The organism is Streptomyces sp. CA2R106 (assembly GCF_037034245.1).
Lineage (GTDB): Bacteria > Actinomycetota > Actinomycetes > Streptomycetales > Streptomycetaceae > Actinacidiphila.
The window spans coordinates 284,955-338,958 of the sequence record NZ_JBAGKC010000007.1 but is presented as its reverse complement, the minus strand read 5'-3'; the positions used below and the strand labels follow the sequence as shown (position 1 = coordinate 338,958).

Below are 54,004 nucleotides of genomic sequence, written 5' to 3'. Positions count from 1 at the left end.
CACCCGGCTGGACCTCGGCGCCCTCCGCACCCGCAACGACCTCCCCCCGCTGTGGCGCACCCTCGCCGGGCAGCCCGCCCGCCGCGCCGCCGGGAGCCACCACGCCGAACCGGCCGACCTGGCCCGCCGGTTGGCCGAGCTGCCCGATGCGGCGGCGCGGGACGCGTACCTGCTGCGGCTCGTCGCCGACCACGTGGCCCTCGTCCTGGGCCATGCGCCGGGCGACGGGCTGGACGTGACGAAGGAGTTCCGCGAGTTGGGCTTCGACTCGCTGACCTCCGTCGACCTGCGCAACCGCCTCCAGGCGGCCACCGGTCTGCCGCTGCCCGCCACGCTCGTCTTCGACCACCCGGACGCCGCCACCCTGGCCGGTTTCCTGGGGACGAAGTTCGGCGGCATCGGCGGCCCGTCCGCCGCGGCGGCGGCCGAGACACCCGCGCCGAGGGACCCGATGCAGGACCTCTACCTCGGGGCGCTGGAGAGCGGCCGGGCCGACCTCGGCGACGCGTTCGCACTCAGCGCGGCGCGGCTGCGCCCCCGTTACGGCCACGCCGAGCGGGAGGCGCGGCGGCCGGTGCCGGTGCGGCTGTCGGCGGGGGAGAGCGGCCCGCACCTGGTCTGCGTCTGCCCGCCGCTGGCGCTGAACGGGCCGCAGACGTACAACCGGTTCGCGGCCGAACTGGCCGCCGACTGGAAGGTGTCGGCGCTGGTGGCGCCCGGGTTCGCGGCGGACACCCCGCTGCCGGAGAGCGGCGAGGTGCTGATCGCGACGCTGGCCGACGCGGTGCAGGAGTACGTCGGGGACGGCCCGTTCGCGCTGGCCGGGCTCTCCTCCGGCGGCGTGCTCGCCCACGAGATCGCCCGGGAGTTGCAGCGGCGGGGCCGTGACCCGCTGGCCGTGGTGCTGCTCGACTCGTACCCGATGAACAGCCCGGTGCTGAAGCGCTGGAAGAACGAGATGGCCCGGGTCGGGCTGGAGCGGGCCCGTGCGCTGGACCGGCGTCAGGCCGACGAGGGGTTCCGGCTGGAGGAGATCACCGCCTCGGCCTGGATCTGCGGCGAGTTGCTGCTCGACTGGGAGGCGCGGGGGCTGGCGGTGCCGTCGTGCCTGGTCCGCGCCAGTGAGCCGGTGGTGGCCGAGGACGGCCACGGCGCCGGCTGGCAGACCCCGGTGGCGGCATCGCAGGTCATCGACGTGCCGGGGGACCACTTCAGCATCATGGACCGGCAGTTCGCGGCGTCCACGGCGGCCGCCGTACGCGACTGGCTCGCGGAGGTGACCACCCAGGCCGCCTGCGTACCCGCCCCCTTCGCACCTGCCGATGGCGTATCCACCGACGGCGTATCCACCGACGACGTATCCACCGACGACGTACGCGCCGACCAGGTCTCCGCGGACTGACCTGCCGGCTCCGCCCCGATCGGCGGGGACCCGGGCGCACGCCGGGTCCCCGCCCCTACGCCGTTGCGCCCCGGCGCCCCCCCCGCCCGCCCGGTCTTGCGCGGATCTTGACCCGTCTTTGAGCTGGGCTCGGCAGGCTCTCCATCAGCATCAGGAACTCACATGCGTCACAGGCGTCCGGACGCCGGGTGGCGCAAGAACCCTTGCGAGACGCCGCAACGACCAACAGAGGGGTTCCCAGTAACATGCTGGAGCGCGACCAATGCCTCGATCAGCTGACCGAGCTGCTGGACCGATGCGCCGAGGGGAACGGCGCGACGGGTGTCATCAGCGGAGCGGTGGGCTTCGGGAAGACCACACTGCTGGAGGCCGTGGCGGCCAGAGCCGCGGCCCGCGGGTACATGGTGCTCGGCGCAGTCGGGTCCGTCGTCGAGAGCGCGATTCCGTACGCGGTGGTGGAGCAGCTCTTCCAGAGCGCCGAACTCGCCGGTACCGGCGCCGACATGCAGGCCCAGCTCCAACGAGCCCGGGAGGAGCAGGAGGAGACCGCGCACCTGCGGCCGGCGGCAGGGGCCGCCCAGACCTTACAGGCCCTCCACGGGCTGCTCGCCGAACTCGGCGCGCGGCAGCCGGTGGTGCTGTGCGTCGATGACATCCAGCACGTCGACGCCGAGTCGCTGGCGTGCCTGCTGCACCTCATCCGGCGCTGCCGCCGCAACCCGGTGGCGATCCTGCTCACCCTCGGCCCGTCCGGGGCGGCCCCCTGCGCGGGGATACTCGCCGAGCTGGCCTGCCGGCCGGGCGTGGCCCACGTACGGCTGGGCGCGTTCGACGAGGAGGGCATGGCCCACCTGATAGCGGACCGGTTCGGGCCGGCCGCAGCCGAGCAGTACGCGCCCGGCTTCTACGCGATGAGCGGTGGCAATCCGCTGCTCGCCCAGGCCCTGGTCAGCGACCACACCGCCCGCCCGGCACACCCCGAGACCGGCTACCACCAGGTCGCCGCGGACCTGTTCCGCGAGGCGTCGGTGGCCTGCACCCGCCGCAGCGGCCTGCACGGCCTGCGGGTGGCCCGCGGGCTGGCGATCGCCAACGGCGCCGGTTCGCCGAGGCTGCTCGCCCAGCTCGTCGGGCTGGAGAAGTGCGAGGTCGACGCGGCGATGAAGATCCTCACCGAGTCCCGGCTGATCGAGGGGCTGCGCTTCCGGCACCCGGCGATCCGCTCGGCGGTCCTGGACAACATGTCGGCCACCGACCGGGCCCGGCTGCACCACCGCGTCGCCGGGCTGCTGCGCAACGACGGCGCGCCCGTCATCGTGGTCGCCCAGCACCTGATAGCGGCGGGCGCGGTGGAGGACGAGTGGGCGCCGCGGTTCTTGATGGACGCGGCCGACCAGGCGCTGCGCGAGGACCGGGTCGCGCTGGCGGAGCAGTGCCTGCAACTGGCCGACAACTGCTGCCACGACCGGCGCAAGAGCCATGTCATCAAGGCGAACCTGGCGCGGATCAAGTGGCGCGACCAGCCCGAGGCCGCCGCGCGGATCATGCTGTCGCTGGTGGGGCCGGCCAGGAGCGGGGACCTGCCGGGCGCGCTGCGGCTGAAGGTCGCGAACCGGCTGCTGGTGCAGGGCCGGGTCGCCGACGCCGTCGAGATCATGGCGCCGCTGTACGCCGAGGCCGCCGCCCCCGGTCCGGCGGCGCAGGCACCCGCGGCGCAGGCACCCGGTCCGGCGCCGCACCGTGCCGCTGCCCAGCACCACGCCCCCGCGGCGCCCGCGACGGCGCAGGGCCGCGTACCGGCACAGCAGCCGGTCCCGGCGCGGCCGCTCGCGCTGGAACTGGACGTGACCCGGCTGTGGCTGGCGTTCACCTACCCCGGGGTGCACCAGCAACTGGTCGGCGACCTGCCGGCCGGGCGGCACCGGCCCCCGCCCTCGCACCAGATCGGCCGCCCCCGGCTGTCCGCGATCCACACGCTGTGGGCGGTGCTGACCCGCGGCGCCGACGACGTGCTGGTCGCCGAGGCGGAGCGGGTGCTCCAGCACCTCCAGGTCGAGGACGACACCATCAGCTCGCTCAACTCCGCGATGGCCGCCCTGGTATACGCCGACCGGCTGGAGTCGGCGGCCGTCTGGTGCGGCCGGCTGCGGACGGCCGCGACCGAGCGCCACGCCCCGACCTGGCACGCCCAGTTCACCTCGACGCGGGCGCTGATCGCGCTGCGCCGGGGCGCGCTGCGCAGCGCCGCGGAGTCGGCCGAGGCCGCGCTGCGCAGCATGTCGGTGGAGGCGTGGGGCGTGGAGATCGGCATGCCGCTGGCCACCGCGATCGAGGCCAGGACCGCGATGGGCGACCACGCGGCCAGCGCCGAACTGGTCAACACCCCGGTCCCGCCGGGCCTGTTCGGGACCCGTTTCGGGCTGCACTACCTGTACGCGCGCGGCCGCCACTACCTGGCCACCGGCTACCACGACGCGGCGCTCGCGGACTTCGTCCAGTGCGGGGAGAAGGCCCAGGCGTGGGACCTGGACTCGCCGACGCTGGCGCCGTGGCGGACCGGCGCGGTCGAGGTGTGGCTCCAGCGCGGGCAGCGGGAGCGCGCGAGCCGGCTCGCCGACGAGCACCTGGCGCTGGTGCGGCGCGGCCAGCGCCGCACCCTCGGGGTCGCGCTGCGGGTCCAGGCCACCACCCGGCCGGTCGCGCAGCAGGCCCAACTCCTGGGCAGCGCCGTGGACATGCTCCAGTCCGCGGGCGACGACTACGAGTTGGCGCTGACCCTGGTCGAGCTGTGCCGCACCCACCAGCGGCAGGGCGCAGCCGCGCAGGCCCGGCTGCTGGTCCGGCAGGCGTGGCGGATGGCCGGGGAGTGCGGCGCCGAAGGGCTGTGCTCCTCGCTGATGCCGAAGTCCGTCGGCGCGGTCCCGGCGGAGCAGCCGCGCAGCCTGCCCCCGGCCGACGACGTGGTCGCCAACGTGCTGTCCGAGGCGGAGCTGCGGGTCTGCTCGCTGGCCGCCCGCGGCCACACCAACCGCGAGATATCCGACAAGCTCTTCGTCACCGTCAGCACCGTCGAGCAGCACCTCACCCGCGCCTACCGCAAACTCAACATACGCCACCGCCGCGAGCTGCCCGCCAGCCTCGCTTCCTGACCGCCCGCCGCCCGCCGCCGCTCACCGGCGCCGCCCCGCCCCTCCACGAGGAGCGGGGCGGCGCCGTACGGTGCCCGCGGATCAGGAGGGGAGGTGCCAGACCTGGGCGGAGGTGCCGTTGCAGGTCCAGATCTGGAGCTGGGTGCCCTCGGAGGTGGAGCTGCTGGGGTCGTCCAGGCACAGGCCGGAGTGCGGATTGAGCAGGGACCCGTTGGACTGCGGCTGCCAGACCTGCGCGACGGTGCCGTTGCAGTCGTAGAGGTCGACGGTGGTGCCGGACGTGGTGCCGGCGTTGTTCACGTCCAGGCACTTGCCCAGCACCTGGAGGGTGTTGCCGGACGCGACGGTCCACTGCTGGGCAGCGCTGCCGTTGCAGTTCCAGATCTGGATCGGGTTGAAGTTCGCGGTGTTCGAGGAGCGGTCGTCCACGCACAGCGAGGAGGCGACGCCGGCGGTGATCGGGCCGGTCGCGGTGGCGCTGCCGCTGCCGTTGAACGCGCCGAGGCCGTTGGGCGTGCCGAGGCCGGTGGGGCCGTCGTAGCCGGTGGTCGCGTTGCACAGGTAGGAGGTGCTGCACGAGCCGTCGGAGCCGGACGTCACGTCGTTGAGCGCGCCCGCGTGGCTGTAGAGGACGGACGCCGCGGAGGTGCTGGGCGCCCCGGCCAGCGCGTAGGTGGCGGCGATGATCGGGGAGGAGGCGCTGGTGCCGCCGACCACGAACCAGCCGCCCTCGCCGTAGGTGTCGTAGACGGCCACGCCGGTGGCGGGGTCGGCGACCGCGGAGACGTCGGCGACGGTCCGGTTGCCGCCGCACCCGGTGTCGGTCTGCCAGGTCGGCTTGGACTCCCAGGACGAGCAGCCCGCGCCGGAGCCGGACCACGCCGTTTCCGACCAGCCGCGCGTGGTCCCGGAGTTCCGGTTCAAGGTGGTGCCGCCGGCGGCGACGACGTACTTGGAGGTGGCGGGGTAGCTCACGCCGTAGCCGCCGTCACCGGAGCTGGCGACGTCCACCACCCCGGCGTGGTTGAAGTCCGCGTCGGCGCCCGCGTCGCCCGAACCGTCGCCGGTGCCCCAGCTGTTGGAGATGAAATCGGCGCCGAGGGACACGGCGAGGTTCTGCGCCGCCTCCAGGTCGCCGGACTCGATCACCAGGATGTGGCACAGCGGGCACACCGCGGAGACCATGTCGACGTCGAGGGACGCCTCGACGCCCCACCCGGTGTCTCCGCTGGGGTAGTTGCTCTGCTGGCCGCTGCCGTTGACCTTGCGGAAGCAGCCGTTGGCCGTGGTGCACGCGGGCAGCCCGTACTGGGCGCGGTAGGTCGCCAGGTCCGACTCGAGGTTGGGGTTGTCGGCCAGTTCGGTGACGGCCACGGTGGCGCCGCCGCCCTTCGAGGCCGCGGCCGAGGCGAGGTTGTACGCCTGCTGGAGGTCGGAGGGGCTGTAGCCGGACGGCGTCGCGTGCGGCGACAGCGCGTTGTCGTGGAGCGCCTCGATGTCGGTGCGGACCAGCGCGTAGCAGACCGGGGCGCCGGGGTGCAGCGGCTTGGAACACGCGTGGTCGGTCGTCACCTGGCTGCCCGTCGTCTGGCCGGTCGTCGCCTGGGCGGTTGTCGCCTGGCCGGACGCGCCGGCCGGCGCGGCCAGGGCGTGGGCCGAGGCCGGCGACGCGGCGGCCAGTCCGGCCGCCGCGGCCAGCGCCAGCACCCACTGGGCGTATCTCTTCATGTCTCACCTGCTCGTGTGAGGGTGGTGGGGGAAACCGGCGGGGGCCGGCGGCCCTTGGGCAGGGGCCGCCGGCCCGCACCGGAAAGCGCTCTCCCCGCGAGCGGTGTCCGGAACGGAGGGGTGGGGCGGTGGTGCGGAGGCCGCTTGGCAACGTTGTCGGATCGCAGGCGGCCGAGGCGGTGCGGTGGAGGTGTGCCGTGGGGGGAGCGCTCATCGAAATTAGCCACACGGCATGCACGCGTCAATACGTCCGGCCGCCGGCACGGTCCTCAAGGCCGGGGCGCGGTGATCTCCAGGGAGGCGCCCTGCGTACGGGTGGCGCAGGGCCCGGTCTCCAGGGACACGGTGCCGGGCTCCACCCGCCAGGTGAGGCTGCGGTCGAGCGAGGCCAGGGTGTCCGCGCCGACCTCGAAGACCGCCTCGCCCTCGGCGCCCGGTGCGAGCAACACCCGTGTGAAGGCCCGCAGTTCGCGCACCCGCGGCCAGGACGAGCCCCCGGTCAGCCGGCGCAGGTAGAGCTGGACGGTCTCGTCGGCCGGGCGGCTGCCGACGTTGCGGACGGTGACCCGGCAGGTCAGCGTCGGCGCGTCGGCCCCGACGCTGCCGCACGACAGCCGCGGCGGACCGTAGTGGACCTCCGTGTAGGACAGGCCGTGCCCGAACGGGTAGCGGGGCAGATGGGTCTGGTCGACGTAGCCGCGGTAGCGGTGGTCCTTGCCGTTGTAGAAGACCGGGAGTTGGGCCGCCGAGCGGGGGACGGACACCGGCAGCCGCCCGCGCGGCTCGTGGACGCCGAAGAGCACCTCGGCGACCGCCCGCCCGCCGCGCGGCCCGGGGTACCAGGCGCTCAGCACGGCGGCGGCCCGGCCGTCGAGGTCGGGCAGCGCGTGCGGACGGCCCTGGACCAGGACCACCACGACCGGCGTGCCCGTCGCCGACACCGCGTCCAGCAGCGCCAGTTGGCCGGCCGGCAGCGCCAGGTCCGCGAGGTCGACGCCCTCGCCGCAGGTCATCCCGGGGGCGGCGCCGGAGGAGACCACGGCCGCGCCGTTGTCGTCGAAGGCGGTGCCGGCGGACCGGGCGCTGGAGCCGCCCAGCACCAGCACGGCCACGTCCGCGCCCGCGGCGAGCGCTGCGGCTTCGGGCACCTCGGAGACGTCGTCCCCGACCAGGGCGCAGCCGCGCGCGTAGCTCACCTCGGTGCCGGGCGCGGCCGCCGCACGGACGCCCTGGAGGACCGTGATGCCGCTGCCCGGCCGCTGCGGCGCGGTGTAGTCTCCGATCTGCTGCTCGACGCGGTCCGCGTTCGGGCCGAGCACCGCGATCCGGCCGGTGGCCGGGGACAGCGGGAGGACGGCGCCGTCGTGCGCCAGCAACGTGAGCGACGCCCGGGCGATCCGCTCGCCCACCTCAGCGGCCGACTGAAGCGGCCCGGCGGCGTACGGGCCCGCGCCGGCGGACGTGCCGCCGGCCGGCGCACCCGCCTGCTCGAACAGCCCGAGCCGGAACTTCAGCGTCAGCACCCGCGCCACCGCCGCGTCCAACGCGGCCTGCGCCACGAGCCCTTGCTCCACCGCCTCGCCGAGCCGCGCGAAGCAGGCGTCCCACAGGCTCAGGTCGCAGCCGGCGTCCAGCGCGAGCGACGCGGCCGCCACCGGGTCCCCGGTCAGCCGCACCAGCCGGTCGACGGCCCCGCCGTCGGCCATCACGACCCCCTCGAACGCCCAGCGCTCCCGCAGGACTTCGGTGAGCAGGTAGCGGCTGGCGACGCACGGCAGCCCGTCGAACTCGTTGTACGCCGCCATCACCCCGCTCGCACCGGCCGCCACCCCGGCCCGCGCCGCCACGAGATGGATCTCGTGCAGCTCGCGCGCGCCCAGCTCCGTCGCCGCGCTGTTGCGCCCGCCGAGCGTCGCGCCCTGCCCGGCGAAGTGCTTCAGCACCACGCCGACCCCGGCCCGCCCGGTCCCGTCCACCAGCGCCTCGGTCAGCCGGGCGGCCAGGTGCGGGTCCTCCCCGAAGCACTCCTCGGCGCGCCCCCAGCGCGGGTCGCGCACCAGGTCCAGCGCGGACACCAGCGCCAGGTGAGCGCCCCGGGACCGCAGTTCGGCGCCCGCCGCTGCCGCCGCCTGCGCGTACAGCTCCGGGTCGAAGGTCGCGCCCACCGCGAGGTTGACCGGCAGCACGCTGCCGTCCAGGGCCTGGTGGCCGTGCGGCATCTCCTCCACCAGCAGCACCGGGATGCCCAGCCGGGTGTGCTCCCGCACGTGCCGCTGCACCTGCTCGGCCATCGCCGCGCCCGCGGCCGCGTCGAGCCCGTCGTCGAAGCCGACCCCGGACCAGGGGTCGGCCCGCTGCAACCCGTACAGCGCGCCCATCCCGCCGAAGGCGGCGACCTCGGCGCGGAACGCGGCCGTCAGCCGGTGCCCGCCGCCGGCCCGCTCGTAGGCGTCCCAGCCGTACATCCGCTGGTTGACCTGGCCGACCTTCTCCGCGAGCGTCATCCGGTCCAGCAGGTCGCGCACCCGCTCGGGGACCGGCGCGGCCGGGTCGAGGTAGCGCGGGCCGGGGCGCGTCACCGCAGCTCCAGCACGGCGACCCCGTACGCGTCCAGCGCCACGTCCGCCACGGCCGCGCCGTCGTGCAGGCCGTGCAGGGTGCCCTCGGCGGCCGGGCGCACCGTCAGCGGCTCGGCGCTCTGGCTGACCAGCCACACGAACCGGCGGCCGTCCTCGTGCACCAGCACGTCCGCGCTGACCCGCGGGTCGGCCACGGTCACCGGCCGCCGCACGCCCGCCACCCGCGCCAGCGCCGCGTACAGCCGGTGGGTGTCCTCGGGGTTGGCGTGCGCGGTGCGGGCCGCCATGTGCTCCAGCGGGTAGGTGGCCAGCACCGTACGGCCCGCGCCGATCTCGCGGACGACCAGCGCCGGGCGGCCGTGCGCGTCCACCGCCACCACCCGGCCGGTACGCGGCTCCACCGGCAGGTAGGCGCGGCTGTCCTCGTTGCCGGCGACCGGGAAGCGCAGCACCTCGCCCGCCGGAAGGTCCCCGAACGGCTCGGTGAACGTCATCTCCAGCACGGCGTCCTCGATCGGCTCGGCCACCCCGTAGGACAGCTGGAGCTCCACCCCGAACAGCCCGTCCAGGTCGTCGAACCACGGGCCGCGGGTCGCCGGGTGCTCCCCGGAGCAGAAGGACAGGTAGACCGTCGCGCCCGCCTCGGCCCGGGCGGCCAGCTCCCGGCGGGTGCGGGTGGTCAGCTGCCGGGTGGCGGGCAGCAGGTACAGCGCGGCCTGCCCGGGCAGCTGGTCGGCCTCCCGCAGGAAGCCCACCGCCAGGTCGGCGGCGCGCGCGGTGACGTAGCCCTGGTGCAGCGAGGTGAAGATCAGCGGCCGGTCGGCGGGCCGGCTGTAGGGGTAGCCGCGCTCCAGGAACGCCGGCACCACGAAGGCGGCGTCGGCGTCGGCGCGGGAGCAGCGCGCGAAGTCCACCGCCTTGAGCACGCCGGCGAACGCGGCCAGCTCCCGCAGCGGCTCCTTCGGCGCGCCCGTCGCGTCCGTGATGCCGAAGTGCATCTCGAACGGGTGGTGGTCGTAGGGCGAACGGTCCCACAGGCCGTCGTAGTCGGTGTTGTTCCAGGCCATCCAGCCCGTCGCGCCGCCCAGCAGCGAGTTGTGCAGGGTCTGCCGGTAGTAGTGGCCCGCGTTGCGCGCCGAGACCGCGTCCGTGGACAGCCCGAACTCCTCCAGGACCACCGGCTGCCCGGTCACCGCCGCCAACTCGCACTCGAAGGCCGCGCGGTAGTGCTGCCGCGGCCGGTCGGTGTCGGAGCGGTACACGTGCGGGCCGACGAAGTCCACGTACTCGGCGGTCTCCCGCAGCGAGAACCCGTTGTCCCGGCCGGTCACCTCGATGCCCCAGGCCCCGTCGCCCAGCGACACCGGCTGGGTGGCGCCGGTGGCCCGCACCGCGTTGCACATCGCCTGCGCCCACGCGGTCACCACGTCCGAGGACGGCGGGTCGACCTGGTAGATCCGGCCGTAGCCGGGCATCTCGTTGGTGATCAGCCAGCCGGTGACCGCCGGGTGGTCCTTGAAGCGCCGCGCCATCCGCGACACGAACCACGCCTGCCGGCCGACCATCCACACGTCCTCGTACAGGTCGCGGCCGCCGCGCCAGACCGGGTCCCAGTTCTCCCCGGACATGTGGCCGACGATGAAGGTGGGCACGGTGCCCATGCCCGCCTCCCGGTGCGCGTCGAGGAAGTCCTCGAAGCGGGCGCAGCACTCCTCGTCGATCCGGTGCGGCTCGGGGTGGAAGTCCGGCCAGTAGAAGAAGGAGCGGGTCGTGTTCAGTCCGTGCTCGGCCAGGACCCGCAGCTCCTCGCGCACGGTCTTCGGGTCGTAGTCCCGCCACATCAGCGGACCGCCGGTGCGGGACCAGAAGTTGGCGCCGAGCCAGGGCAGGACGTCGGGCTGGTGGGTGAGCTGGGCGCTGTGGCGTCGCATGGTCCTTCTCGGGGTGTTCGGGATCGGGTGGAGCGGTGGTGCGGTGGTGCGGTGGTGCGGTGGTGCGGGCTCAGGCGGGGCGGCCGGGGGCCGGGCCGGTGGACGCGCGGACCACCAGGCGGGGCAGTCCGGTCAGGGCCGTCCCCTCGACGTCCTCGCCGCACAGCGACAGCAGCAGCCGGGCGGCCGCCGCGCCCACCTGCTGCACCTGCTGGTCGACGGTGGTCAGCCGCGGGTGCAGCCAACTGCCCAGCGGCAGGTTGTCGTAGCCGACGACCGACAGGTCCGCCGGCACGCGCAGCCCGGCCCGCTGCGCGGTGCCGATGCCGCACACGGCCATCGAGTCGTTGGCGTAGACGACGGCCGTCGGCCGGTCGTGGGCGCGAAGCAGCGCCTCGGTCGCGCCGACCGCCATCCGCTCGCTGAAGTCGGTGTGCAGCACCGCGAACGGCCGCAGCCCCGCGGCGGTCAGCGACTGCTCGAAGGCGGCCCGGCGCAGCCGGGTGTGCTGGAGCTCGGGCGGCCCCGCCACATAGGCGACCCGCCGGTGCCCCAGGCCCAGCAGGTGCTCGACCGCTGCCGCGACCCCCACCCCCTGGTCGCTCAACCCCACCCGCGGCACCACGGCCGTGTCGTCGGGGGACCCGAGCAGCACCGCGGGCAGCCGCAGCCGCGCCAGCAGCGCCGGGCGGGCGTCCTCGTCGCGGGCGTCGGTCAGCACCGCGCCGTCCACCCGGCCCTCGGCGGCCAGCCGCTCGTACAGCGCGTTCTCCTCGCGCAGCCCGCTGACCAGGTGCAGCAGCAGGCCGTAGCCGCGCGGCGCGAGTTCGCCCTCGATACCGGTGATCAGCTCGCTGAAGTGCGGGTCGGCGCCCAGCACGTCGGTGGGGCGGCGCACGACCAGGGCGAGGCTGCGGGTGCGCGCGTTGCGCAGCGCCGCCGCAGGGGCGCTGGGCGACCAGCCCAGCTCCGCGGCCGCGGCGAGGATACGGCGCCGGGTCGGCTCGGACAGCCGGCCCTTGTGGTTGAACGCCTGGGAGACCGCGGCCGTGGACACCCCGGCCGCGGCGGCCACTGCCTTGATGGTCGGCCGCCGCGGCGCCCGTCCGGTGGGCGCGGTCACATCTTCACCGCGCCGCTGACCAGCGCCTGCTGCATCCGCCGCTGTAGGACGGTGTACACCACCCACACCGGTATGAGCGTCAGGACGGTGCCCGCGGTCAGCACGCCGTAGTCGGTGCCGGTGATCGACTGGAGCGTGGGCAGCGCCACCTGCACGGTGCGCTGCGAGGGGTCGGGGCCGATGATCACCAGCGAGTACAGGTACTCGTTCCAGAACGTCAGGAAGTTCAGCAGCAGCACCGTCGCGATGCCCGGCAGGCACATCGGCGTGTAGATGTGCCGCAGCACCGCGAACGTGGACGCCCCGTCCAGCCGGGCGGCCTCCTCCATCTCCGGCGGGATGGTCCGCATGAACTGCACCAGCACCACCACCGACAGCGGCAGCGCGGTCGCCGGCAGGAACAGCACCATGAACGTGCGGGTGTGGAACAGCCCGGTGGCCGCCGCCAGCAGGAACGTCGGGAACAGCGCGGCGAAGGTGGGGATCAGGAACCCGAGCGAGAACACCTTCTCGATCACCCCGGCCGCCCGGCCGGTGGAACGGGCCAGCGCGAACGCCGCGGGCACCGCCAGCAGCAGCGTCAGCGCCAGCGCGAAGAGCGTCACCAGGCCGGAGTTGGCCACCGCCAGCCCCAGGTGGCCCGTCCGGTACGCGGTGGTGAAGTTGTGCAGCCCCAGCGACTTCGGCAGCGCGAACGGATGGGCGAAGATGGCGTCGTTGCTCTTGAACGCCGACGCGAGGAAGTAGTACAGCGGGACGACGAGCAGCACCGCGTACGTCCACACCAGGATGTGCGCCGGGAGCCAGCGCTTGCCGAACTTCATGGCTCAGGTCCGATCAGTAGGTCTGGCGGAAGACGCGGCGGATGGCCAGCAGCCCGACCAGCCCGGTCAGGAACAGGAACACCCCGACGGTCTGGCTGTAGCCGAGGTCCGAGGCGATGAACGCCTTCTGGTAGACGAGGAAGGACAGCGTCGTGGACGACGTCCCCGGCCCGCCCTGCGTCAGCAGCAGCACGTGCTGCGCGGAGCCGAAGAGCGTCCACAGGAACTGGAGCATCGTCACGACGCCCACGTAGTCGCGGATCACCGGGAAGTGGATCGTCCACATCGTCCGCCAGTGCCCGGCCCCGTCCAACTGCGCGGCCTCGCCCAGCTCGTCCGGCACGCTGCTCAGCCGGGCCGCGAAGAGCACCGCGGTGAAACCGATGCCGCCCCAGATGTCCAGCGCGATCAGGCAGGCCAGCGCCGTCGAGGGCGACGCCAGCCAGGCGTCCGTCAGCGACCCCAGCCCGACGTCCTTCAGCGCCCCGTTGAGCAGGCCGTCCGGCGACAGCGCCGCGTAGAAGACCATCGCCTTCGCCGGGGTCGATATCAGCCCCGGGATGAAGAGCAGGTAGCGGATGACGCGGTGCCCGGGCGGGCGCTGGGCCACGTAGTAGCCGAGCATGTACGCGCACACGATCATCACCGGGACCGCGACCGCCAGTTGGATCGCGGTGTTGGACACCGCGTCCCAGAACGTCGGGTCGTGCACGACGGTGCGGACGTTGCCGAACCCGGCGAAGGAGACCGGCTGGAGCATGCCCGGCCAGCGCAGGGCCGCGATGACGAAGATCGCGAGCATCGGCCCGACCATGAAGACCAGGTACCAGAGCAGCGCCGGCACGGCGAGCACGGTGCCGCCCTGCCGGGGCGTGCGGCGCCCGGGGGAGGCGGGGGCCGGGACCCGTCGGCGGGGTCGGCGGGTGGAGGCACCGCCGTCCGGTGTCGTCGTCAGCGTCGTCATGCGGTGACTCCCGGGGTCGGGTCGGCGGAGCGGGGACGGGGGTGGGCGCAGGGGCCGCGGAGTGGGCCGGGGTGGGCGCCGGGGCGTGTGCCGGGGTGGGCGCGGGCGGTGGCGGGGCCTGCGGTGCGGCGGTTCATGCGGACCGGTACGCGGACTCGAGCGCGGCACGCACCTTCGCCGGGCTCGTCCCGCGCGTGAAGGAGGTGCTGGTCGCGGTGATCAGCGGCTGGGTGGCGGCCGGCGGCACGAACACGTCGGGCAGCAGCACCTCGCTCACCGTGGAGCCGAGCCGCTGCGCGGCGGCCACCAGTGGGAAGCCCTTGCTCACGGTGTCCGTACGCACCGCCATGTCCCGCCCCGCCTCGGTCACGAACCGCGAGACCGTGTCGGCGCTGTACATGAACCGCAGGAACTTCTCGACGTGCCCGATCTTGCGGACGCCGTTCGGGCTGATCCAGAAGCCGATCAGGGTGAACGCCCTGATGATCGTCGGCCGGTCGTGCGCCGCGCCCTCGGCCAGCGGCCAGCCGCCCACCTCCGTGTGCCGCGCGACGTCCGCCGGGACCTTCGCCAGCGCGGACGACATCGCCGACTGCGCGGCGGCCGCCTGCGTGTTGTACTGCGTCGACATGATGTCCGAGGTCAGCCCCTGCGCCTTGTCGGCGAAGACGCCCGCGTCCCGCAGCATCGTGAAGTACTCGATGCCCGCGCGGGCGCCCCGGCTGCCGAAGTCGCCGGTGGAGTACGCGTGCCGCGCCTCGTCCTCGGTCAGGAACGTCTGGATGATCTGCGCCAGCAGCTTCTGCCCGGTCCAGTCGTTGCCGCCGACCGTCACCGGGGCGATGCCCTTGGCCCGCAGCTTCCTGGCCGCGGCCATCAACTCGTCCCCGGTGGTGGGTACCGCGTCCACGCCCGCCTTGTCGAGCAGCGCCCGGTTGTAGGCGACCGGCCAGTTCGTGGCGAAGTACGGGAACGCCCGCAGCCGCCCCTTGTCGTCCGTCCACGCCGACAGCGCCGCGGGCAGCACCCGGTCGCGCAGCCCCCAGTCGTCGAGGTAGCCCTTGACGTCCACGGTGGCGTCGACGTCGGTCCAGGTCAGCGTCTTGTCGTACAGGTTGACCATGACGACGTCGGCTTCCTTGCGGGCCAGGCGCGAGGTCTCGTAGACCTGGCCCAGGTCGTCCCCGTTGATCAGGTTCTTCACCTTGATCCCCGGGTTCTGCCTGCGGAAGCGGTCCACGGCGGCCAGGTAGGTCGGCGAGCCCGTGGCGGTGGTGCCGAGCTGGGTGTGGACGACGAGGGTGTCCGGATCGGAGTCCGACGCGAACAGCGACGAACAACCGGACAGAGCGGGCAGGGCGGCAGCCGCAGCCAGACCGGAGCCGGCGGCGAGCAAACCGCGCCGGGTCAGCGATGAGCGCACAGCGTGGGTCTCCAACCAGGCGGTTAACGATTGGTTAATCGATGTACCTCGTGAGGTGCGAGGACTTTAAAGACCCGCGAAGCTCTGGTCAAGGGCTTGCGCCCGGCAACCGCCCCACCCGAGCAGCGCCCCCTGCCCCGCGCAGCGCGGGCGGGCACCGGCTCTATGACCCGGCCGGAGCGGCGCGACTGGAGTTGGTGGCCACCCTGCGCCAACTCGGCCTCAGCCATGCCGAGGTCCGGCGTGTGCATGGTCCGGGTGCGGCCATGACATGGTGGCGCCTGTGACGTGTTGGCGAACGGCTGGTTGCCGACGCGCGTGGTCAGCACTTCGGGAAGGACATGATGAAGCTTCTCCTCACCGACTCCGGCATCACGAACGAGAGCATCCAGGATGCGCTGGTCGGCCTGCTGGGTAAGCCGGTTGCCGAGTCCAGCGCCCTGTGCATCCCCACCGCGGGGTATGCGGGCCCCGGCGCCGATCCGGGCGGACCATGGCGATTCATCAGTGGACGATCTGCGAACCCGATGACCGCACTGGGGTGGAAGTCGGTGGGCGTGCTGGAACTCACCGCGCTGCCCAGCATCGAGGAAGCGCTCTGGGTCTCCTGGGTCCAGGCGGCCGACGTCCTGCTGGTCAACGGTGGTGACGCGCTGTACCTGTGCCACTGGATGCAGCAGTCCGGGCTGGCCGAACTCCTGCCGTCGCTGCCCGACACGGTCTACGTGGGACTCAGCGCCGGGAGCATGGTGATGACGCCCCGTGTCGGCGAGGACTTCGTGGGCTGGAAGCCGCCCGCCGGCGGCGACAGCGCGCTGGGGGTGGTGGATTTCTCGATCTTCCCGCACCTGGATCACCCGGCCTGTCCGGAGAACACGACGGCTGCGGCGGAACGGTGGGCGGCCGGTATCGGGGGCCCCGCGTATGCGATCGACGAGCAGACCGCTATCAAGGTGGTAGACGGCGCCGTGGAAGTGGTCTCCGAAGGGCGCTGGAAGTCGTTCGAGGGCGCCCGCCAGTAGGCCATCGCAACTCGCCGCCTACCGGCCGACGTTCGTGAGCGACCCAGAAGTACGAGGTCGGGCGTGTCGACGAGAGCAGTCGGGTGGCGCCCGTTTGCACATCGAGCTCGCTGTCCTAGGCATGCCCCGGGGTCGCGGGGATGCGCCACGGCCCGCCCCGCGCCCACCCGGGGCCCCGGGAGAGGCCGGGGCCGGGGAGCGGGTGGGCGGTCAGGCGGCCGGGGTGAGGGGGGTGAGTTCGGCGCGGCCGAAGAGGAGGGCGTAGCCGCCCGGGAGTTGGCGCAGGATGCGGGTGAGGAGGTCCGGGCCGGCGAGGTCGGCGACGGTGGACAGTACGGAACCGGTGTCCCAGCGGGTGGTGGCCGGGCTCGCGCCCGCGCGGGTGGCCAGGTCCTTGACGAACCCCCACCCGGTCAGGGGGTGGAGGTCGGGTACCTGGTTGCTGAGGACGCGGGCGGCCTCGAAGGGCAGGCGGGCGGCCAGTTCGACGCGCTCGTCGCCGGTCACCTGGCGGCCGAGCCCGGACAGGACGAGGCGGACGGCCTGCTCGGCGCGCTCCCGCGTGGGATAGGCGCCCTCGTAGCGGACCCGCTCCAGCATCTGGTCGTACGTCATCGTCGCGGACGAGTCGTGGGGGAGCGGTGCATGCCGGTCGGACATCACTGCTGTGCGTGCCTTTCTGCGGTGATGGGGTGGTGGGGGGCGGGGTGGTCCCGTGGTCCCGTGGTGAAGGGGGATGGCGCGGCGGGGCGGAGGACGGGCCGACGGGGGCCGTGCGCCCGTCGGCCCGTCCTCCGCCGTTCGGCCGCCGCCGCTGGCGGCGGACCCGGCCTCAGCCGGCGATCTGCTTGCGGGAGCCGTCGCCGACAGCGACCTTGCGCGGCTTGGCCCGCTCGGCGATCGGGATGCGCAGCGTCAGCACCCCGGCCTCGTAGTCCGCCTGGATGCGCTCGGTGTCCAGGGTGTCGGCCAGCACGATCTGGCGGGAGAAGACGCCCAGCGGACGCTCGGAGAGGTCCATCTTCACGTCGTCGCTCTTCGAGGTGGGCCGGCGCTCGGCCCTGACCGTCAGCATGTTCCGCTCGACGTCGATGTCGATCGCCTCGGCGCTCACGCCCGGCAGGTCGAAGGACACCACGTACTCATCGCCTTCGCGGTAGGCGTCCATCGCCATCGCGGAGGGGCGGGACCAGGTACCCGGGGCGGTCAGCTGCTGGGCGAGCCGGTCGAGTTCGCGGAACGGGTCGGTGCGCATCAACATCGCGAAACACCTCCAGAAGGTTCGGGCAGTACCTGCCAATGCGCTTCAACGATTCCGTTGTACCATGTCATCCAATGGATGACAAACGTGGTGTCGTCGAAAGGATGACGCGCCGATGACACAGGGACCACAGGGAGAAGCGCCCATGCCGGAGACCGACCAACCGCCCCCGCCCGCCGACGAGCAGGGCCCCGCCTCCTTCCTCGCCGCCGCCGCGGCCCTGGAGGCCATCCGTGACGCGCTGCGCACCGCCCAGGACGAGGCGTCCGCCGCCTCCTGGCAGGGCACGGGCCCGGAACAGGCCCTGGCCTCCCTCCTCCTGCTGCGCCAGGTCAGGGAAGAGCTCGCCGGGTGGGAGACCGGCCTGATCGAGACCGCCCGCGGCGCCGGCGCCAGCTGGGCCGACCTCGCCCACCCGCTCGGCGTCGCCAGCCGCCAGGCCGCCGAGCGCCGCTACCTGCGCAACCGCCCCGGGCCGGCCGGCGCCACCGGGGAGCAGCGCGTCCAGGCCACCCGCGACCGCCGCGCCGCCGACCGCGCCACCGGCGTCTGGGCCCGGCGCAATGCCGCGGAGCTGCGCCGCATCGCCGGGCGGATCAGCGCGCTGACCGACCTCCCGGCCGCGGCCCGGCTCCCCCTCGGCCGGCTCGACGAGGCCCTCGCCCAGGACGACCCCGCCGCCCTCCTCGCCCCCCTGACCGCCGCCCGCCCCCACCTGGCCGACGGCCACCCCCGCCTCGCCGCACAACTCGACGACACCCTCACCGGCGCCACCGCGCCGATACCGAAACGCGGTTGAGCGCCCCCGCCCGGACCGTGCATCATCCGCCACGTGGAGACGTATCTGGAGACCGAGCGCCTCGCGTTGCGCCGTTTCACCGCGGACGACGCCGACCTGCTGATCGAGCTGGACAGCGACCCCGCGGTGATGCGCTACCTGACCGGGGGCGAGGCGACCGCGCCGGAGGCCGTGCGCGCACGGCACCTGCCGTCGATCGTCGACGGCTACGCGAAGTGGGGCGGCGAACTCGGCCTGTTCGCCGCGTACGAGCGCGACGGCGGGGCGTTCGTCGGCTGGTTCTGCCTGCGCCCCGAGCCGGACGGCCCGCGGGAGGAGGCCGAACTCGGCTACCGGCTGCGGCAGCCGGCCTGGGGCCGGGGATACGCCACCGAGGGCTCGCGGGGCTTGCTGCACAAGGGGTTCACCGCGCTGGGGCTGCGCATGGTGTGGGGCGAGACGATGACCGTCAACCGCGGGTCGCGCGCGGTCATGGAGAAGGTCGGCATGACCCTCGCGGGGGCCCTCCCCACGCCTGCGAGCATGGCGGCGGTGGAGGGCGCCGAGCACGGCGGCGTACGGTACGAGATCACCCGGGCGCAGTGGCTGCGCCGCCGGCAGGACCCGGAAACGGCCCTGACCAGCTGACGGGGAGGCCGTACCACCTCCCTCTTCCCCCGGACCGGGGGGCCGAACGGGTGCGGCGCGGGGCGGGGGTCAGGTGCGCGGCAGGATGCCCAGGAGCGCGGAGGTGAAGGAGGCCCGCAGGGCGTCGCGCAGTTCCAGGTGGAGCACGCCGAGCGCGGGTTCCTCCGCGTAAGCGGCGAGGAGGCTGGGGGGCGGCGGGACGTAGGCCGCCAGGGCGCCCGCCGAGACCAGGCCCATCAGGCAGAACAGCTGGGTGTCGTCGCCGAGTTCGGGCACGTGGCGGCGGACGAGTGCGGTCATGTCCGCGAGCCGCGCGAGGGAGGACCGCTTGTGCCGCTTGACGACCTCGACCGACACGTTGTGCTCCAGGACGCCGCCCTGGGCGCCGAAGAGGTCGCACAGCACTTTCCGGTCGGCCAGTGACCGGCTGAGGATCTCGGCCAGCCGGCCGGCCCGTGCGTCCGGTGCGGCGTCCGCCTCGATGCCCGCGGCCAGCTCGCCGGCCAGCTCGGCAAGCCAGCGGCCCATGAAGTCGTCGAGCAGTTCGAGCAGCACCGCCTCGCGCGACTCGAAGTAGCGCAGGACGTTCGACTTGGCCAGGCCCACCCGCCGGCTGAGCTCATTGAGGCTCACCTCGGCGACGGGCATCTCGTCCAGCATTGCCGCCGCCGTGTCCAGGATCGCCCGGCGGCGGATCTCCCGCTGCTCCTCGCTCCTCGCCCGCTGAAAGGTCACGTCCTCAGCCTAGCTTGCAGACCGCCGGTCTCTTGACATGAGACCGGCGGTCTCTTACGTTGGCGGTGGTAACAGACCACTGGTTCTTTAGGAGTGCGCCATGGGTGACAACTGGACCGAGCGGGACATCCCCGACCAGCGCGGCCGGGTGGCGGTCGTGACCGGTGCCAACACCGGGCTGGGCTTCGAGACCGCCCGGATGCTCGCGGAGCGCGGGGCGGCGGTGGTCCTGGCCGTCCGCGACGTCGAGAAGGGCAGGCAGGCGGCGGCCCGCATCGCCGCGGGCGCCACCGCCGCTGCCATGGGCCCTGTCACCGTCCAGGCCCTGGACCTGACGTCCCTGGAGTCGGTCCGCTCCGCGGCGGCCGACCTGCGCGCGGCCCACCCGCGCATCGACCTGCTCGTCAACAACGCGGGCGTGATGTACACCCCGCGGCGGACCACCGCCGACGGCTTCGAGCTGCAGTTCGGCACCAACCACCTCGGCCACTTCGCCCTCACCGGCCTGCTGCTGGACCGGCTGCTGCCCGTCCCCGGCTCCCGCGTCGTGACGGTCAGCAGCACCGGCCACCGCATCCGGGCCGCCGTCCACTTCGACGACCTGCAGTGGGAGCGCTCGTACAGCCGCATCGGCGCATACGGCCAGTCCAAGCTGGCCAACCTGATGTTCACCTACGAACTTCAGCGCCGGCTCGCACCGCACGGCACCACCGTCGCGGTGGCCGCGCACCCCGGCGTGTCCAACACCGAACTCGTCCGCAACACGCCCGCGCCGCTGCGGATGCCCGTCACCTGGCTCGCGCCGCTGCTCACCCAGAAGCCCGAGATGGGCGCGCTCCCGACCCTGCGCGCCGCCACCGACCCCGAGGCCGCCGGCGGGCAGTACTACGGCCCGGGCGGACGCGGGGAGATCCGCGGCTACCCTAGGCCCGTCGCCTCGAGCGCCGACTCCTACGACGCGGCCGCCCAGCAGCGCCTGTGGGCCGTCTCCGAGGAACTCACCGGGGTGACGTTCCCCGCACTGCTCGGCGCGCCCAGCGCGTGAGCAGCGCGGTGGCGCCGCCCTCCGCGGTCCGGTGGCGGCGGGTTCACGCCCGCCAGTTGCCCCCGGGCTGCCGGCGCTGCCGGACGAGCTCCTCGTACACCGCTGAGCCCGCCGCGGCCGGATACGCCTCGAAGCCCACCCAGTCCGTCCCGTGGTACTCGCGGAAGAACAGGTTGGCGATGGTGCCGTTGACCTCCACGGTGGTCACATGGACGGCCGGAACCCGGAACGGCTCCTCGCGCGGCGGTGCGCGGTCGGGGCACGTCGGTGCGGACACCACCGGGCGGGGCGGGGGCGCGGGGGAAACGGAGCGGGCATGGGTGTGCCGCGCCGGTCCGGGCAGGCTCGGGGTAGGCCCTCGACCGAGGGCGTGACCAGACCGGGCGGGCGGGCCATGCTGGAGATCACGCAGAAGCACGGATGGAGCCGTGACCACGAGATCGTCCTCGACGGCGTCGCGGTGGGGCACTGGCGGCGGCGCGGCAGACGCTCCGGCGGGCCGCTCGAACTGGCGGGGGAGACCTCGGAGTTCCATGTCGCCCGATGGGGCCGGTCCTACGAACTGCGGGCAGCCGAGGGTGTCCGGGCCTCGGCCCACCGCGCCGGGCGGACGTGGGAGGTGGTCTGCGACGGTGCCGCATACCGTCTGGAGCGGGTCTCGCGGTTCCGCCGGCCGTGGCGGCTCGTGCACCAGGGGCGGGACCTGGGCACGTTCACCCGTATCCGCCCCGGTCGGGGCGTGACCGCCGAACTCGGCTCCGTACCCTTGCCCGCGCAGGTCTTCGCCGGCCTCGTGGTGCTCTCCCTGTGGCAGCGCCAGGACGCCGCGACCGCCGGCGCCGTGGCCGCGTCCGGCAGTTGAGGTGCCGCGGCCCGCGCCGGCCGTCCGCCGGAGCGCTCCTGCCCGGACCGGGCGGCGCGGGAGGAGCCGTGGGGGAGCGGTGCCGCCCGTTGCGCTGGAGCACCGCGCTGACCTGTGCGGACTTCCCCGCGGCGCACGCACAACCGGTCAGTTGTCTGATCAACACGGATCATCAACGGTCGCGTTGGTCGCTGTATAAATCTCCTGCGGTCAAAAACGGGCAGTCCAGGTCCGGTTCGCGGAGCGGGGAGGTGCGGCGCGTGCACGCCACGGAGCGCCGGCGCCGGCATCGGCACCGCACCCGCGGCGGTGCGCGACGTGCGCCACGGCGGCGGGTCCCGCCGCCGACCCGGCGGCCGCCGACCTCGGCGGCGTACCGCGTGGAACCGGCCTGACCAGAGCCGGTCCGGTCCCCGCCGGTGCCCGGAGACTTCACCGGCGGTCTCGCGCAGCCGGATGCGCACGGGCCACCATGGCACATCCGGCCCACCCGGTCGCCGAGCCCGATCCGTCCCCGGCCCTCCGCACCGCACCACACCGCACCGCATCGGACCGGACCGGACCGGACCGGACCGGACCGCCGATCCCCCCCACCCACCCGCCCGTTCCGCGCAGCGGCAGGCCGCCCCTCACCGTCCCCCACCGATTGCTGAGGACACCATGAGCACACAGCAGACGACCGACGCTTCCGGCCCCGAGCCGCCGGCCCCGGACGCCGCGCCCCCCGGTGCGGAGGGACCGTCCTCGGGCGGCCTGCGGGTGGGGCTCAAGAGCCGGCACCTGTCGATGATCGCGATCGGCGGTGTGATCGGCGCCGGCCTGTTCGTCGGCTCCGGTTCGGGCATCGCCGCCGCCGGCCCCGCCATCCTCATCTCGTACGCCCTGGTCGGCGCGATGGTCGTCCTGGTGATGCGGATGCTGGGCGAGATGGCGGCCGCGTACCCGACGTCGGGCTCGTTCTCCGCGTACGCGGACCGGGGGCTCGGGCGCTGGGCGGGGTTCTCCATCGGCTGGCTGTACTGGTTCTTCTGGGTCGTCGTGCTCGCCGTCGAGGCGACCGCGGGCGCGACCATCCTCCAGGGCTGGATGCCGGCGGTGCCGCAGTGGGGCTGGGCGCTGATCGTGATGGCCGTGCTCACCGCCTCGAACCTCGCGTCGGTCGCCTCCTACGGCGAGTTCGAGTTCTGGTTCGCCGGGATCAAGGTGGTGGCGATCGCCGCGTTCATCGTGATCGGCGTGCTGGCGCTGTGCGGGGTGCTGCACGGCGACAGCACGGGCCCCGGCCACAGCTCGGCGGGGCTGTCCAACCTGACCTCCCACGGCGGGTTCCTGCCGAACGGCCCGGGCGCGATCCTCACCGGCATCCTGATGGTCGTCTTCTCCTTCATGGGCAGCGAGATCGTCACTCTCGCCGCCGGTGAGTCCGCCGACCCGCGCAAGGCCGTCAGCCGCGCCACCAACAGCGTCATCTGGCGCATCGCGGTCTTCTACATCGGCTCGATCTTCGTGGTCGTCACGCTGCTGCCGTGGAACGACAAGTCGATCACGAAGCACGGCAGTTACGTCGCGGCGCTGGACTCCGTCGGGATACCGCACGCCGGGCAGGTGATGAACGTCGTGGTGCTCACGGCGGTGCTGTCCTGCCTCAACTCCGGCCTCTACACCGCCTCCCGGATGGCCTTCTCCCTGGGCGTGCGCGGCGACGCCCCCAAGCCCTTCGCCCGTACGAGCCCGCGCGGCGTCCCGCAGGTCGCGATCCTCTCGTCGGTGGCGTTCGGCTTCCTCGCGGTGTTCTTCAACTACAAGTGGCCCGACAGCGTCTTCGCCTTCCTGCTGAACGCCTCGGGCGCGGTCGCGCTGTTCATCTGGCTGGTCATCTGCTGCACCCAGCTGAGGATGCGCGCGATGATCCTCCGCGACGACCCGGACAAGCTCGTCGTACGGATGTGGTTCTTCCCGTACCTGACGTGGGCGACGATCGCGATGATCGTCTTCGTGCTCGGATACATGCTCACCGACCACGATGCCCGCAAGCAGGTGCTGCTGTCGCTGCTCGCCGCCGCCGTGGTGATCTTCGTCGCGCTGGTCCGGGAGCCCGTCGCCCGGGCGGTCGTCCGGCGCCGCCCGAGCGCCTCCCAGCCCTCCTGACGCCCGGCCGCCGCCCCCGGCCCGGGGCGGCGGTCCCGGTGGCCCCCGCGGCCCGGGCGAGGGCGCCCCGGGGGCGTCCGCGGCGTGTTCGGACGGCGCGCGACCGGGCAGGCGAACCCCATGACGGCTACCCATCTCGAACAGGAAGTGACACTCGAAGGCGTCGGCCCGCTCGACCCCACCGGCCTGTGCGCGCTGCCGAAGGTGAAGAAGGTCGTGGAGGCACCGCGCGAGGACCTCGACGCCGTCTACTACGACACCGCCGAACTGCGGCTGCTCTCCCGCGGCATCACCCTGCGCCGCCGCAGCGGCGGCCACGACGAGGGCTGGCACCTCAAGCTGCCCGCCGACGGCGGCAGGCGCGAGGTCCACGCGCCACTGCGGGCGGGCAAGCCCGGAAAGGTGCCCCGCGAGCTGGAACGCAGGGTCCGGGCGTACACCCGGGGCCGCCCGCTCGGGCCCGTCGCCCACCTGCGCACGCACCGGCGGCGCCACCTGCTGCTGGACCGCAAGGGCCGCTCGCTCGCGGAGGTCGCCCAGGACGAGGTCGACGCGCACGTCCTCGACGTGGAGCGGCTGCGTACCGCGGCCCTGCCCGCCACCCCGGACCGCGCGGCCGCCGGGCGCGGCGGCACCCAGGGCGGCACGAGCACCCGGGTGGTGCACTGGTCCGAGGTCGAGGTCGAGAAGGACCGCGGCGACGACGCGCTGCTGCGTGCCGCCGAACGCCGGCTGCGCGCCCAGGGAGGCAGCCGCCCGGCCCGGTCCGGCAAGCTCGACCACGCGCTGGGCGCCGCGCTGGCCCTGCCGCCGCAACCCGCCCCGCCGCCTCGCCCCCGCCCGGGCTCGGCAGGCGAGTGCTTCATGCGCCGACTGTCGGAGCAGATCGACGTCCTGCTCGAGACCGACGCGGCCGCACGGGCCGACGAACCCGACGCGGTGCACCGGATGCGCACCACGAGCCGCCGGCTGCGCAACCTGCTGCGCGACAACCGGGCCCTGCTCGACCGGCGGCGCACCGACCCCGTCGCCGACGACCTGCGCCGGCTCACCCGCGCGCTCGCCGGCGCCAGGGACCACGAGGTGCTCGCCGCGGACCTGCCCGCGCAGGCCGCCCGCCTGACCGGGCCGGAGCATCCCGCGCTCGCCCGCCGGGTCGCCGCACAGGAAGCCGGACGGCACAAGGAGGCGCACCGCGCCGCGGTCGCCTGGCTCGACCGGCCCCGCTACTACGCCCTGCTCGACGCCCTCGACGGCCTGCGGGCCGAACCTCCGCTGCGTCCCGCCAGGAACGCCAGGCCCGCGAAGAAGCACCTGCGCAAGGTCATGGGCCGCGACCACGACCGTCTGGCGAAGCGGATGAAGACCGCGGTCAACGCTCCCGACGGGCCCGTACACGACAAGGCGATGCACCAGGCGCGCAAGGCCGTCCGCCGGGCTCGGCACGCCGCGGAGACCGCGCTGCCCTACGCCGGCAAGCGGGCGAAGCGGTACCGCAAGCGGGCCAAGGCCCTTCAGGGGGTGCTCGGCGCGCACCAGGACGCGGTCGTGGCGAAGGGCGAACTGCGTGAGCTCGCCGCGCAGGCGCACCGTGAAGGAGCGGACACCTACGGCTATGGCCGCCTCCACGCCGTGCAGGAGCGCCGCGCGGCCGCGGCACTCGGGGACCTCCCGTCCGCGGGGAAGCGGCTGCGCCCGTACTGACCGAGGTGCCGGCCTCCTGCCTGCCGGCCCTGCCCCTGCCGCCCCCCTCCATGTGACCCACGTCTCACAACCCGCGTGCAGCAGGCGCGGCGGCTTGTGCGTCGAGGAGGGGTGACAGGAAGGGAGGGGACGTGAGGCTGGCAACCGAGCACGACACCTGTGTCGGCAGCAGCAGGCCGGTACCGGCGCAACCGAGGAGCGAGCGGGCCTTCGACGAGTTCGACGAGTTCGTCGTCGCCCGCTCGGCCGTACTGTTCCGGGGCGCTCTGATCCTGACGGGCAACCGCGAGGCCGCGGAGGACCTGGTCCAGGAGACGCTGGAGCGGGCCTGCCGCAAGTGGCGCACCATCGCGGCCAAGGACGCCCCCGAAGCCTACGTGCGACGGATCATGGTGAACCTGGCGAACGACCGCTGGCGGCGGTTCCGCCGTACGGTCCCGCACGACGATGGCGTGGAACGCGCCGCCGCCGGGGACCAGTACGGGCAGATCGACACCAGAGACCAGTTGCTCAGGGCGCTCCAGAGTCTGCCCATGCGCATGCGGACGGTGGTGGTGCTGCGGTACTTCCACGATCTCTCGGACGACGAGATCGCGGCCGACCTGAGGATCTCACCGAGCACCGTGCGGTCCCAGCTCGCTCGCGGTATCGGCAAACTCCGGGGCCAGTTCCCCGCGTTGTCCCACCCTTCGCCGCAGCAGACCACGGAAGGACTGTGATGGCTCCCCACGACTCGCGGCCTTCCGGCTGCACACCTTTCGAACAGGAACTGGTGAACGCCATGAACGACTTCGTGAACGCCACCGAGACACCCCACTTCGCCACGGCCGCGATCGTGCGCCGGGCCCGCCGGAAGAAGGCGACGGCCATCGCGGGCATCGCCGCCGCCCTCGTCGTGGCCAGTGCGGGCACCGCCCTGGCGGCCGGCGTGGTCGGCAGCGGTGGGCACGCCTCCCACGCGGCCGCCGCGCGCTCGGCCGCTTCCGACGGCACCACGGTGCTGTTGCGCTCCCGCGACGGCGGGACCGTCACCGTCCCGCTGACCGGCATGGACTCGGCGCAGGCCAGGGAGACCCTCGTCCGGCGCGGGCTCACGCCCGACTTCACCCGGAGGCCGGTGACCGACTGCGCGCAGAGCACGGTCATCGCGGTCTCACCGCACGCTCCGACGGTCGTCCGCGCGGGCGCCACGATCCACGTGACGGTCTGCGCCGGATGACCCCCACGGTGCCGGCCTGACCAACCCGGCCGGCCCGAAGGGGTGTTGGTGGTCCCGCCGCAACCGGGACCACCAACGCCGTGAACCGAGGAGCCCACCGCCGTGAACGATCCCGTCCCTTCGCCCCGCCGGTGGCCGGGCGGGCCCCCGGGGTTACTCGGCTCCGCCGAACGCAGGGGCCGGGGCCGGGGCCGGGGCTGCCGGGGCCGGGCGGGACTCCGGGGCGGGGTGGCAGGTGAAGCCGAGGCGGCTCATCGCACGGGTGACCTCGTCCGCGGAGAAGTCGCGGCGGTCCTGCCTGGTGAGCACTTCACCGACCTGCTTGACCGGGTAGGTGCGGCGGCCGATGGTCACAGACGCACCGGTCACGGGTTCGGGCTTGATGCCCTTCATCGCTTCCAGCACTTCGCTCTTGATGAGGTTGAAGGAGAAACGCGCGATGACACAGTGCATGATGCCTCACAGGTTGACGTGGAGCCTCTGACCACGGGCGGGTGGGCTGGGCGGGCGGGTTCGGGGGCGGTGGCAGCCCGCCTCAGGCGGCGGTGCCGGCGGTACCGGCGGTCTTGCGGCCGGCGCCGCGGGGCGCCGTACGCGGCGTCGCGGTGGCGCGTCGGGCCTGGGTGGTGCCGCGGCCCCGGCCACGTGACGCGGACGGGCGGCGCCCGGGCCGTTCGGTGACGGGTGCGCTGACGGTGACGGGGACGCCGGTCGGGGTACGGGCGCCCGTGATGCGGCTCAGTTCGGCCTCGCCGGAGCGCACCTGGGTGGTGAGCGGGGTGATGCGGGCCTGGGCCATCAACCGGGTCATGTCGCGGCGCTGGTCGGGCATCACGAGGGTGACGACGCTGCCGGACTCGCCGGCGCGGGCCGTGCGGCCGCCGCGGTGGAGGTAATCCTTGTGGTCGGTGGGCGGGTCGACGTTGACCACCAGGTCGAGGTGGTCGACGTGGATGCCGCGGGCGGCGACGTTCGTGGCGACCAGCACGGTGACGTGCCCGGTCTTGAACTGCTCCAGGGTGCGGGTGCGCTGCGGCTGGGACTTTCCGCCGTGCAGCGCCGCGGCGCGCACCCCGCTGCTCAGGAGATCCCGGGTCAGGCGGTCCACCGCGTGCTTGGTGTCCAGGAACATGATCACACTGCCCGCGCGTGCGCCGATCTCGAGGGTGACGGTGCGCTTGTCGGCGGCATGGATGTGCAGCACGTGGTGTTCCATCGTGGTGACCGCGCCGGCGGAGGGATCGACGGAGTGGACCACCGGGTCGTCGAGGTAACGGCGCACCAGCAGGTCGACATTGCGGTCCAGGGTGGCGGAGAACAGCATGCGCTGGCCGCCGGGGCGCACCTGGTCGAGGAGCTCGGTGACCTGCGGCATGAAGCCCATGTCGGCCATCTGGTCGGCCTCGTCCAGCACGGTGGTCTCGACCTGGTCCAGGCGGCAGTCCCCGCGCTGGACCAGGTCCTTCAGGCGGCCCGGGGTCGCGACGACGACCTCCACGCCGCCGCGCAGGGCGCCGGCCTGCCGGCCGATCGACATGCCGCCGACCACGGTGGCCATCCGGAGCTTCAGCGGCCGGGCGTAGGGGGTGAGCGCGTCGGTCACCTGCTGGGCCAGTTCCCGGGTGGGCACCAGGACCAGGGCCAGCGGCTGCCGGGGCTGGGCGCGCCGGCCGGCGGTGCGGGCCAGCAGCGCCAGGCCGAAGGCCAGGGTCTTGCCCGAGCCGGTGCGGCCCCTGCCCAGGACGTCCCGGCCGGCCAGCGTGTTGGGGAGGGTCGCCGCCTGGATCGGGAACGGCACCGCCATGCCTTCGGCGCCGAGGGCGGCCAGCAGCGGGGCGGGCAGGTCGAGATCGCCGAAGGCCTCGACCGGGGGAAGCGCCGGCGTGATGGTCGTCGGCAGCGCGAACTCCCCTTGCCGCACGGGGCGGCGCCCGTGGCCACCGGAGCGGCCCGCGCCCGAGGGGCGTGCGGACCGGGCGCGGGAGCCGCCGCCCCGCGAGGAGCCGGTGGAGCCAGTGGAGCCGCCGTTCCGTGAGGAGCGGTCGTTCGTGCGAATGGTGCGGTTCATGCGGAACCTTCCTCGACACGGCACGTATCGAGGAACCTCCGCGGCGGTGAGCCGCCTGGGAGAATCGCACGTACGAACCGAAGAAAAGAAAAACGGGGAAGAGCGAGGCTTCCCTTTTCGCGGCGGCGGGGGGCGGAAGTCGTCGAAGAAGACGTGAATTCCGGAGCGAAAGACGGTGGCGGAATATGCCCCTGCCGCCATCTACGGGGGTGTTGTGCCATCGGCTGTCTCCGCCGGCCCGTGCGGCCGTCGCCGGACACGGGGAAAATCCTGTGACGCACAAAAGCCGGGGCCCGCACCCCTCAGGTGCGGGCCCCAGCTCGGTGTGACGCGTCGGTGTCAGGCGGGGACGATGTTCTCCGCCTGCAGGCCCTTCTGGCCCTGCGCGACGTCGAAGTTCACCTTCTGTCCCTCCTGCAGCTCGCGGAATCCGGACGCGGCGATGTTCGAGTAGTGGGCGAACACGTCAGCGCCGCCACCGTCCTGCTCGATGAAGCCGAAACCCTTTTCCGCGTTGAACCACTTCACGGTGCCACTAGCCATTTGTGCTCTCCTTCGGGGCGGTGTCCTGTGCCCGCACTGTGCGAGCCCCAGTGTCGCCGTGATGATTGCCCCGTCCGAGAGTGTCGGCACGCAAAGTGACCTACCCGACGAAAATCCGGTGAGGTCGCTTGAAGTTTTGGGAACCACTACTGCAACTGCTCGCCAGAGTAGCACGGGGTGGGCCGCAGTGCCCGGGGCGGCGCTAATTCCGTGGGGTATCCGCGGATCACTTCGCTTCGCGCGGCATGAATTTCTCTTGTCGCGGCACCAGATATTCGCGCCGGTGCAGAGCCGAAGTGCCTCCGGGTCGGCCCCCTCCGTCGCCTTCGCACCGGTGCGGCGCCGGTGCGGCACCGACTGCGGCACGTGCCCGGTCCCGATGCCTCGCCCCACGGCTCCTCGACGCGCCGGACCGCCCGATCCTCACTACCGGACACGCGAAAATCTATGCCGGCCGCAGTAGACATTGCACGGCGGCGTGGCTATGGTTTCTCTCGTAGCCGAGATCGACAAGGCCCGGCAGAGATGAACTGCCGGGCAGCAGTACCGCACGACGCAGGACGGTCCGGTGGTGGAGTTCCGAAGCCAAGGAGCTTGTTTTGACGGCGACGGGACTGACGACCGGACCGGGTGGCCCGCAGTGCTCAGGGGCCGCCGCGCAGTACCCGTTCGGTAAACACCCAGAGGGAAGAACGGAGGAGTCGACACGCCATCAGGATCGCCCGGGTGGAGCTTTGGGCCCGGGTACCGCAGGACATCGATAGTGAGGTGGTCTCCGGTCAAGCAACCGCGATCCCCGTACCCGCTGCCACGCTCCCGTGCGGCGGTGCGGACACAGTAGGTCGGCGCAGTACCAGGCCGACAGATGGTGTTGTAGTTCCTTCGGGGCCCTGGTGCCGGTATGGCACCAGGGCCCCTCCAGCGTGTTCCACAGAGAGGCAAGATGACGGCAGACGACTCGTTCAACCGGCTTGATGACGACGACTACCCCGCCTACACCATGGGCCGGGCCGCCGAACTGCTCGGCACCACCCAGGGCTTCCTGCGCGCCATCGGCGACGCCCGCCTGATCACTCCGCTGCGCTCCGCCGGCGGCCACCGCCGCTACTCCCGCTACCAGTTGCGCATCGCCGCCCGTGCCCGGGAACTCGTCGACCAGGGCACCCCCATCGAGGCCGCCTGTCGCATCGTGATCCTGGAAGACCAGCTCGAAGAAGCCCGGCGCATCAACGCCGAATACCGCCGCGCCGAGTCCGAGCGCACGGAAGGCGACTGACGGGCGGTCCGCGGCAGCGCAGCGGCGCCGCGCCGTCCCACCGACCTCGTCGCCTGAGCGCATGACCGCCGAAGACGCCCGGCCGCCGCCACGCGGACGGGTGTCCCGGCGCGGCGACGTACCCTCACGACGCGCCTTCCTGGGCGGCCGTGCCGGCGAGCTGGTGTGCTCGCGCCGAGACGGCCGCGGCCGCGGTACCAACCGTCCGCGGGCCAGGCCCCGATGGCGTTGTCGCCGTCAGCGACGTGGTCGGTCACGTCGTAGGTGAGCGCGGCGTACGGCGCCGCCCGCGCGGTGGTCGCCGAGCGCGCGCCGGACGCCGGCGCCGGCCGGCGCGCCCTGGCGGACCGGCATCGATCACGCGGTTGCGACCCTGACTTCCCATTTGCCGGACTTGCGTTGCTGCTTGCGCTGTACCTGCCAATCCCGCACACTGCACGCGTCCATACGGGACCTGCGGCAACTTCCCTCCTATGGGCCGCTGTCGGCGTGCGCTGTCACGTCCGCGGCGTAGTGCGCCCTGTCCGCGATGCCGTCGGTGGCAACCGCTGTGGAGGAGCTGGTCGTGTCGTTCTGGAACGCGGGAATCGACAAGCGCCCGTACCACGCGGCCCCGGCGCCCGGGCGGCCCGAGGAAGGCGGCGCCTGCTGAGGCGATTTCGGCGGCCCGGGCGTCCCCTGCCCTTCGCCGTCCTCCCCTGACGCGGCAGCGCCCGGCCCGCCCCGCCTCACCAGGCGGCTGCGAGCCGGGCCGGCTGCCGAGGCCGACACCCCGATCGGCCATGACCCCCTGAGGAGAGTCACATGCAACTGCGCTCACGCGCAAAGCTGTTGGGCATGGGCATAGCGGCCCTGGTGGGAATCCCGCTGGCGGTCCTCGGCCCCGCCGGGTCCTCACAGGCAGCGGCCTCACCGACCGCGAAGACCGCGCACTCCTGCGCCACGGCCAAGGCAGGATACGCGTCCTGCAAGGCGATCGTCCGCACGGATGTCGTGCAGGCCGAAAAGGTGTCGCCGAACGCCACGCCGTCCGGATTCGGCCCGTCCAGCCTCCAGTCGGCGTACGCGCTGCCGTCGGCGACGGCGGGTGCGGGCCGCACGGTGGCGATCGTCGACGCGTACGACGACCCGACCGCCGAGGCCGATCTCGGCGTGTACCGCAGCCAGTTCGGGCTGCCGGCCTGCACGACCGCGAACGGCTGCTTCAAGAAGGTCGACCAGAGCGGCGGGACCACGTATCCCCGCAAGGACGGCGGCTGGGGGCAGGAGATCTCGCTCGACCTCGACATGGTCTCGGCGATCTGCCCGAACTGCCACATCCTGCTGGTCGAGGCGAAGAGCTCCAGTTTCGCCAACCTGGGCGCGGCGGTGAACCAGGCGGCCGCCACCCCCGGTGTGGTGGCGATCAGCAACAGCTACGGCGGTTCGGACGCCTCCGACGCGAGCTACGGCTCCTACTACAACCACCCGGGCATCGCGGTGACCGCCAGCTCCGGTGACAACGGGTACGGCGCGAGCTACCCGGCCTCCTCGCACTACGTCACCGCCGTCGGAGGCACGAGCCTGACGACGGCGTCGAACTCCCGCGGCTGGTCCGAGACCGCGTGGAGCGGCGCGGGCAGCGGCTGCTCGGCGTCCAACACCGCGCTCAGCGGCGCCGCTTCGTTCGGTACGGGCTGTGCGAACCGTGCCGAGGCGGACGTCTCGGCGGTCGCCAACCCCTCGACCGGTGTCGCGGTCTACGACAGCACCGCCTACCAGGGCTACGTCGGCTGGATGGTCTTCGGCGGCACGAGTGTGTCGTCCCCGATCATCGCGTCGGTGTACGGGCTGGCCGGCAACACGGCCTCCATCGACAACAACTACCCGTACACGCACTCCTCTTCGCTGAACGACGTCACGTCGGGCAGCAACGGCAGCTGCACGACCACCCAGTGGTGCAACGCCCGCGCCGGCTGGGACGGTCCGACGGGCCTGGGCACGCCGAACGGCATCGGCGCGTTCTGACGCCGGCCGCACGTCCGGTCGCCGGGCCGGAAGGGAGATCCCCCTTCCGGCCCGGTCTGCGTGGTCACGCGTGGCCGTGGGACGTTGTCGGGCTCGCCGCGGCGGCAGGCGTCGTGGGCCGGGCGGCGCGGGGCGTGGCGGTTTGCGGCGGGGACGCCGACGGCGCCGCCGCTGCGGGCGAAGCCGCTGTCGGCGAAGCTGCCGTCGTCGGTCTGCCGTGGCCGGGCGTGCGCTCGCCGGTGAGCTGTGCGCAGTACGAGGCGACCTTGGCCGCGCCGCCCGCGGCGGCGTCGAGGCGGCGCTGCGCCGTCGCGTCCAGGTGCTCACCGCGCTGGGGGGCCCGCAGGTAGGAGGTGCACAGTCCCTTCAGGCCCGGCTGTGCCGCGGTGCTCTCGCCGGGCGCGGCAGGATGTGTGGACGCCGGTCGTGAGGCGGTCGGCGCCGTGGCGCTCGGGTCGGGGACGGGCCGCTGGGGGCCGGCGGCACCGGAGGCGCCGGCGGAGGGCGATGCCGCGGAAGCCGAGCGGCTCTCGGCGGGCGTGCCCCCACCGGTGCGGAACGGACCCGGCAGCGTCCCGGTCGTCGCGGCGATGGCCACCCCGCTCAGTACCGATACCGCGGCGATGCCGCTGACCAGCACCTTCGTCGGGCGGGAGGCCCGCCGCCACCGGGCTCGCCGGCACCCTGGGCCGGCCGGTGTCCGGGCGCGGCGACGGGCGTCGCGGAACGCCTGGAGCGCGAGTTGCTCGCCGTTCGTGCCGGCGGGCAGCGAGTCCGCCTCCTCGACGGCGCTCGCCAGCAGCCGGGCGAGGTCCGCGGCGCGCGGGTCGTCGTGAGACGCGTCGGGCCCCGCGTCCAGCAACTGCTCCGCCGTCCGGGCATCGAGCCAGCCGGTCGGCCCCGCCGACGCGCCCCGGAGCGGTCCCGGCAGGTCGGCGGGCTGGTCGGCGGGCTGGTCAGTGGGCTCGTCGGGGGCGGAGCCCTTCCGCTGTTCCGGGCGCTCGTTCGTGGTCACTGTCGTCACTTCTCCTCGGTGCCGCCGGCGTGGCGCATGCGCTCTGCGAGGCGTTTCAGGCCGCGGTGGGCGGCGGTGCGGACGGCGCCGGGCTGCTTGCCCAGGACCTGGGCGGCCATGGGGGCGTCGAGCCCGAGCACCACCCGCAGCAGGACGGCCTCGGCCTGATCGCGCGGCAGCGCCGCGATCAGGGACAGGGCGTGCGCGGTGGCGAGGCTCTCCAGGGCCAGCCCCTCCGAGTCCTTCTCGGCCCGCAGTTCGGCGACCGCCTCCCCGAGTTCGGTGGTCCGCGGTCGGACGTAGCCCCTGCGCAGGTGATCCAGCCCGCGGTTCCGGGCGATCGTCGCCGTCCAGGCACGGAAGGCGGGCCCGTCCCCGCGGAAGCCGTCCAGGCCGCGCACCACGTCGTGCCACGTCTCGGATGCCACGTCGTCGGCGTCGTTGCCGACGAGGCCGCGCAGATAGGCCACCAAGCGAGGGTTGAGCGTGCGGTAGAGGCGGGCGAACGCCGCCTCGTCACCCGCACGCGCCTGTGCGAGGGCAGCGGCGAACGCCGCCTCGTCCGTCGCGCCTCTCCGGGGCACCTGCGCTCTTTCCACCTGTCCTCGTCGTGCTCGTCGGCCGCCGGGACGGTGGTACCCGCCGCCGGCGCCGGCCCTCTTGTGCTCCCGGCCCCGCGGAACTACCCCTTGGTCCGGCCGGCCACGGCGAGGCAGAAGAGGCGCAGGCTGTCCCGCGACCCGTTCTCGTAGCGTTTCACCGCCTTGCCCAGCGGGTTCCACAAGCGGCCGTCGGGCGTCCGGACACCGAGCGGCTGTCCGAAGATAGCGCGCTGCCCGGTGTCGAATTCCACCCACACCGCGCCGGCGCTGCGCACCAGGACCTCACCGGTGTAGGCACCGAGGGTCAGCAGGGTGCGGGCCAGGTGCGCGGCCTGCGGTTCGCCCCGGCGCAGGCCGTCGATGATGCGGTCGACCAGAGCCAGGCTGCCCGGCGAGTAGTCCAGTGCGAGCCCCGACCGCTCGCGCACCGTGGCCACGAAGTCCGCCGCCAAGTACGGTCCGGACCGCGGGACCACGGGAAGGGCGTCCGCCCCCTGCTCCGCGACCAAGTCCACCACCCCATCCCTGCCGCTCCACGTGGGAATGCGTGTCGAACAGGGGACGCAGCGGTCGCCGAAAGTGTTACACCCCCTTCCGGCTGCGGCGGCATCGAAGTCCGGGGGCTGCGCAGGGCGCCCGCAGCCTGCCGATGCCGGGCCTTTTGCCCTTCTTGTCGCGGTATGCGGGTGCATGGGCGACTCCTTGACAAGGTCCAGACCAATCCACCACCCTGTGCCACCCCTTCACGGAGAACCACCTGATCGCCAGGAGGCGTTCATGCGTGTGCCGTTCGGAAATGTGAAGTCCTTCGCGGCGGCAGCCGCGCTGCTGGCCGCCGCGGTCGTCGTGCCCGCGGCCGCGCCGGCCGCCTCGGCGAGCGCGGCGGCGACACCGCCGCAGGTCTACGGCGCCTGGCAGTGCGGCAACGACGCGTGTACATGGGCGACGGTGCGGGACATGACCGACTTCGACCAGGCGAACCACTGGCTGGTCGACCGCGGTGACGGACGCCCCTCGGTCAACCTGGTGGTGCTCAGCTTCGTCAACCCGTTGACGCTGCTGAACGGCACGACGAACAGCGGCAACACCGACGGTGTCCCGGTCGGGATGAACCAGGCCGTGGTGGACTACTTCACCAGCCACGGCATCCGCGTGATGCTCTCCATCGGCGGCATCACCTACACCGACGACTGGAACACCGCACTGGCGCAGAACGCGACCCTGCTGGGGCAGAAGGCAGCGGCCCTGGCGTCCCAACTCGGCGTCGGCATCGAGATCGACTACGAGCAGAGCTCCGGACCGAACACCGCCGGACTACAGGCCTTCATCGACGCCTACCGGGCCGCGCACCCCTACGACGCGTCCGGCGCCGACCCGACCGCCCGCCTGACCATCGACGTCGCCGCCGGCGACCGCTGGCTCATCGACCTCGACCAGTACGCCACCGCCCACTGGCTCACGCCCGGCAACCCGGTGCTGGACTACGCCAACGCGATGGTGCCGAGCAAGCAGCCGTCGGCGAGCGGTGCGGAGTCCAACTGGCAGGAGCACCTGGACGGCAAGGCCAACTACAGCCCGGCCATCCCGCCACTGGCCCCGGCGAAGTTCACCGGCAGCCTCTACATCGCCGAGGGCTCCCAGGTCCGCCCCGAGTGCACCGACTTCCCGTCGTCGGTGACGAACGCCACGGGCTCCTGGACGCAGGGCGCGGCTCCCGCGGGAGCCGGTACCACCAACGGCCTGCTCGGCTACATGTTCTGGGCTGCCGAGCGCCCCTCCACCCGCGGCGTCACCACCACCCCGCCCGACTCCTGTGAGGGAGGCGTCGGGGCCGGCGCCACCGCCTTCGACATCCCCCTGCCGATGCCGGCACTCCGGCAGAACTGACCGTCCCGGAGGTCCCCGTCCGCCCGGCCCCGGCCCGTGTTCATCCTTCGGCGCGCGGGGGCCGGGCCGCGCTTTTCCCGTGGGGAGGCCGCCGGGCAGAGCGGGTGCGCGTCTCGCGATCTGGTCCCGCTCTTGACCGTTCCTGCCCGCGGATGTCAGTCTCTGGCTCATGCCGTGGACCCCGCTGACCAGCTGCCGGGTGGTTGATTACATGCTGATCGCCACCAGCGCGTGTCGCTTCTGCTGACGATTCTTCCCGCCGACCGTTCTCACCGGTCGATCGCCGGATTCCGTCAGACCGTCCACCCCCTTCGTTCCGCCGCTCCCGCCGCCCCGTTCTCGCGGCCCTGATGCGTGAGCGAACCCGCTTCCCCGTCATGAACTTCTCGTAACGCGCCGTCCGTTCCCGCTGCGCTGCTTCCCGCCGCGTTGCCTGCGGCCGCGCCGCGTGTCGCCGGTGTGCGCTTCGTGGTGCCCACCGCGTACGTGTGAACTCCTCGTCACGCGCTCCCCGTTCCTGCTGCGCCCCTGCCTGCCGCCATGCCCCGCCGTTGTGCGCGCCGTCGCGCCCACCGGTGGCGGTTCCGTGCGGCCCAAGAAGGAAGACAGTCCAGGCCATGACCATGCTCCGTCCGCGCCGCCCCTCGCTCGTGCTCGGCGCCATTGCCACCGCCACCGCCTCCGCCCTGCTGCTCACGGCGTGCGGTTCATCAGCCGGCGGCTCGAACTCGTCGGATTCGCAAGGCGGTTCGCCGCAGACCGGTGGCACGCTGACGTTCTACGACCCCGTGCAGTACGAGGACTGGCAGACCACCAACTCGCTGTGGTCGGTGAGCCAGGTCACCGACAACATCGGCGAACGCCTCATCTGGCAGGACCCCAAGACCGGCAAGCTGCTGCCGTGGCTCGCGACGTCGTGGTCGGTCAGCGCCGACCACAAGACCTACACCTTCCACCTCAAGCCGGACGTCAAGTTCACCGACGGCACCGCGCTGACCTCCCAGGTGGTCAAGGACAACTTCGACCAGCACGGCTTCGGCGACAAGAAACTGGGCATCCCCGCCGACCAGTTCTGGAACGGCTACGCCGGCACCAAGGTCGTCGACCCCACGACGTTCCAGATCAGGCTGAACACGCCGGACGCCGGCTTCCTCCAGGTGCTGTCGAACTACCGGGCTTCCACGATCCTCGCCGAGTCGTACGTCAAGCTGAACCTCGCCGGGCAGAGCAAGGTCCAGAACTGGGTCGGCACCGGCCCGTTCAGGTACGCCGGCGGTGACGGCGTCAACGAGGTCGTCCTCAAGCCGAACCCGCACTACACCTCCTGGCCGACCGGCTCGGCCCACACCGGCCGGGCGTACCTGAACGAGATCGACTTCAAGTACGTCCCGGAGGAGAGCACCCGCATCGGCGCGTTGCAGTCCGGCCAGGCGCAGGTCGTCCGCAACCTGTCGCCCACCGACGAGCAGACCGTCGGCTCCTTCGGCGGCCAGCTGGAGTCGTTCGGTGTGCAGGGCGAGACGAACGCGCTCGCCGTCCAGGTCAGACCCGGCCTCATCACCGACGACAAGCAGGTGCGGCTCGCGCTCAACGCGGCCACCGACCGCAAGGAGATCAACCAGGCCGTCCTGTCGTCGAACTACGGCATCCCGATCGGCCCGCTCGTCAAGGGCACACCGGACGCCCCCGACCTGTCGAGCTATCTCGCCTACGACCCCGGCAAGGCCAAGCAGCTGCTGGAGAGCGCCGGTTGGGCGGCGAAGTCGGACGGCTACCGCTACAAGGGCGGCCAGCAGCTGCACTTCGACATCTGGGTCGCGCCGTTCTACCAGGTCTCCGAGCAGGTGCTGGAGGTGCTCCAGTCGGAGTGGAAGAAGGTCGGCGTCAAACTGTCGATCCACAGCGTCTCGCTCGACCAGTACGAGGCGATCAGCGCGGCCGGCGGCACGGGCAGCGAGAAGTTCTCGTTCAGCCAGTCCCAGACCTCGACGGCCGACCCGAACGTCCTGCGTGTCGACTACGACACCACCCGCGCCAACGGCCTGGGCCAGGACGCGAAGAGCCCGGACCCGAAGCTGAACCAGCTGGTGCGCGACCAGGCCGAGGCCTTCGACCCGGCCAAGCGCGCCGCGACCGTCAAGGAAGCCGGCGAGTACCTGTACCAGCAGGGCTACAGCATCCCGCTCTACGACGAGACGCAGGTCTTCGGCCTGTCGTCCAAGGTGCACGGCTTCGGGACCGAGTCGACCGCCCGCGCCTGGCTCTACGACACCTGGCTGGGCAAGTGACGCCCGGAAACCGGCGAAGGGGCCGGTGACGAGCACATGCGACGCTACCTCCTCACCCGACTGGCACAGGCGCTCGCCGTCCTGTGGGCGGCCTACACCCTGTCCTTCATCCTCCTGAGCGTGCTGCCCGGCGACGCCATCAGGAACCGGATCAACGCGCCGGACTCCCTGATGACACCGCAGCAGGCGCAGACGCTCCTGGACTACTACGGATCGAACCGGCCGCTGGTCGAGCAGTACTTCCGCGACCTGTACGGCCTGTTCACCGGTGACCTCGGCTACTCGATCACCAACGGCGGCAAGGTGTGGAGCCTGCTGACGCTCAACCTGCCCTCGACGGCGAAACTCACCGGTCTGGGCCTGGTGTTCGGGCTGGTCTTCGCGGTGATCGTCGCGCTGCTCATCAACTACGCGAAGTTCGGCTGGCTGCGGGACGCCCTCAGCTTCCTGCCGGCCCTGTTCACCTCGGTGCCGATCTTCGTCATCGGCATCGTCGTGCTCAACGTCTTCGCCTTCGACCTGCATGTGATCCCGCCGGTGGACGACCACACCTTCACGGCGCTGATCGCACCGGCGGCGACGGTGGGGCTGGTGGTCTCGGGGCCGCTGTCCCAGGTGCTGAGCAACTCCGTCCGGCGGACCCGGGGCCAGCCGTTCGTCCACGTCATGCACGCCAAGGGCGCGGGGGAGGGCTACATCTTCCGCAAGGACGTCCTGCGCAACTCCCTGCTGCCGGTGCTGACACTGCTCGGCCTGACCATCGGCGAACTGCTCGCCGGCGCGGTCGTCACCGAGACCGTCTACGGCCGCGCCGGCCTGGGACAGCTGATCGTGACCTCGGTCAACACCCAGGACCTGCCGGTCGTCCAGGGCATCGTGCTGCTGACGACGGCCATCTACGTGACCGTCAACTTTGCCACCGACATCGTCTACACCGTCATCGACCCGCGGATCGCGCTCGACGCGAGGACGACCCGCGTCACCCGCGCCAGGCGGGCCGCGATGGCCCAGGTACCCGGCACAGACCCCGCCGAGGCGGCTGAACCGTCCGGTACGCGCGACCCGGTTGAGGTGGCAAGGCCATGACCACGACGACAGAAACCGCCGACCTCCTCGACGCCGGGCCCGGAAAGCCGGCTCCCGCCGAACGCGGCAGGTCCCGGGCCGTGACCGGCCTGGTGTGGCTCGCCCGGCACTGGAGCCTGGTGCTGGCCGTCGCGATCGTGGCGCTCATCCTGCTGTGGGCGATCGTGCCCGGCCTGTTCACCAGCCAGGACCCGCTGGCCATCGCGCCCACGCAGAAGTTCCTCCACCCCTCCGCCCAGCACTGGTTCGGCACCGACCAGCTCGGCCACGACGAGTACACCCGCATCATCTACGGCGCCCGCCCGTCGCTGGCCAGCTCCGCCCTGGCCGTCGCCATCGGTGTCGTCGTCGGCTCCCTCGTCGGCGCGGTCTCCGGGTGGTTCGGCCGGTGGGTGGACGCGGTGATCATGCGCGGCATCGACGTCGTGCTGTCGATCCCCGGCTTCCTGTTCGCGATCGTCATCGTCGTGGTGCTCGGCTTCGGCATCATGCAGGCCGCGGTCGCGGTCGGCCTCACCTCCTCGGCCACCTTCGCCCGCCTGATCCGCGGCGAGGTGCTCAAGGCCAAGGCCAGCACCTACGTCGAGGCGGCGGTGACCAGCGGCACCTCCTCGTCGGCGATCCTGCGGCGCCATGTGCTGCCCAACTCGATCGCCCCGACCATCTCGCTCATCACGTTGCAGTTCGGCGTGGCCATCATGTGGATCGCTTCGCTGAGCTTCCTCGGACTGGGCGCCCAGCCGCCGCAGCCCGAGTGGGGCCGCCTGGTCACCGACGGCCGCAACTACATCGCCACCGCCGACTGGCTCACGCTCTGGCCGGCCGTCGTGATCACCGTGGCGGTGCTGGCCACCCACCACATCTCGCACTTCATCAGCAAGCGGAGCAGCGCATGACCCCCACCAATGGCTCCGCCCCCGGGAGCGCCGGCGACACCAGCGGCGAACGCCTGCTGGTGGTGGAGAACCTCCACGTCGCCTACCAGGTCGACCGGCGGCTCAAGCCGACCCTGCACGACGTCAGCTTCAGCGTCGCCCCGGGCGAGGTGATCGCGCTCGTCGGCGAGTCCGGCTCGGGCAAGACCACCACCGGCCACGCCGTCCTCGGACTGCTGCCGGCGAACGGGCGCGTCACCGGCGGCCGGATCACCTTCCGCGACCAGGTGCTGACCGAACTGTCCCCGAAGGGCTGGCGCGCGCTGCGGGGCCGTGCCGTCAGCCTGATCCCGCAGGACCCGACCGTCTCGCTCGACCCGCTGCGCCGCGTGGGCGAGCAGGTCGAGGACACGCTGCTGCTGCACAGCGGCCTCAGCGCCACGCAGCGCCGGCGACGGGTCCACGAGCTGTTCGAGACCGTCGGCTTCCGCGACGTCGAACTCCGGTACCGCCAGTACCCGCACGAGCTGTCGGGCGGCATGAAGCAGCGCGTCCTGATCGCCTCCGCGATCGCCGGCGAGCCCGACCTGATCATCGCCGACGAGCCGACCTCGGGCCTGGACGCCACCGTCCAGAAGCAGGTCCTCGACCTCATCGGCGACCTGTGCCGCCGCCACCGCACGGCCGTCGTCCTGGTCACCCACGACCTGGGGGTCGCCGCCGACCGCGCCGACCGGATCGGCGTCATGGAGCGCGGGCGGCTGGTGGAGGTCGGCACCCCCGACCAGATCTTCACCAGCCCGCGGCACCCGTACACCAAGCGGCTCGTCGGGGCGGTGCCGGGACGCGGCGCGGCGCCCGTCCGCGCCGCCGCCGCGACCGAGGAGCGCGAGCCTGTCATCACCGTCACGGACCTGCGCAAGTCCTACGGCGGCACCGACGCGGTCGCCGGCACGTCGTTCGAGGTACGCCGGGGCGAGACGTTCTCGATCGTCGGCGAGTCCGGCAGCGGCAAGTCGACGACGGCCCGCGTGCTCGTCGGGCTCATGGAGGCGACCTCGGGTTCGGTGTCCGTGCTCGGCACGGACATCACCGGGCTCGACCGGCGCGGCTACCGGCCGCTGCGCAAGGACGTCCAGATCGTCCACCAGAACCCGTACTCGTCCTTCGACCCGCGGTTCGACGTGTTCGACGTCGTCGAGGAGCCGCTGCGGGCCTTCCAACCCGCTCAACTGCCGTGGAAGCGCAGGAAGGCCAACCGCGACCGGGTCGTGGCCGCGCTGGAGGCGGCCGCCCTGCCGCCGTCGTTCGCCGACCTGCGACCGGCGGAGCTCTCGGGCGGCCAGCGCCAGCGCGTCGCCCTCGCCCGGGCGCTCGTGGTCGAGCCGAAGATCCTGGTGCTCGACGAGCCCATCTCGGCGCTCGACGTCTCGGTCGCCGCGCAGATCCTCGACCTGCTGGGCAACCTCCAGCGCGAGCGCGGGCTGACCTACGTCTTCATCTCGCACGACCTGGCGGTCGTGCGGGCGATCTCCGACCACGTGGCGGTCATGCAGAACGGTCGGATCGTCGAACAGGGGCCCGTCGACGACGTCTTCAGCCGGCCGTCGTCGCCGTACACGCAGAACCTGCTGGGGGCGATCGCCGGCCGGAAACTCGTCCACCTCTAACGAGCGAGGATCATGAACACCACTGCTGCCACACCCTCCCTCCAGCAGGCGCGGGCCGCGTTCACCGCGGTCCTCGCGGAGTTCGCCGACCAAGCGGGGGAGCGGGACCTCAACCGCGACAACCCCGTCGCCCTCGTCCGGGCCCTGGCGGACACCGGCTTCGGCCGGCTGCGCGTACCGGTCGAGCTCGGCGGTTTCGGCGTGGACCTGCCGACCCTGTTCGAGCTGCTCGCGCAGGCCGGCGAGGCCGACTCCAACGTGCCGCAGATCCTGCGCGGCCACTTCACCACCGTCGAGATCCTGCGGCACGCCGAGGACCGGGACACCGCTGCCCACTGGCTGCGCAAGGTCGCCGCCGGCGCCGTCTTCGGCAACGCGCAGTCCGAACACAGCGGACCGGCGTTCGAGACCACGACGAGAGTCGAGTCCGTCGATGGGCAGCACCTCGTGTCCGGGACGAAGTTCTACTCCACGGGGTCGCTGTACGCCGACTACATCCGCGTCGCGGTCGCGGACGACGAGGGGAACCGCTGGTTCGCCGTCGTACCCGCCCGGCACCCCGGCGTCGCCCACCTCGACGACTGGGACGGCATCGGGCAGCGCCTGACCGGCAGCGGCACCACGGTCTTCGACCGGGTACCCGTCGCCGAACACGGCGAACTCGGCCGCTACAAGGAGGACCTGCGGTCGCTCAACTCCTTCGTGCAGCTGGTGCACCTGGCCAACCTGACGGGCATCGCCCGCAGTCTGGTGGCCGAGACCGCCGCCCTGGTGCGGGCCCGCAGCCGCACCAGCCTGCACGCCCTGTCCGGCCAGGCCGCCACGGACCCCGACGTACTCGGCGTGGTCGGGCGCCTGTACGCCCACCGCTTCACCGCCGACGCCCTGCTGCGCCAGGTCTCCGAGGCACTCGAGGCCGCCGAGGCCGCCGACACCCCCGGCGCCTTCGCCCAGGCCTACGTCGACACCTCGGCCGCGCAGGTCGCGCTCGTCGACACCGTCCTGGAAGCCGCCAACCTCGCCTTCCACGCCGGAGGTTCCTCCGCGGTGCGCGAGCGGGCCCACCTGGACCGCCACTGGCGCAACGCCCGCACGCTGGCCTCGCACAACCCCGTCGTCTACAAGCCCCGGGTGATCGGCGACTTCGTCGTCAACGGAGCCGGCCCCGTCAACGGCTACGACCGGGGCCGCGCGTCCGCGGCCGCCGACAACTGAGAGGTCCGCATGGCCAAGCAGCTCCACATCAACGTCAACATCCTCAACTCCGGTGTCTTCGGCGGCGCCTGGCGCCTGCCCGGCAGCGACCCGCTCGCCGCCTACTCGATCGACCACTACACCTCGATCGCCAAGAAGGCCGAGGAGGCCGCCCTCGACGCGGTGTTCCTGGCCGACGGCCCGGTCATCGAACCGATCATCCGCCACCGTCCCGGCAACAGCTTCGAGCCGTCGACCGTACTGGCCCGCATCGCCGCCCGGACCGAACACATCGGCCTCATCGGCACCCTCTCCTCCAGCTACAACGACCCCGCCGAACTGGCCCGCCGGATCGGGGACCTCGACCACGTCAGCGGCGGCCGGATCGGGTGGAACGTCGTGACCACGGCCGGCGCCGCCGCCGCCCGCAACTTCGGCCGCGACGAGGAGCCCGAGCACGCGCTGCGCTACCGCCGCGCCGGCGACTTCACCGAGCGCGTCGTGCGCCAGTGGGCCGACCGCGAGGAGTTCACCTCACCCCAGGGCCGACCCGTGGTGGTGCAGGCCGGCGGGTCGCGCGACGGCCGGCGGCTCGCCTCCCGGGTCGGCGAGGTCGTCTTCTCCGCCGCCCAGGACATCGACGAGGCCAGGGCCTTCCGCGACGAGATCCGCGCCGGCACCGCCGAGTTCGGACGCCGCCCGGAGGACGTCGTGATCCTGCCCGGCCTCTCCACCGTGGTCGGCAGCACCGAGCAGGAGGCACGCGAGCGCCGCGAACTGCTCGACGACCTGCTGCCGCTGGCGTACGGCCGGACCCGGCTCGCGGGCCAGCTCGGCTTCCCGCTCGACGACCTCGACCTCGACCGGCCGATCCCGCGAGAACTGCTGACCGACCCGGACGAGGCCGGCGGCTCGCAGAGCTTCTACAAGATCGTGCGCGCGATCATCGAGAAGGAGAACCCGACGCTGCGCCGGCTGCTGCGCCGGCTCTCGGGCAGCAGCGGCCACCGCATCGTCGTCGGCACACCCGAGCAGATCGCCGACGACATCGAGCACTGGTTCCGCCACGGCGCCGCCGACGGCTTCAACGTCATGCCCGACGTCCTGCCGTCCGGCTTCGACCACTTCGTCGACGGTGTGCTCCCCGAACTCCGGCGCCGCGGCCTGTTCCGCACGGAGTACCAGGCGGACACGCTGCGCGGCCACCTCGGCTTCCCGATCCCGCCGGCCCCCATCGCCTTCGACGTGCCCGAGCAGGCGCTCGCCACCGCACGCTGAGCCAGGAGAGAACACCTGATGAGCATCGTCATCGTCGGTCTCGCGATCGGCAGCACCATTCCGCTCTCCGAGGCCGCCGACATCACCAAGGCCGCCGCGGACGCCGGGGTCACCGCGATCCGCGTACGGGACGGCGCGCCCGGCCGCACCCTGGACGCCTCCGTCGTCGCCTCCTACCTCGCCGGTACGCAGGCCGCGCCGCGGCCTGGCCCGGGCTGGATTCTGGAGGCCCCGACGGACGGCAACGCGCCGACGAACCTCGCGCGCCGCTCGAACTCGCTCGACCGGGCCACCGGCGGACGTACGGCGCTCGCGCTGCGGGCCGGCGACGGCGACGAGGTCAGCGACCCGGTCGCGCCGCGGCCGGGCGGCGACCGGTCGGCCCGCTGGGACGAGTACGCGCGGATACTCAAGGGCCTGTGGGCGTCCTTCCCGCCCGCCGCGCTCGTCGGCGACCAGGACGGCGAGGTCTTCGCCGAGCACACCCTTATCAAACCGATCGACTTCGAGGGCGACTACTACCGGGTGGCCGGGCCGCTGGACGGCCCCGCCTCGCCCCAGGGCGGACCGCTGCTCGTCGCCGACGATCCGGACACCCTCGGGTGGGACGCCGTCGCCCGCAACGCCGATGTCGTCGTGGTCGACCCGGAGGCGGCGCCGACGGCCGGCGCCGACCTGTCCGCCGCGCTGGCACGGGCGGGCCGGGCGCGCGAGGACGTCGCGCTGGTGGTCCGCGTCGACGTGGCCGGGGCGCGGGCGGTGCCGGCCGACCTGCCGACGTTCGTGGCCGAACACGGCCTGGACGGCGTCGAGTTCGCCCCCGCGGGCGGCAAGGACGACGTGCTCGCCCTGATTGCCGATGCCGTGCCGGCGCTCGGGCCCAGCACCGGCGAGACGCTGCGGGGCGCCTTCTCGCTGCCGTATCCGGCCTGACCGGTCCACGGATCGCCCACGGCGTTCGCCGACCGCTGGCCGCTGGCCGCTGGCCGCCGGACGCCGCCCGCCTGAGGCGTCGCGACCCGCACCGCTCGATCCCCACCTGTCCGACCAGGACCCGACGCACAGTTCAGGAGGTGCGGCTGATGCCGGCCCAACCAGCCGCCGACGCCACGACCGCCGACGCCACGACGACCGAGACCACGACGACCGGGACCACGACCGCCGCCGCGGCCGCGGTCGACGCCGCCGACGGGCAGCCACTGGTGGCGCGCACGAAGAAGTACGCCCTGGAGCATCTGGCCCCCGCGGCACTGCGGACCGACCGCGAAGGCGTCTCACGGGACACCGTCGAGGACCTCCGCGGCCTGGGGCTGCTCAACCACCTGGCACCGCCCCGGTTCGGCGGCGCCGGCCTCGACCGCCACGCCGACCGCCGGCTGCACGAGGTGCTCGCCTACGCCGACCTCAACGTCTGGCTGATATGGGCCCAGCACGCCCCGGCCGTCGCGAGGATCGCCGGCACACCGCCTACCGGGGCCGGCGGCACCCACCCCCTGGTCGAACCCGTGCTGCGGGGCGAGGTGCTGATCGGCGCGGCGCTCAGCGACGTGCGCCGCTATCCCACCGGCCACCTGACCGCGCGGCGCACCCGCGACGGTTGGGTGCTGAACGGCACGGTCTCGTGGTTCAGCGGCTGGGGCCTCAGCGAGGCCGCGATCCTCGCCGCGGTCGACCCGGAGTCCGAGGACGTCGTCCTGGCCCTCATCCCGATCGACGAGCACTTCCGTGCGACGCCGCTCGAACTCCAGGCGGTGACCGGCAGCCGCACCGAGCGCGTCCGCGTCCTCGACGCGGTCGTCCCGGACGCCTCTGTGCTCGCCGTGAAGCCCCTGGCCGACTGGCGGCACGACGACATCTCCACCGCCGGCAACGCCGGCCCGCAGTTCTTCGGGCTGGGCAGGCGCATCCTCGACGAGATCGCCGACGAACCGCACGGTGGCGGCGTCGCCGACGCCTGGCTGCCGTACCTGCGCAGCCTGCGCGCCCGGGCGTACGAGCTGGCCGACGCGGCGCTCGACGGCGGCGACCCGGATGCCTCGCTTACGGCACGGCTCTCGCTCAAGGTCCGCGCCCGGGAGGCCCTGACCACGCTCAGCCGCGCACTCGTGGTGGCACGCGCCGGCCGCGGACTGCCCGCGGACGACACCGCGCAACTGCACGCCCGCGCCGTGCTGTTCCTCCAGGTACAGGGCCAGACCAGGACCGAGCGCGCCGCACAGCTCGACTCGATCGCCGACAGCGTTCCACGGCTCCCCTGAGCCTGAGCAGCCACCTGAGCAGCCATCGGAGCAGCCGCCCGAGCCCGTCCACCAGCACCCGGCGAAACAGGACACCGACATGAGCTACCTGTGGTACATACCCAACCAGATCGAACCCGGCCACCGCGGCGACGACACGAGCGAGCGCGAGGGCTGGGGCACACTCGACCACTCCACCGACCTGGCCCGTACCGCCGAGGACCACGGTTGGGAGGGCGCGCTGCTGGGCACCGGCTGGGGCCGCCCCGACACCTTCACGCTGGGCGCCGCGCTCGCCGCCCGGACCACGACCTTCAAACCGCTGATCGCGGTGCGGCCCGGCTACTGGCAGCCCGCGCACTTCGCCAGCTCCGCCGCCACGCTCGACCACCTCAGCGGCGGCCGCGTGCTCGTCAACATCGTCAGCGGCCTCGACAACCTCGCGGCCTACGGCGACTACACCACCGACCCGGCCAACCGCTACGAGCGCACCCGGGAGTTCGTCCAGCTGGTCCGGCGCCTGTGGACGGAGGAGCACGTCACCTACAAGGGCGAGCACTTCGCCGTCGACGGCTCCACCGTGCTGCCGCACCCTGACGGCTACCCCGACCGGCACCCCACCCTCTACTTCGGCGGCGCGTCCGAGCCCGCCGAGCGGGTGTCGGCCGCCGAGGCGGACGTGCAGCTGTTCTGGGGCGAACCGCTGGAGGGGCTGGCCGGGCGCATCGAGCGGCTGAACAAGCTGGCGGCCCGCGTCGAACGCCGGCACAAGCCGCTGGAGTTCGGCCTGCGCATCACCACGCTCGTCCGCGACACCACCGAGGAGGCATGGCGCGACGCCGAGGCCAAGGTCGCCGTCATGGCCCGGAAGCCCGAGGCGGGCCGCCCCGGTGACGCCGCCGTCGGCAACCGCGGGACCGCGGTGGGCCAGCGGCGCCTGCTCGAACTCGCCGAGCGCGGCGAGGTGCTCGACAGCTGCCTCTACACCACGCCGGGCACGGTGGGCGGCGGCGGAGCGGGCACCACCTGGCTGGTCGGCTCGGCCGACGATGTCGCGCAGGCGCTCCAGCGCTACCGCGAGCTGGGCATCTCGCACTTCATCCTGTCGGACACGCCCTACAAGCAGGAGATCATCCGCGTCGGCGACGAGCTGCTGCCCAAGCTCCGCGCACAGGAGGGCACCCGGTGAGCGCCCAACCCGCGCCGATCCCCGCGCCGATCCCCGTTCCGACTGCTGTCCCGATCCCCCCGACGGAAGAGGCCCCGAGCACCATGACCCCCACCGACGCCGCGACGACCAGCCGGGCAGGCGCCCGCTACGGTGACCCCGGCTTCGTCCTCCACGCGACCTCGCCCGTCATCGAGCACCAGCTGCGGCACCGCTCGGTGCGCGCGTTCCTGCCCGCCCCCGTCACCGAGGAGGAGCTGCGGGCCGTCGTGGCGGCGGCGTCGTCCGCGTCGACGTCCTCCAACCTCCAGGCCTGGAGCGTCGTCGCGGTGACCGACCCCGAGCGCAAGCGGCGGCTGTCGGACCTGGCGGCGCGGCAGCAGTTCATCGTCCAGGCGCCGCTGTTCCTGGTATGGGTGGCCGACCTCGACCGCAACCACCGCCTGGCGGAGCGCCACGGCAAGCCGCTGGACGCCACGGTCTACCTGGAGTCCACGCTGCTCGCCGTCATCGACACCGCGCTGGCCGCCCAGAACGCGGTCGTGGCGCTGGAGTCGCTCGGCCTGGGGTCGGTCTTCGTGGGCGCGGTCCGCAACCACCCCGAGGAGTTCGCCGCCGAACTGGGCCTGCCGCCGCACACCGCGGCCGTCTTCGGCCTCGCCGTCGGGCACCCCGACCCCGCCGAGGACGCCGGCACCAAACCCCGCCTGCCGCAGAGCGCCGTACTGCACCGCGAGACCTACGACGCCGGCCGGGCCGACACCGACCTGCCGGCGTACGACGAGCGCCTGGCCGCCTACAACGGTGCCCACGGGCTCACCGGCGCGTGGTCGGAACGCGTCCTCGGCCGGCTCGCCGGCGCCGCCGGCCTGGCCGGCCGCGACACGCTGCGCGACAGCCTCGAACGCCGCGGGCTGCCCTCCCGCTGAACCACCGTCCCGGGCCGTACATCCGTACGTCCGCCCGTCCGCCCGCCACTCCGCCAGTCCGCGCCCGTTTCCGGGGCAACCATCCGGAGCCTTCCATGAGCAGCGACCAGTTCCACCTCAACTTCTCCCTGATGTCGCCCGGCCACTACCGCGCCGCCTGGCGGCTGGCCGACGCCGACCCGTACGCCTACCTGGACGTCGACCACTACGTGCGCCTGGCGAGGATCGCCGAAGAGGCCGGCATCGACGCCGTGTTCCAGGGCGACAGCCCCGCGCTCGGCCCCGACATCGCGACCGGAACCTCCGGCGGCCTCGACGGGTTCACCCTGCTGGCGGTGATCGCCGGCGCCACCGAGCGGATCGGCCTGCTGCCGACCGTCTCGACGACCTACAGCACGCCCTACAGCCTGGCCCGGCGCTTCCAGACCCTCGACCACCTCACCAGGGGCCGCGCCGCGCTCAACGTGGTGACCACGGGCAACCCCGCGGCAGCCGCGAACTTCGGGGCGTCCGCCCACCCCGACCGCGACGTCCGCTACCGCCGCGCGCACGAGTTCCTCGACGTCATCACGCGGCTGTGGGAGTCGTGGGAACCCGACGCGATCGTCGCGGACAAGGCCACCGGCCGGTTCGGCGACCGCAGCCGCATCCACGCCGTCGACCACCACGGCGAGTTCTTCGACGTCGCCGGCCCGCTGCCGGTGCCCGCCTCGCCGCAGGTCCGCCCGGTCGTCTCCCAGGCGGGCGAGACGCCCGCCGGCCTGGAACTCGCCGCCGAGTACGCCGACGTGGTCTTCGCCGCCGGCCACACCGTCGCCAAGGCCAGGGCCTCGCGGGACGACGTGCGCGCCCGCGCGCGGGCCCACGGCCGGGACGCCGACAGCATCAAGTACTCGCTCGGCGTCATCGTGCTGGTCGGCACCGATCAGGAGGACGCCGAGCGCCGGCACGCCGAACTCGACGCCACGCTGCCCCCGATCGAGCACCTCGTCTCGGCGCTGCTGTCCTCGCTCGGCCTGCCGGCCGGCGCCTTCGGCCCCGACGACGTGATCCGGTCGGCGGACCTGCCGGCCGAGCCGAACCTCGGGGCCTTCTCGGTCGGTACGTACAACAACACGCGCGCGGTGCTGGCCGAGGGCCCCCGCACGCTGCGCGAACTGGTGGCCCACACCGCGGGCATCGGCACCCACCGGCTGGTCGCCGGTTCGCCGGAGCACATCGCCGACGACCTGGAGTCGTGGTGGCGCCAGGGAGCCGCCGACGGCTTCACGGTGATGTTCGCCGACACGCGCGTCGACCTCGAACGCTTCGCCACCCTCGTGGTGCCGATCCTCAAGGAGCGCGGCCTGTTCCACCGGGAGTACCCGCAGGGCACCCTGCGCGACCGCCTGGGACTCCCGCTGCCCGCGGCCCGTTCGGCCCGCCGCCCTGTCGCGAGTACGGCCGGAAAGTGACCGCGACCCACGACGGGCATCCGCCCCGCATGCCGCTCGACGAAGTCCGTCGCACACCCCTCGGAAGGCTCTCATGACTCTGGATGTGGCAGACGCCGTGCCGGAAAGCCCGTCGACTCCCGCCGAGCCGCTGACCGTGGCCCGGCTGCGTCCCGCGATCGCGCCGGTCCTCGCGCGGCTGGCCGCCTCCGCCGCGCGGCGCGAGCAGACCCGCGAACACCCCCTCGACGACGTGCGCGCCCTGGCCCGCGCGGGCGCTGCCCTGGCCGTGGTGCCGCGCGAGGAGGGCGGCGCGGGCGGCTCGCTGCGCGACGCCGTGGAGGTCGTCATCGACATCGCGCGCGCCGACTCCAACGTCGCCCAGGCGCTGCGCGGCACGTTCATGTCCGCCTGGGCCGTGGTGTCCCGCCCGGACGCCCCGCACCGCGACCAGACGCTGGGGCGGCTGCGGCGCGGGCACATCCTGGCCGGCACCGGGAACGAGCGGAGCGGCGGCGCCAGCGGTTCGGTGCACACCACCGCCGTGCGCAGCGGCGACCACTGGGTGCTGAACGGCGAGAAGTACTACTCCACCGGCGGGCTGTACGCCGACTGGTTCGGCGGCACCGCGAAGACCCCCGAGGGCGCCGTCCTGCGGTTCACGGTGCCGGTCGACCGCGCGGGCGTCGAACGCCTCGACGACTTCGACGCGGTCGGCCAGCGGCTCACCGCCAGCGGTACCACCCGCCTGACCGACGTCCTCGTCGGCGACGACGAGGCGGTCCTGATCGACGAGGACACGCCCGTCCCCGACAACCCGTGGCAGGGCAGCTACCCCCAACTGCACCTCGCGGCGATCGAGGCGGGCATCGCCGCCCGGGTCCTGGACGACGCGCTGTGGTGGGTGCGGGAGAAGGCCCGGCCGATCAAGCACAGTTCGGCCGACCGGAGCGTCGACGACCCGTACATCCGGCGCCGCGTCGGCGAGATCGCGGCGCATGCCCGCGCGGCGCGCTCGGCCGTCGTGCTCGCCGCGGAGGAACTCGACGAGGTGCGCGGCCTGCACGGCGAGGAAGCCCACCGTGCCGGTGCCAGCGCCGCGGTCGCCGTAGCGGAGGCCGCGGTCGTCGCCATCGACGCGGCGCTCTCGGCCGCGCCGCTCCTCTTCGACGTGGGAGGCGGCAGCCTCACCGACCGCGAGTTTGGATACGACCGGCACTGGCGCAACGCCCGCGTCGTCGCCAACCACAACCCGCGCGACTGGAAGCTCGCCGTCGCCGGCGCCTACCGGCTCGGCGCCGCCGAACCCCCCACCAGCGGCCTCTTCTGACCGCTCCGAACGACCGCCCGCCCACGACCGCCCGCCCACGAACGACCGCCCGCTCCGAACGACCGCCCTCCGAACGACCGCCCCCGGAAGGAACCGCGATACCCATGTCCATCGGGCTGACCCGCCACCTCGGCCGCACCGGCGTCCGCGTCACACCGCTCACCCTCGGCACCATGAACTTCGGCCGCTACGCCGAGGAGAAGGAGAGCCTGGAGGTCATCGGCGCCGCGCTCGACGCGGGGATCACCGTCATCGACACCGCCGACGTCTACGGCCACGGCAGCAGCGAGGAGATCGTCGGCAAGGCCATCAGGCACCGCCGCGACGACCTCTTCCTGGCCACCAAGTTCCACGGCCAGGTCGGTGACAACCCCCAGCACGCCGGCAACAGCCGCCGCTGGATCGTCCAGGCCGTCGAGAACAGCCTGCGCCGCCTCGGCACCGACCACCTCGACCTCTACCAGGCGCACCGGCCCGACGAGCACACCGACCTGCTGGAGACCCTCCGCACGCTCGACGACCTGATCCGGCAGGGCAAGATCCGCTACTACGGCACCTCGGTCTTCCCGGCCCACCAGAAGGTCGAGGCGCACTGGCTGGCCGAGAAGCACGGCCTGATCGCCCCGCACACCGAACAGGTGCCGTACTCGCTCCTCGTCCGCGGCGCCGAGCGCGAGGTCTTCCCCACCGTCCGGAAGTACGGCGAGGGCGTCCTGTCCTACGGCCCGCTGGCCGCCGGCTGGCTGTCGGGCACCTACCGCCTCGGCGGCGAGCAGCCCCGGTCGGCCCGCGCCGAGCTGATCCCGGGCCGCTTCGACATCTCCCTCGCGCGCAACCGGCGCAAGCTCGCCGCCGCCGACGCGCTCGCCGGGCTGGCCGAGGACAACGGGCTGACGCTGCCCGAGCTGGCGGTCGCCTTCGCCCTCAACCACCCGGCGGTCAGCAGCGTGATCATCGGCCCGCGCACCCACGCCCACCTGGAGACCTACCTCAAGGCCGCCACGGTCGAGTTGGTCCCGGAGATCCTGGACGCGATCGACGAGATCGTCGAACCCGGCACCCAGTTCCTGGAGCGCGACACCGGTCGCGACACCCCCTCGCTGCTGCCGGCCGCGCTGCGCAGCTGAGCGTTCCCGCCCCTCCCGGCACGCGAGCCCCGACCACCAGGCACTACAGGCCCGGCCCAACCGACAAGCCCGACAGGCGACTTACGGAGCACCCGATGAGTGAGCAGTACCCGAACTACGAGGACGTCTTCAAGGCGGCCGACGACCGCTACGCGTCCCTGCCCTACCGCCGCACCGGCCGGTCCGGACTCGACCTGCCGGCCCTCTCCCTGGGCCTGTGGCAGAAGTTCGGCGCCGACTACGCCTACGACACCCAGCGCGACATCATCCTGCACGCCTTCGACCTGGGCATCTCCCACATCGACAACGCCAACCGCTACGGCCCGCCGCACCGCGCCGCCGAGCGGACCCTCGGCCGCCTGCTGCGCCGGGAACTGGCGCCCTACCGCCACGAGTTGGTCCTGTCCACCAAGGCGGGCGGCGTCTTCGGGCCCAACCCGAACCTGCGCGGCGGCGGCCGCAAGGCGCTGCTGTCCTCGCTGGAGCTGAGCCTGCGCGACCTCGGCACCGACTACGTCGACATCTTCTACCACCACACCCCGGACGAGACGACGCCGCTGGAGGAGACCGCGAGTGCCCTCGCCACGGCCGTCAGGACGGGCAAGGCGCTGTACGTCGGCATCTCCAACTACCAGCCCGACCGCGCGGAGGCCATCGCCCGGCTGCTTCGGGCCGAGGGCGTGCCGCTGCTCATCCACCAGCCGCGCTACTCCCTCTACGACCGGAGTATCGAGCGGAACGGCCTCGCCGACCTGGCCGTCGAGGAGGGCTTCGGCCTCATCGTCTACTCGCCGCTGGCGCAGGGCCTGCTCACCGACAAGTACCTGGAGGGCATCCCGGACGGTGCCCGCGCCCGCAACAGCGACTTCCTCACGCCCGACCAGATCGACGAGACCTACCGCAGGCGCACGGCGCAGCTCAACAAGCTTGCCGAGGGCCGCGGCCAGTCGCTCGCCCAACTCGCCCTCCAGTGGGTGCTGCGCAATCCCGCCGTGACGTCGGCGCTGACAGGAGCCAGCTCCAAGGAGCAGCTCGACCACAACCTGGGGGCGTTGAACGGCCCGGAGTTCACCGACGAGGAGCTCGCCGTCATCGACGAGTACGGCGTGCACGGAACGGGCCGGCGGAGCTGACCCCGCCGGGACCCCGCCGCACCCCGGCGCTCCGGGCCGCCCCCACGGGCGGCCCGGGGCGCCCCGGGCCGGGGCACCCGCAGGCCCGTACCCGCCGCTCCGGTGAGCGCTTCCGCCACCCCCGTCCCGCACAGTCGGGGCCCGATGAAGCCGGCTGACCCGCCCCCGCCCGCCCGGTTCGCGCAGGCCCGCCCACGGGGTGCGCGGACGAGACGGCCGACGGCCTCCCTCCCGAACTCCCGAGCCGGCTTCCTTCATCCACGAACGCCCACGAACGGAACGGACCGTGATCCATGACATCTCCGACTGAGGC

Annotated in this window: 46 protein-coding genes and 2 pseudogenes (1 of these 48 running past the window's edge); 30 read left to right on the top strand and 18 right to left on the bottom strand. The window is 73.1% G+C overall.

Annotation, left to right across the window (positions count from 1 at the left end; genetic code table 11):
• A partial coding sequence (locus WA788_RS13945; protein ID WP_335976909.1) for a thioesterase domain-containing protein occupies nt 1-1,402 on the top strand: 1,402 nt, incomplete at its 5' end.
• Nucleotides 1,403-1,647: 245 nt separating this feature from the next.
• Nucleotides 1,648-4,551 (top strand): helix-turn-helix transcriptional regulator, encoded by a 2,904-nt coding sequence (locus WA788_RS13940; RefSeq protein ID WP_335976907.1) that lies wholly within the window; start codon nt 1,648-1,650, stop codon nt 4,549-4,551.
• Between the two features lie 81 nt (nt 4,552-4,632).
• On the opposite strand, the gene WA788_RS13935 is transcribed toward WA788_RS13940, so the two are convergent.
• The 7 genes from WA788_RS13935 to WA788_RS13905 all read right to left on the bottom strand — a co-directional run bounded on the left by WA788_RS13935 (nt 4,633) and on the right by WA788_RS13905 (nt 15,123).
• Nucleotides 4,633-6,279, bottom strand: a complete 1,647-nt coding sequence (locus WA788_RS13935) for a ricin-type beta-trefoil lectin domain protein (RefSeq protein ID WP_335976906.1) — start codon at nt 6,277-6,279, stop codon at nt 4,633-4,635.
• Nucleotides 6,280-6,548: 269 nt separating this feature from the next.
• Entirely contained in the window at nt 6,549-8,783 is a 2,235-nt protein-coding gene (locus WA788_RS13930; RefSeq protein WP_443034027.1) for a glycoside hydrolase family 3 N-terminal domain-containing protein, read from the bottom strand.
• A 71-nt stretch (nt 8,784-8,854) separates the two neighbouring features.
• Nucleotides 8,855-10,789, bottom strand: a complete 1,935-nt coding sequence (locus WA788_RS13925) for a glycoside hydrolase 5 family protein (protein WP_335976903.1) — start codon at nt 10,787-10,789, stop codon at nt 8,855-8,857.
• 70 nt (nt 10,790-10,859) lie between these two features.
• Nucleotides 10,860-11,912, bottom strand: a complete 1,053-nt coding sequence (locus tag WA788_RS13920; RefSeq protein WP_335976902.1) for a LacI family DNA-binding transcriptional regulator — start codon at nt 11,910-11,912, stop codon at nt 10,860-10,862.
• The gene (locus WA788_RS13915; RefSeq protein WP_335976900.1) at nt 11,909-12,736 is read right to left on the bottom strand and encodes a carbohydrate ABC transporter permease; all 828 of its coding nucleotides are present in this window, start codon (nt 12,734-12,736) and stop codon (nt 11,909-11,911) included. The genes WA788_RS13920 and WA788_RS13915 overlap by 4 nt, the downstream gene beginning before the upstream one ends.
• A gap of 13 nt (nt 12,737-12,749) precedes the next feature.
• Nucleotides 12,750-13,700 (bottom strand): carbohydrate ABC transporter permease, encoded by a 951-nt coding sequence (locus WA788_RS13910; RefSeq protein WP_335976898.1) that lies wholly within the window; start codon nt 13,698-13,700, stop codon nt 12,750-12,752.
• 133 nt (nt 13,701-13,833) lie between these two features.
• Nucleotides 13,834-15,123 (bottom strand): ABC transporter substrate-binding protein, encoded by a 1,290-nt coding sequence (locus WA788_RS13905; protein WP_335976896.1) that lies wholly within the window; start codon nt 15,121-15,123, stop codon nt 13,834-13,836.
• 122 nt (nt 15,124-15,245) lie between these two features.
• Between WA788_RS13905 and WA788_RS13900 the strand changes: the two are divergent.
• Both WA788_RS13900 and WA788_RS13895 read left to right on the top strand, forming a co-directional pair.
• Nucleotides 15,246-15,371 (top strand): annotated as a pseudogene (locus WA788_RS13900) (MerR family transcriptional regulator); the annotation flags it as partial.
• 96 nt (nt 15,372-15,467) lie between these two features.
• Nucleotides 15,468-16,145 carry a Type 1 glutamine amidotransferase-like domain-containing protein gene (locus WA788_RS13895; RefSeq protein WP_443034026.1) on the top strand — a complete coding sequence of 226 codons (678 nt, stop codon included), beginning with the start codon at nt 15,468-15,470 and terminating at the stop codon, nt 16,143-16,145.
• A 210-nt stretch (nt 16,146-16,355) separates the two neighbouring features.
• On the opposite strand, the gene WA788_RS13890 is transcribed toward WA788_RS13895, so the two are convergent.
• The gene (locus tag WA788_RS13890; protein WP_335976892.1) at nt 16,356-16,805 is read right to left on the bottom strand and encodes a DUF2267 domain-containing protein; all 450 of its coding nucleotides are present in this window, start codon (nt 16,803-16,805) and stop codon (nt 16,356-16,358) included.
• 172 nt (nt 16,806-16,977) lie between these two features.
• Nucleotides 16,978-17,406: an Hsp20/alpha crystallin family protein gene (locus WA788_RS13885; protein ID WP_335976890.1), complete on the bottom strand. Its 429-nt coding sequence runs from the start codon at nt 17,404-17,406 to the stop codon at nt 16,978-16,980.
• A gap of 145 nt (nt 17,407-17,551) precedes the next feature.
• Between WA788_RS13885 and WA788_RS13880 the strand changes: the two genes are divergently transcribed.
• Nucleotides 17,552-18,205 (top strand): type III effector protein, encoded by a 654-nt coding sequence (locus tag WA788_RS13880; protein WP_335976888.1) that lies wholly within the window; start codon nt 17,552-17,554, stop codon nt 18,203-18,205.
• Nucleotides 18,206-18,238: 33 nt separating this feature from the next.
• Entirely contained in the window at nt 18,239-18,832 is a 594-nt protein-coding gene (locus WA788_RS13875; protein WP_335976886.1) for a GNAT family N-acetyltransferase, read from the top strand.
• A 69-nt stretch (nt 18,833-18,901) separates the two neighbouring features.
• Here the strand turns inward: WA788_RS13875 and WA788_RS13870 are convergent, their stop codons facing one another.
• The gene (locus WA788_RS13870) at nt 18,902-19,567 is read right to left on the bottom strand and encodes a TetR/AcrR family transcriptional regulator (RefSeq protein WP_335976885.1); all 666 of its coding nucleotides are present in this window, start codon (nt 19,565-19,567) and stop codon (nt 18,902-18,904) included.
• Nucleotides 19,568-19,667: 100 nt separating this feature from the next.
• On the opposite strand from WA788_RS13870, the gene WA788_RS13865 reads away from it, so the two are divergent.
• Nucleotides 19,668-20,612: an SDR family NAD(P)-dependent oxidoreductase gene (locus WA788_RS13865; RefSeq protein WP_335976883.1), complete on the top strand. Its 945-nt coding sequence runs from the start codon at nt 19,668-19,670 to the stop codon at nt 20,610-20,612.
• Nucleotides 20,613-20,655: 43 nt separating this feature from the next.
• Here WA788_RS13865 and WA788_RS13860 read toward each other — a convergent pair whose 3' ends face one another.
• Nucleotides 20,656-20,889, bottom strand: a complete 234-nt coding sequence (locus tag WA788_RS13860) for a hypothetical protein (RefSeq protein WP_335976882.1) — start codon at nt 20,887-20,889, stop codon at nt 20,656-20,658.
• Nucleotides 20,890-20,982: 93 nt separating this feature from the next.
• Here WA788_RS13860 and WA788_RS13855 point away from each other — a divergent pair, with 93 nt between their 5' ends.
• The 5 genes from WA788_RS13855 (at nt 20,983) to WA788_RS13835 (ending at nt 26,545) form a co-directional block, all read left to right on the top strand.
• Complete coding sequence (locus WA788_RS13855; RefSeq protein ID WP_335976880.1) at nt 20,983-21,474, top strand: hypothetical protein; 492 nt, start codon at nt 20,983-20,985, stop codon at nt 21,472-21,474.
• Between the two features lie 660 nt (nt 21,475-22,134).
• On the top strand, nt 22,135-23,622 hold the full coding sequence (locus WA788_RS13850; RefSeq protein ID WP_335976878.1) for an amino acid permease: 1,488 nt from the start codon (nt 22,135-22,137) through the stop codon (nt 23,620-23,622).
• Between the two features lie 120 nt (nt 23,623-23,742).
• Complete coding sequence (locus tag WA788_RS13845; protein WP_335976876.1) at nt 23,743-25,326, top strand: CYTH and CHAD domain-containing protein; 1,584 nt, start codon at nt 23,743-23,745, stop codon at nt 25,324-25,326.
• Nucleotides 25,327-25,457: 131 nt separating this feature from the next.
• Nucleotides 25,458-26,045, top strand: a complete 588-nt coding sequence (locus tag WA788_RS13840) for a SigE family RNA polymerase sigma factor (protein WP_335976874.1) — start codon at nt 25,458-25,460, stop codon at nt 26,043-26,045.
• Between the two features lie 62 nt (nt 26,046-26,107).
• Complete coding sequence (locus WA788_RS13835; RefSeq protein WP_335976872.1) at nt 26,108-26,545, top strand: PASTA domain-containing protein; 438 nt, start codon at nt 26,108-26,110, stop codon at nt 26,543-26,545.
• 153 nt (nt 26,546-26,698) lie between these two features.
• Here WA788_RS13835 and WA788_RS13830 read toward each other — a convergent pair whose 3' ends face one another.
• From WA788_RS13830 to WA788_RS13820, 3 genes are all read right to left on the bottom strand, one after another.
• Nucleotides 26,699-26,998: an SCO5918 family protein gene (locus WA788_RS13830; RefSeq protein WP_335976870.1), complete on the bottom strand. Its 300-nt coding sequence runs from the start codon at nt 26,996-26,998 to the stop codon at nt 26,699-26,701.
• Between the two features lie 82 nt (nt 26,999-27,080).
• Nucleotides 27,081-28,613, bottom strand: coding sequence for a DEAD/DEAH box helicase (locus WA788_RS13825; protein ID WP_335976868.1), 1,533 nt, complete (start codon nt 28,611-28,613; stop codon nt 27,081-27,083).
• Nucleotides 28,614-28,952: 339 nt separating this feature from the next.
• Nucleotides 28,953-29,156, bottom strand: a complete 204-nt coding sequence (locus tag WA788_RS13820) for a cold-shock protein (protein ID WP_335976866.1) — start codon at nt 29,154-29,156, stop codon at nt 28,953-28,955.
• A 943-nt stretch (nt 29,157-30,099) separates the two neighbouring features.
• On the opposite strand from WA788_RS13820, the gene WA788_RS13815 reads away from it, so the two are divergent.
• Nucleotides 30,100-30,432: a helix-turn-helix domain-containing protein gene (locus WA788_RS13815; protein ID WP_335976865.1), complete on the top strand. Its 333-nt coding sequence runs from the start codon at nt 30,100-30,102 to the stop codon at nt 30,430-30,432.
• Nucleotides 30,433-30,596: 164 nt separating this feature from the next.
• Here the strand turns inward: WA788_RS13815 and WA788_RS36065 are convergent.
• Nucleotides 30,597-30,689 (bottom strand): annotated as a pseudogene (locus WA788_RS36065) (hypothetical protein); the annotation flags it as partial.
• A gap of 547 nt (nt 30,690-31,236) precedes the next feature.
• Here WA788_RS36065 and WA788_RS13810 point away from each other — a divergent pair.
• Nucleotides 31,237-32,439, top strand: a complete 1,203-nt coding sequence (locus tag WA788_RS13810; RefSeq protein WP_443034025.1) for a S53 family peptidase — start codon at nt 31,237-31,239, stop codon at nt 32,437-32,439.
• 64 nt (nt 32,440-32,503) lie between these two features.
• Here the strand turns inward: WA788_RS13810 and WA788_RS13805 are convergent, their stop codons facing one another.
• The 3 genes from WA788_RS13805 to WA788_RS13795 all read right to left on the bottom strand — a co-directional run bounded on the left by WA788_RS13805 (nt 32,504) and on the right by WA788_RS13795 (nt 34,571).
• Nucleotides 32,504-33,454, bottom strand: coding sequence for a hypothetical protein (locus WA788_RS13805; RefSeq protein WP_335976864.1), 951 nt, complete (start codon nt 33,452-33,454; stop codon nt 32,504-32,506).
• 5 nt (nt 33,455-33,459) lie between these two features.
• Nucleotides 33,460-34,038 (bottom strand): RNA polymerase sigma factor, encoded by a 579-nt coding sequence (locus WA788_RS13800; RefSeq protein WP_335976862.1) that lies wholly within the window; start codon nt 34,036-34,038, stop codon nt 33,460-33,462.
• A gap of 98 nt (nt 34,039-34,136) precedes the next feature.
• Nucleotides 34,137-34,571: a hypothetical protein gene (locus tag WA788_RS13795; RefSeq protein WP_335976859.1), complete on the bottom strand. Its 435-nt coding sequence runs from the start codon at nt 34,569-34,571 to the stop codon at nt 34,137-34,139.
• 262 nt (nt 34,572-34,833) lie between these two features.
• On the opposite strand from WA788_RS13795, the gene WA788_RS13790 reads away from it, so the two are divergent.
• From WA788_RS13790 to WA788_RS13715, 16 genes are all read left to right on the top strand, one after another.
• Nucleotides 34,834-35,943: a hypothetical protein gene (locus tag WA788_RS13790; RefSeq protein ID WP_335976858.1), complete on the top strand. Its 1,110-nt coding sequence runs from the start codon at nt 34,834-34,836 to the stop codon at nt 35,941-35,943.
• Between the two features lie 617 nt (nt 35,944-36,560).
• Nucleotides 36,561-38,231: an ABC transporter substrate-binding protein gene (locus tag WA788_RS13785; protein WP_335976856.1), complete on the top strand. Its 1,671-nt coding sequence runs from the start codon at nt 36,561-36,563 to the stop codon at nt 38,229-38,231.
• 36 nt (nt 38,232-38,267) lie between these two features.
• The gene (locus WA788_RS13780; RefSeq protein WP_335976854.1) at nt 38,268-39,317 is read left to right on the top strand and encodes an ABC transporter permease; all 1,050 of its coding nucleotides are present in this window, start codon (nt 38,268-38,270) and stop codon (nt 39,315-39,317) included.
• The gene (locus WA788_RS13775; RefSeq protein WP_335976853.1) at nt 39,314-40,213 is read left to right on the top strand and encodes an ABC transporter permease; all 900 of its coding nucleotides are present in this window, start codon (nt 39,314-39,316) and stop codon (nt 40,211-40,213) included. Before WA788_RS13780 ends, WA788_RS13775 begins: the two co-directional genes overlap by 4 nt.
• The gene (locus WA788_RS13770) at nt 40,210-41,862 is read left to right on the top strand and encodes an ABC transporter ATP-binding protein (RefSeq protein ID WP_335976850.1); all 1,653 of its coding nucleotides are present in this window, start codon (nt 40,210-40,212) and stop codon (nt 41,860-41,862) included. The genes WA788_RS13775 and WA788_RS13770 overlap by 4 nt, the downstream gene beginning before the upstream one ends.
• A 12-nt stretch (nt 41,863-41,874) precedes the next feature.
• The gene (locus WA788_RS13765) at nt 41,875-43,077 is read left to right on the top strand and encodes an acyl-CoA dehydrogenase family protein (RefSeq protein ID WP_335976848.1); all 1,203 of its coding nucleotides are present in this window, start codon (nt 41,875-41,877) and stop codon (nt 43,075-43,077) included.
• A 9-nt stretch (nt 43,078-43,086) separates the two neighbouring features.
• Nucleotides 43,087-44,334: an LLM class flavin-dependent oxidoreductase gene (locus tag WA788_RS13760; protein WP_335976846.1), complete on the top strand. Its 1,248-nt coding sequence runs from the start codon at nt 43,087-43,089 to the stop codon at nt 44,332-44,334.
• An 18-nt stretch (nt 44,335-44,352) separates the two neighbouring features.
• Complete coding sequence (locus WA788_RS13755; protein ID WP_335976843.1) at nt 44,353-45,267, top strand: LLM class flavin-dependent oxidoreductase; 915 nt, start codon at nt 44,353-44,355, stop codon at nt 45,265-45,267.
• Nucleotides 45,268-45,416: 149 nt separating this feature from the next.
• Nucleotides 45,417-46,592 carry an acyl-CoA dehydrogenase family protein gene (locus WA788_RS13750; protein WP_335976840.1) on the top strand — a complete coding sequence of 392 codons (1,176 nt, stop codon included), beginning with the start codon at nt 45,417-45,419 and terminating at the stop codon, nt 46,590-46,592.
• Nucleotides 46,593-46,671: 79 nt separating this feature from the next.
• Nucleotides 46,672-47,760 (top strand): LLM class flavin-dependent oxidoreductase, encoded by a 1,089-nt coding sequence (locus WA788_RS13745; protein WP_335976837.1) that lies wholly within the window; start codon nt 46,672-46,674, stop codon nt 47,758-47,760.
• Nucleotides 47,761-47,843: 83 nt separating this feature from the next.
• Nucleotides 47,844-48,668 carry an NADPH-dependent oxidoreductase gene (locus tag WA788_RS13740; RefSeq protein ID WP_335976834.1) on the top strand — a complete coding sequence of 275 codons (825 nt, stop codon included), beginning with the start codon at nt 47,844-47,846 and terminating at the stop codon, nt 48,666-48,668.
• Nucleotides 48,669-48,763: 95 nt separating this feature from the next.
• The gene (locus WA788_RS13735; RefSeq protein WP_335976833.1) at nt 48,764-50,122 is read left to right on the top strand and encodes an NtaA/DmoA family FMN-dependent monooxygenase; all 1,359 of its coding nucleotides are present in this window, start codon (nt 48,764-48,766) and stop codon (nt 50,120-50,122) included.
• Between the two features lie 73 nt (nt 50,123-50,195).
• Nucleotides 50,196-51,431, top strand: a complete 1,236-nt coding sequence (locus WA788_RS13730; protein ID WP_335976830.1) for an acyl-CoA dehydrogenase family protein — start codon at nt 50,196-50,198, stop codon at nt 51,429-51,431.
• Nucleotides 51,432-51,535: 104 nt separating this feature from the next.
• A complete protein-coding gene (locus tag WA788_RS13725; RefSeq protein WP_335976828.1) occupies nt 51,536-52,558 on the top strand; it encodes an aldo/keto reductase in 1,023 nt (340 codons plus the stop codon).
• Between the two features lie 95 nt (nt 52,559-52,653).
• On the top strand, nt 52,654-53,691 hold the full coding sequence (locus WA788_RS13720) for an aldo/keto reductase (RefSeq protein ID WP_335976826.1): 1,038 nt from the start codon (nt 52,654-52,656) through the stop codon (nt 53,689-53,691).
• A gap of 293 nt (nt 53,692-53,984) precedes the next feature.
• Nucleotides 53,985-54,004, top strand: partial view of an LLM class flavin-dependent oxidoreductase gene (locus tag WA788_RS13715; protein WP_335976823.1) — the 5' end (the start) only. It continues 1,084 nt past the right edge of the window; only the first 20 of its 1,104 coding nucleotides appear in the window; its start codon is at nt 53,985-53,987; its stop codon lies off the right edge, out of view.

Excerpts from the sequence above, each read along its gene's own strand:
- WA788_RS13940 (WP_335976907.1), top strand. The coding sequence starts at position 1,648 with ATGCTGGAGCGCGACCAATGCCTCGATCAGCTGACCGAGCTGCTGGAC.
- WA788_RS13935 (WP_335976906.1), bottom strand. The coding sequence starts at position 6,279 with ATGAAGAGATACGCCCAGTGGGTGCTGGCGCTGGCCGCGGCGGCCGGA.
- WA788_RS13930 (WP_443034027.1), bottom strand. The coding sequence starts at position 8,783 with ATGACGCTCGCGGAGAAGGTCGGCCAGGTCAACCAGCGGATGTACGGC.
- WA788_RS13925 (WP_335976903.1), bottom strand. The coding sequence starts at position 10,789 with ATGCGACGCCACAGCGCCCAGCTCACCCACCAGCCCGACGTCCTGCCC.
- WA788_RS13915 (WP_335976900.1), bottom strand. The coding sequence starts at position 12,736 with ATGAAGTTCGGCAAGCGCTGGCTCCCGGCGCACATCCTGGTGTGGACG.
- WA788_RS13910 (WP_335976898.1), bottom strand. The coding sequence starts at position 13,700 with ATGACGACGCTGACGACGACACCGGACGGCGGTGCCTCCACCCGCCGA.
- WA788_RS13895 (WP_443034026.1), top strand. The coding sequence starts at position 15,468 with ATGAAGCTTCTCCTCACCGACTCCGGCATCACGAACGAGAGCATCCAG.
- WA788_RS13890 (WP_335976892.1), bottom strand. The coding sequence starts at position 16,805 with ATGTCCGACCGGCATGCACCGCTCCCCCACGACTCGTCCGCGACGATG.
- WA788_RS13885 (WP_335976890.1), bottom strand. The coding sequence starts at position 17,406 with ATGTTGATGCGCACCGACCCGTTCCGCGAACTCGACCGGCTCGCCCAG.
- WA788_RS13880 (WP_335976888.1), top strand. The coding sequence starts at position 17,552 with ATGCCGGAGACCGACCAACCGCCCCCGCCCGCCGACGAGCAGGGCCCC.
- WA788_RS13865 (WP_335976883.1), top strand. The coding sequence starts at position 19,668 with ATGGGTGACAACTGGACCGAGCGGGACATCCCCGACCAGCGCGGCCGG.
- WA788_RS13850 (WP_335976878.1), top strand. The coding sequence starts at position 22,135 with ATGAGCACACAGCAGACGACCGACGCTTCCGGCCCCGAGCCGCCGGCC.
- WA788_RS13845 (WP_335976876.1), top strand. The coding sequence starts at position 23,743 with ATGACGGCTACCCATCTCGAACAGGAAGTGACACTCGAAGGCGTCGGC.
- WA788_RS13835 (WP_335976872.1), top strand. The coding sequence starts at position 26,108 with ATGAACGACTTCGTGAACGCCACCGAGACACCCCACTTCGCCACGGCC.
- WA788_RS13830 (WP_335976870.1), bottom strand. The coding sequence starts at position 26,998 with ATGCACTGTGTCATCGCGCGTTTCTCCTTCAACCTCATCAAGAGCGAA.
- WA788_RS13825 (WP_335976868.1), bottom strand. The coding sequence starts at position 28,613 with ATGAACCGCACCATTCGCACGAACGACCGCTCCTCACGGAACGGCGGC.
- WA788_RS13820 (WP_335976866.1), bottom strand. The coding sequence starts at position 29,156 with ATGGCTAGTGGCACCGTGAAGTGGTTCAACGCGGAAAAGGGTTTCGGC.
- WA788_RS13815 (WP_335976865.1), top strand. The coding sequence starts at position 30,100 with ATGACGGCAGACGACTCGTTCAACCGGCTTGATGACGACGACTACCCC.
- WA788_RS13810 (WP_443034025.1), top strand. The coding sequence starts at position 31,237 with ATGCAACTGCGCTCACGCGCAAAGCTGTTGGGCATGGGCATAGCGGCC.
- WA788_RS13790 (WP_335976858.1), top strand. The coding sequence starts at position 34,834 with ATGCGTGTGCCGTTCGGAAATGTGAAGTCCTTCGCGGCGGCAGCCGCG.
- WA788_RS13785 (WP_335976856.1), top strand. The coding sequence starts at position 36,561 with ATGACCATGCTCCGTCCGCGCCGCCCCTCGCTCGTGCTCGGCGCCATT.
- WA788_RS13780 (WP_335976854.1), top strand. The coding sequence starts at position 38,268 with ATGCGACGCTACCTCCTCACCCGACTGGCACAGGCGCTCGCCGTCCTG.
- WA788_RS13775 (WP_335976853.1), top strand. The coding sequence starts at position 39,314 with ATGACCACGACGACAGAAACCGCCGACCTCCTCGACGCCGGGCCCGGA.
- WA788_RS13770 (WP_335976850.1), top strand. The coding sequence starts at position 40,210 with ATGACCCCCACCAATGGCTCCGCCCCCGGGAGCGCCGGCGACACCAGC.
- WA788_RS13765 (WP_335976848.1), top strand. The coding sequence starts at position 41,875 with ATGAACACCACTGCTGCCACACCCTCCCTCCAGCAGGCGCGGGCCGCG.
- WA788_RS13760 (WP_335976846.1), top strand. The coding sequence starts at position 43,087 with ATGGCCAAGCAGCTCCACATCAACGTCAACATCCTCAACTCCGGTGTC.
- WA788_RS13755 (WP_335976843.1), top strand. The coding sequence starts at position 44,353 with ATGAGCATCGTCATCGTCGGTCTCGCGATCGGCAGCACCATTCCGCTC.
- WA788_RS13750 (WP_335976840.1), top strand. The coding sequence starts at position 45,417 with ATGCCGGCCCAACCAGCCGCCGACGCCACGACCGCCGACGCCACGACG.
- WA788_RS13745 (WP_335976837.1), top strand. The coding sequence starts at position 46,672 with ATGAGCTACCTGTGGTACATACCCAACCAGATCGAACCCGGCCACCGC.
- WA788_RS13740 (WP_335976834.1), top strand. The coding sequence starts at position 47,844 with ATGACCCCCACCGACGCCGCGACGACCAGCCGGGCAGGCGCCCGCTAC.
- WA788_RS13735 (WP_335976833.1), top strand. The coding sequence starts at position 48,764 with ATGAGCAGCGACCAGTTCCACCTCAACTTCTCCCTGATGTCGCCCGGC.
- WA788_RS13730 (WP_335976830.1), top strand. The coding sequence starts at position 50,196 with ATGACTCTGGATGTGGCAGACGCCGTGCCGGAAAGCCCGTCGACTCCC.
- WA788_RS13725 (WP_335976828.1), top strand. The coding sequence starts at position 51,536 with ATGTCCATCGGGCTGACCCGCCACCTCGGCCGCACCGGCGTCCGCGTC.
- WA788_RS13720 (WP_335976826.1), top strand. The coding sequence starts at position 52,654 with ATGAGTGAGCAGTACCCGAACTACGAGGACGTCTTCAAGGCGGCCGAC.